The following is a 54997-nucleotide window of genomic DNA, read 5'->3' as shown; positions in this document are numbered from 1 at the left end:
GTGAGGTCCTTGAAGGCGCTGTTCTCGGATCGCTCCTGTTCGGCGCGCTGGGTGCGCCAGCTGTCGATGCCCTGCCAGGCGGCGACGCCGAAGGTCGCGGCGGTGCCGATGCCGATCGACGCCGTCACCGCGCCGGCCTTCAGCACCCGGGCCTGCAAGCGGCTCATCGATCCCACCGCGGCGGCCGCGGCGCTGTCCTTGTCGGTCGGCTTGGCGCCGCGGGCGCTCGAATCCGGCTGGCCATCATCGAGCACGAACAGGCCCGGCGCGCCCTGCGCCACGTGGGCCAGCAGCTCCCCGTCCAGCCTGTAGCCGATCTCCGAGCCGAGCCGGAAGTAGCTCTCCCACTGCGCCTCGTCGAAGAACTGGTCGGTGGTCGGTTGCTGCGGGAACAGCGGGTTGGCGGCCTTGAAGTTCACCAGGTCGACCGGCAGCGAGGCCGAGACGTTGGGCTTCACGAGCACGATCTGGCCGGTGGCACCGCTCGCGTAGCGCACCTGGGCCAGCGCCAGGCAGGCCTGGCTGCTCGGCGAGGCCAGGTCGTTGAGCGAGCCGAAGGCACCGAGATGGGTCCATTCGGCATCGGGCCGCGGTTTCATGAAGGTGATCTCGGCATTGAGATCGATGCGGGCCCTGCGGATCAGGATCTCGAGGTCGCAGAAGCGGTAGTCCGGATCGGCGCCGCAGTCCGCGATCACGATCAGCGCCGCCTCCTGCCGCAGCAGCGCGTAGGCGCCGGTGTTCTCGAAGTGGCCGCCGTCGCTCAGGTACCAGTTGGCCGAACTGCTGCCAGGAAAGGCCCCGAAGCACTCGAGCAGCAGGAAGCGGCTCTTCATCAGCAGCGGGCTCGCATGCACCACCGCGCCGTGCTGGCTGATGCCCGCGCCCGCGCTGTTCCACCAGTAGCCCAGCCGGAGGCCCGCGAACACCGACAGCGCCGAGATGCCGCGCTTGGTGAGCCGCCCCAGCCCCGGTGCGAAGGCGGCGCCGGAGATCGCCATCCAGGCGCCCAAGGTGAGCGCGCCATCGCCGCGGGCCTGCGCCCAGGGCGCGCCTCCGGCCTGCATCCAGCCCAGCGGGCCGATGGTCAGCGGCTGGCTCTTGCGGTCGCGGTTGAACAGCCGCTCCTTGGTGTCGTGCGTCTGGTTGACGCAGACGTTGGCCAGGTGGACCGGGCCGCCATGGGCGTGCGGTGCGTAGTGCAGCTGCGAGATGTCGTCGTGCGCATCGACCTCGCCCACCGGCACCTCCGGCGGCTCCAGCCCGGAGACGTTGTCGGTCGGCCGGGCCCCCAGCCGCCGCGCATTGGCGGCGCCGAGGTAGCCGCGCACGATGCGCGCCTTGTAGAACATGTGCAGCGAGGACGCGTTCAGGAAGGCGAAGTTGCGGCCGGTCGCGAAGGCATAGACGCCGATGATCACGGCGATGGTGCCGAGCCAGGCCCAGCCGCGCATGAAGTCCAGCCCGGCCGGCGTGAAGATCGGCAGCAGCACGGCCGCATACACCACGCCGACCCACCAGGCGGCGAGGCAGAAGGCCAGCACCAGCCCGAGCAGGCTGACCAGCGTCATCATCAGCGTCTTGCCGATGCCGGGCAGTTCCTGCCGATGCGACAGCAGCATCGGCAGCACGCCGCGCAGCACCGCCGCGGCCACCAGCAGCACCGCCCCATACGAAACCCGCTGCTCCTGGCTCTCCGCCGCCAGCCACCAGGCGCTGCGATCGAGCAGGCCCAGCATGACGATCAGCAAGGCCGAATTGAGGACGGAGGCCAGCCGATCGGTCAGTTCGTTGCGCAACTCGCCGGCCGACTGCTTGCGGCTGCGATGCAGCACCCACAGCAGCGCCACCACCCAGCAGGCCGCGAAAGCCTCGAAGGCCGGCGCCAGCCACGGCGGGCCGCTGTAGCGCTGCATCAGCCTCGGGGCGACGAAGGCGGCGCCCAGGCCCAGCGCCAGCCACATCGCGACCTGCAGCAGCATCGACGACCTGGACGGCTTGTCGTGCACCGACCAGTAGGCGCAGGCGAGCACCACCGAGGCGAGAAAGGGCCCGACCAGCGTGAACCACAGCGTCGGCCACTGGGTCGCCCACTCGACCACCAGCCGCATGTACTGCGCCGCATACATCTCGGGCGTTCGCACCACCGCATCGGGCGGCACGCTGTTGAGGTCGACGGCGCGGAAGACGGCGTCCCACAACAGCAGATTGGTGGCCGCCAGCACCATGCCTATCAGGCTGGCGGCGATCGCCAGTTCGATGTGGGTGGCCAGAAGATTGCGCAGGTACAGCGCGGTGGCGAACAGCGTGTCGCGCAGCCCGCCCGGGATCAGGTAGCGGCCGTTGGCGCGCAGCCACCAGCCGAAGCGTGCGCGATCCACGTCGCCCAGCGCGCTTTCGATGTCGCGCACCTCCTGGGCCGAGCGGGCGTTGGTGCACAGCCGCCCGAGCGCCGCGCCGATGTAGCCACCGCCCGAGACGGTCGACACCAGGTCGAACTCGAGCAATTGCCGCCGCGCCGCCAGCGCCTTCAGCAGGCCCAGGCAGAACGTGGCGCTGCGGATGCCGCCACCCGACAACGCCAGGCCCCAGGGCCGTCGGCCATCGTCGGCGCCATGCAGGGCGCAGCGACGTTCGGCGACCAGCTTCTGGATGGTCTCGTCCATTCGGCTCCTCGTCGTTCGATGCAATATTTCATGCGCGAGGAGATCGATCAATGGCTCGAACGGCCTATGCCGGAGCGCAGGTGCGGCGCGGACGCGCCGCATTGGTTAAGCTCGCAGCCGCCCGGCGCCCGATGCCGCGACCTCAGGAAAGCCTGCCCATGATCGCCGCCCGCCTCCGCTCCACCTCCCGGCCGCACGCCCCATCTCGCCTGCGCGCGGTGCTGGCCTTCGCGGCCTGCGCACTGCTGGGCGCCTGCTCCCCCAGCAGCGCCTGCGAGAGCCCCTATGCGGCCTCCCCCCAGTTCAAGGACTGCAGCTTCCAGAACCCGCCCAATCCGGAGGCGCTGCCCTCGGCCGGCAGCTGGAAGATCTGGTCGCGCTTCCTCGTCGGCACCAAGACCGACACGGTGCCGACCGACCCGATCCCGGTGCAGCCGCTGACCCCCGCGCAGCTCGAGGCGCTGGACCCGCAGGCCAACCACATGGTGCGGCTGGGGCATTCGTCGCACCTGCTCAAGCTGCGCGGCAAGTACTGGCTGATCGATCCGGTGTTCAGCGAACGCGCCTCGCCTTTCCAGTGGCTCGGCCCGCGGCGCTTCCACCAGCCGCCGATCACGCTCGAGCAGCTGCCGCCGATCGAGGGCTTGATCCTGTCGCACGACCACTACGACCACCTCGATGTCGCCACCATCGAATACCTGTCGCAGCGGGTCCAGCGCTACTTCGTGCCACTGGGCGTGAAGGCGCGGCTGGTCGAGTTCGGCGTGCCGGCCGAACGCGTCGCGGAGCTCGACTGGTGGGACAAGGCGCAGCACGACGGCATCCAGCTCGTGGCCACGCCCGCACAGCATTTCTCGGGGCGCACGCTGAACGATCGCAACCGCACGCTCTGGGCCTCCTGGGTGATCCAGAGCGGCGAGCAGCGCATCTTCTACAGCGGCGACTCCGGCTACTTCAAGGGCTTTCGCGACATCGGCGAACGCTTCGGCGGCTTCGACCTCGCCATGATCGAGAACGGCGCCTACGACGCCTACTGGCCTTCGGTCCACATGACGCCCGAGCAGAGCGTGCAGGCCTTCGAGGAGCTGCGCGGCAAGGTGCTGTACTCGGTGCACAACAGCACCTTCGATCTGGCCTTCCACACCTGGCACGACCCGCTGGACCGCATCGCCGACCTGTCGGAGGGCAAGAAGATCGCGCTCGCGACGCCGGTGATCGGCGAGGTCCTGACCATCGGCCAGCCGCGCACCAACTTGCGCTGGTGGGCCGGGCTCAAGTAGCCCGGCCGCGAACGGCCCGGCGGCTCAGCCCTTGCGCTGACGTTCCCGCTCGCGCGCGCGCCGCACCTGCCGGCTCTGCCCGGCCTCCGCCACCGCCCGCGCCTGCGCGGCCTTCTTCTGCCGCCGGCGGGTCGACAGCCAGCGGCCCAGCACGAAGCTGCCGAGGCCGCTCACGACCGCGATCACGATCCCGATGATTCCGATTTCCATGCGCGACTCCTACAGCACCCGCAAGACGCCGGTCGGCTTGAAGCCGAGATCGGCCGCCTTGCCCTTGCGGGCCCGGCTGCCGCGGGCGTTGTTGAGCGTGCGGATCTCGAGCGTCTCCTCGCGTTCCTTGCCTCCGCGGCCGATGCCTTCGATCTTCACGCTGCGCGTGTAGGCCGCCGCGCCGGCCAGCGTGTCCTTGGCCTCGAGGTCGATCAGGGTCAGGCCGCGGCCTCCCTTGGGCAAGGCCTTGAGCTCGCCGATCTCGAAGGTCAGGATGCGGCCGCCGGTCGAGGCGCAGGCCACGTGCGTGGCCGCCGGCAGCGGCTCGGCACCGCCGGCGCCGCCCACCAGCGAAGGCCGGCACAGCTGCTCGCCCTCGCCCACATCGATGAAGGCCTTGCCGCCGCGCTGGCGCGAGATCATGTTCTCGACCGCCGCGATGAAGCCGTAGCCGCCGGTGTTGGCGAGCAGCAGGCTGGCGCCCGCCGGGCCCGCGAAGTAGTGCGCCACGTGCGTGCCGCTGTCGAGGTCGATCAGCGTGGTCACCGGCTGGCCATCGCCGCGCCCACCCGGCAGCGAGGCCACCGGCACGCTGTAGACGCGCACGCCCTTGTCCTTGGCGGTGCCGAAGACCAGCAGCGTGTCGACCGAGCGGCATTCGAAGGCGCCGTACAGCGCATCGCCCGACTTGAAGCTGTACTCGGGCGCCGCGGCGCCGGCGGCGCGTTCGCTGGCCCAGCCCTTCTGCGTGCGCACCCAGCCCTTCTGCGAGACGATCACCGTCACGGGTTCGTCGACCACGCGCACTTCGGCCACCGCGCGCTTCTCGGCCTGGATCAGCGTGCGGCGCGGGTCTTCGAAGCTCTTGGCGTCGGCCTCGATCTCCTTCACCAGCAGGCGGCGCAGCGCGGCCGGGCTCGAGAGGATGTCCTCGAGCTTCTTCTGTTCCTCGCGCAGGCCCTTGAGCTCCTGCTCGATCTTGATCGCCTCCAGCCGCGCCAGCTGGCGCAGGCGGATTTCAAGGATGTCCTCGGCCTGCCGATCGCTGAGGTTGAAGCGCGCGATCAGTGCCGCCTTCGGGTCCTCGGCGGCACGGATGATCGCGATCACCTCGTCGATGTTGAGCAGCACCAGCTGCCGGCCTTCGAGGATGTGAATGCGGTCCTGCACCTTGCCGAGGCGGTGCCGCGAGCGCTTCTCGACCGTGATCTCGCGGAACGCGATCCACTCGTTGAGCATCTGGCGCAGCGACTTCTGGGTCGGCTTGCCGTCGATGCCGACCATCGTCAGGTTGATCGACGACGAGCTCTCCAGCGAGGTCTGCGCGAGCAGCATCGTGGTGAACTCGTCCTGGCTGATGCGCGAGGTCTTGGGCTCGAACACCAGCCGCACCGGCGCGTCCTTGCTCGACTCGTCGCGCACCACGTCGAGCAGCGACAGCACCGCGGCCTTCAACTGCGTCTGCTCGGCCGAGAGCGCCTTCTTGCCGGCGCGGATCTTCGGGTTGGTGAGCTCCTCGATCTCTTCGAGCACCTTCTGCGAACTCACTCCCGGCGGCAGCTCGTTGACCACCAGCTGCCATTGCCCGCGCGCCAGCTCCTCGATCTTCCAGCGCGCGCGCACCTTGAGCGAGCCGCGGCCGCTGCGGTAGGCGTCGGCGATGTCGGCCGCACTGCTGATGATCTGGGCGCCGCCCGGATAGTCCGGACCCGGCACGATCGTGAACAGCTCCTCGTCTGTCAGCTTGCCGTTGGCCTTGATCAGCGCCACGCAGGCATCGGCGACCTCGCGCAGGTTGTGGCTCGGGATCTCGGTCGCCAGGCCGACCGCGATGCCGCTGGCGCCGTTGAGCAGCGCGAAGGGCAGCCGCGCCGGCAGCAGCCGCGGCTCCTCGGTCGAGCCGTCGTAGTTCGGGATGAAGTCGACCGTGCCCTCGTCGATCTCGTCGAGCAGCAGGCTGGTGATGCGGGCCAGGCGCGCCTCGGTGTAGCGCATGGCCGCGGCGCCATCGCCGTCGCGGCTGCCGAAGTTGCCCTGGCCATCGACCAGCGGATAGCGCTGCGAGAAATCCTGCGCCATGCGCACCAGCGCGTCGTAGGCGGCCTGGTCGCTGTGCGGGTGGAAGCGGCCGAGCACGTCGCCGACCACGCGCGCGCTCTTCACGGGCTTGGCGCCGACGGTGCCGTTGGCACCGCCGAAGCCGAGCCCCATGCGCGACATCGAATAGAGGATGCGCCGCTGCACCGGTTTCTGCCCATCGCTGACATCGGGCAGCGCGCGGCCCTTGACCACGCTCAGCGCGTATTCGAGGTAGGCGGTCTGCGCGTAGTCGGCCAGCGTCAGCGCGCCATCGTCTTCGGGGCTCTGCAGATCGAGCGTCGGTTGGGAATCCATGGAAAGAGAAGAAAGAGAAAAAGGTTGGCGGGTCTACGGCGTCGCCGGCACGGCGAAATCGGTGGCTTCCGGGGACGGCGGATCGGCGGCTTCGGGCAACTGCGGCATGCGGCGCGCGCCGGACGGCATGTTGCCACGACCGAAGGCACCGCCCGCCGGCACCATCTCCATGCGGATGCGGCCGCCCGGCTTGCCGTGGCCAAGGGCCGCGGTGGGTTTCAGGTAGGCATACAGCTGCAGCACGGTCGTGACGTAGTTCTGCGTCTCGCGGTAGTTCGGAATGCGGTTGCCGGCGCGCTGCACCGCACCCTCGCCGGCGTTGTAGGCTGCCAGCGCGAGCTCGATGCGGCCCGGGAACATCGCGATCAGGTCGCGCAGGTAGCGCGAACCGGTGGCGATGTTGATGCGCGGGTCGAAGAGCTTGGCCTCGATCGAGGCCCGCTTGTCCGCCGCCACGCCGTAGCGCTGCGCCGTCGCCGGCATCACCTGCATCAGGCCGAGCGCTCCCTTGGGCGACACCGCCTGCGCATCGAAGCCCGACTCGGTCGCGATCAGCGCCTGCAGCAGCTCGTAGTCGATGCCGTGCTTGCGCGACGCATCGCGCAGCGCCGATTTGGCGACCTTGTGGCCCGGCGAGGCCTCGACCAGCGCCAGCAGGGTCTGCGAGGCGCGCGACACCTTGCCGTCGCCCGCGCCCTTGCGTCCGCGCAGCAGCGGCGCGATGCCGTCGGCCGTGTCGAAGCTCTGGCCGCCCCTGAAGAACAGCTGGTAGCGCTCGTCGATCTTCTCGGAGGCGAAGTGCGCGCCGCCCTTCTCGTCGATGTAGCCGTAGATGTCGGCGGCCCCGGCCAGCGGCGCAAGCACCGCCAGCAGCATCGTCAGAAGCCAGGCTTTCATCGGATTGACCATCCGGCACTATGCAGGCGCGCAGCCCGACCCCGCCATGCACAACGTCACGAAATGTTTGCCCCCTCCCCATCCAGGCCGGCGCAGCCCGGCCCGTTGGTGAAACACCGCGGAACTGGCTTTGCCAGGCCGCTGGTGTTGCCCCCGGCAGGGGGTGGGCGCCCGGACACGAAGTGCCGGGCAACCTGGGGGCGAGCAACACTCACACATCGATTTCCACATCGTCGGCGCGCAGTTCCATCAGTTCGCGCCGCGCCGCCGCTTCGCCCTTGCCCATGAGCTTGGTGATCTCGCCCTCGGTGCCGCGGGTGTCGAAGCGTCCCAGCCGCACCTGCAGCAGGCGGCGCGTGTCGGGGTTGAGCGTGGTTTCCCAGAGCTGCTCAGCGTTCATCTCGCCCAGCCCCTTGAATCGGCTGATGCTCCAGGCGCCTTCGCGCACGCCGTCCTTGCGCAGCTTGTCGAGCGTCGCCGTGAGCTCGCCCTCGTCGAGCGCATAGAACTTGGCGGCCGGCTTCTTGCCGCGCGCCGGCGCATCGACCCGGAACAGGGGCGGCTTGGCCACGTACACATGGCCGGCCTCGATCAGCTTCGGGAAATGGCGGAAGAACAAGGTCAGCAGCAGCACCTGGATGTGCGAGCCGTCGACGTCGGCATCGCTCAGGATGCAGACCTTGCCGTAGCGCAGGCCGGTCATGTCGGGCGTGTCATCGGGCCCGTGCGGATCGACGCCGACGGCCACCGAGATGTCATGGATCTCGGTGTTGGCGAAGAGACGGTCGCGCTCCACTTCCCAGGTGTTGAGCACCTTGCCGCGCAGCGGCAGGATGGCCTGGCTTTCCTTGTCGCGGCCCATCTTGGCGCTGCCGCCGGCCGAATCGCCCTCGACCAGGAAGACCTCGTTGTGCGCCGTGTCCTTGCTCTCGCAATCGGTCAGCTTGCCGGGCAGCACGGCGACGCCGGAACCCTTGCGCTTCTCGACCTTCTGGCCGGCCCTCTGGCGCGTCTGCGCGGCCTTGATCGCCAGTTCAGCGAGCTTGCGGCCGTAGTCCACATGCTGGTTGAGCCACAGCTCGAGCGCCGGCCGCACGAAGCTCGACACCAGCCGAACCGCATCGCGCGAGTTGAGGCGCTCCTTGATCTGGCCCTGGAACTGCGGGTCGAGCACCTTGGCCGACAGCACGTACGAGGCCCGCGCGAACACGTCCTCGGGCAGCAGCTTCACGCCCTTGGGCAGCAGCGAATGCAGCTCGATGAAACTCTTGACCGCGTTGAACAGGCCGTCGCGCAGCCCGCTTTCATGCGTGCCGCCGGCGCTGGTCGGAATCAGGTTGACATAGCTCTCGCGCACCGGCTGGCCGTCCTCGGTGAAGGCCACGCACCATTCGGCGCCCTCGCCTTCGGCGAAGTTGTCGGCGTTCTTGTCGGCATGGCCCGAGCCTTCGAACAACGGGATCACCGGATCGCCGTTGAGGGTCTGCATCAGGTAGTCGCGCAGGCCGCCCTTGTAGAGCCAGGTCTGGGTTTCCTTGGTCTTCTCGACCACCAGCGTGACCGTGACGCCCGGCATCAGCACCGCCTTGCTGCGCAGCAGGTGGGTGAGCTCGTGGATCGGCAGCACGGCCGACTCGAAATACTTGGGGTCGGGCCAGGCGCGCACCGTGGTGCCCTGCCTGCGGTCGCGCGGGCCCTCGCCGTTGGCCGAGGCCGCAGCGCTTTCCTGCGGCCGGACCTTCAGCTTCTCGACCACGTCGCCGGCCGAGAACGCGAGCTGCGCCACCGAGCCTTCGCGGTACGAAGTCACCTCGAGCCGGGTCGACAGCGCGTTGGTCACCGACACGCCGACGCCGTGCAGGCCACCCGAGAAGCTGTAGGCGCCGCCCGAGCCCTTGTCGAACTTGCCGCCCGCGTGCAGCCGCGTGAACACCAGCTCGACCACCGGCGCTTTTTCTTCCGGATGCAGCCCGAAGGGAATGCCGCGGCCGTCGTCCTCGACGCTGACCGACGCATCGGCGTGGAGAATGACCTTGATCTTCTTGCCATAGCCCGCGAGCGCCTCGTCGGCCGCGTTGTCGAGCACTTCCTGAATGATGTGCAGCGGGTTGTCGGTGCGGGTGTACATCCCCGGCCGCTGCTTGACGGGCTCGAGGCCCTTGAGGACGCGAATCGAGGATTCGCCGTAACTGCCTGGTTCCTTGCTTGCCATGGCGCCGGATTCTAGGCTCCCCGCTCCCTCCACTTCGTGTGGGTCGCTGCCCCCCGAGGGGGTGCGGTTCCGGCACCGCCACCGGGCACGGGCGCGCTGCATGCATCAAAGACCGGCAAAAATATCAAGAATCGCCGCCAACCGGCCGCCGACGCGTTCGCCGGCTTTTGGGTACATTTTCCGGAATGACTTCTTCCCACCAGCCGCTCAGCATCCAGCGGGTGCTCATCTGCGGCGCCCTGATCGTCACCCTGTCGATGGGCATCCGCCACGGCTTCGGACTCTGGCTGCAGCCGATCACCCAGGAGCAGGGCTGGTCACGGCAGACCTTCTCGTTCGCGCTGGCGATCCAGAACCTCTCGTGGGGCGTGTTCGGCGTCTTCGCCGGCATGCTGGCCGACAAGCTCGGCGCCCTCCGCGTGCTGGTGGCCGGCGCCATCTTCTATGCGCTGGGGCTGGCCGGCATGGCGCTGTCGCCCACGCCGCTGATGTTCACGCTGACCGCCGGCGTGCTGATCGGCGCCGCCCAGGCAGGCACCACCTACGCGGTGATCTACGGCGTGATCGGGCGCCAGATCCCGGCCGAACGCCGCTCCTGGGCCATGGGCGTGGCGGCCGCGGCCGGCTCCTTCGGACAGTTCCTCATGGTGCCGGTCGAGGGCCAGCTGATCGCCCGCTTCGGCTGGCACACCGCGCTGCTGGCCCTGGCGGCGCTGGTGCTGCTGATCATCCCGATGGCCGCGGCGCTGCGCGAACCGCGCATGGCCGCCGTCGCCGGCAGACGCGAGCAGACCATCCTGCAGGCAGTCCAGGAGGCCTTCAAGTACCCGAGCTTCGTGCTGCTGATGGCGGGCTACTTCGTCTGCGGCTTCCAGCTCGCGTTCATCGGCATCCACATGCCCAGCTATCTGCGCGACAAGGGCCTCTCGCCCGAGGTCGCCAGCTACGCGCTGGCGCTGATCGGCCTGTTCAACATCTTCGGCACCTACACCGCCGGCGCGCTCGGCGCCCGGATGGCCAAGCGCAAGCTGCTGGCAGCGATCTACCTGAGCCGCGCGGGCGCGATCGCGCTGTTCCTGCTGCTGCCGCTGTCGCCGCTCTCGGTCTATGTGTTCGCCGCGGCGATGGGCTTCCTGTGGCTGTCCACCGTGCCGCTGACCAGCGGCATCGTGGCCCAGATCTTCGGCGTCGCCCACCTCTCGATGCTCGGCGGCTTCGTCTTCCTGAGCCACCAGGTCGGTTCCTTCCTCGGCGTCTGGCTCGGCGGCTTCCTGTACGACCGGCTGGGCAGCTACAACCTGGTCTGGTACATCGCGATCGCGCTCGGGGTGATGGCCGCGCTGGTCAACCTGCCGGTCAAGGAAAGCGCGATCCTGCGGCCCAAGCTGCAACCGGCCTGAGCCATGTCCGCCAGCACCCGCCATCGCCTCGTCCGTGCCGGCTGGCTGGCCGCGGCGGCGCTCGCGCTGGCGGGCGTGTTCGCCCTCTACACCCGGCCTGGCTTCCTCGTCACGCTGGTCGACCAGATCTGGGCCTGCTTTTGAACCACGCGACGCTCGCGCCCTCGCCCTGGATCGTGCGCTGGTCCCACCTGCCCGCGTGCGGCGCCCCGGTGCTGGACGTCGCCTGCGGCAGCGGCCGCCACATGCGCTGGTTCGCCGGGCGCGGCCATCCCGCCACCGGCGTCGATCGCTCGCAGGAGGCGGTCGATGCCGCGGCGTCCTGGGGCCAGGCCGTCCTGGCCGACATCGAGAGCGGCCCGTGGCCCTTCGAAGGCCGGCAATTCGGCCTGGTGGTCGTCACCAACTACCTCTGGCGGCCGCGCCTGCCCGACATCGTCCAGGCGGTGGCTCCCGGTGGCGTTTTGCTTTATGAAACCTTCGCGGCCGGCAACGAGAGCGTGGGCAAGCCTTCCAGGCCCGATTTCCTGCTCCAGCCCGGCGAACTGCTGGCCGCCTGCGCCGGCCTGCGGGTGGTGGCCTACGAGGACGGCTTCCTGGCGGAACCCGAGCGTTTCGTCCAGCGAATCGCCGCCGTGCGCCCGCAAGACGCGGCCGCTTCGCCGCCCCGCCATCCCCTGCAGGCGCCCTGACAGGGCCGGTCCGGTGCCGGGGGGCGGGCCCAATCAGTAGAATGGCTGCTTTTCGGGCAAACCACAAAGAGATTCCCTTGGAGCAACTGACAGGTAGCATCGTTGCGCTCGTCACGCCGATGCACGACGACGGCAGTGTCGACTATCCCGCCCTGCGCCGGCTGATCGACTGGCACATCGACGAAGGCACCGATTGCCTCGGCGTCGTCGGCACCACCGGCGAGTCGCCGACGGTCGACGTCGAAGAGCACTGCGAGATCATCCGCGTCTCGGTCGAGCAGGCGCGCGGCCGCGTGCCCGTAATGGCCGGTTGCGGCGCCAATTCCACCAAGGAAGCGATCGAGCTCGCCAAATACGCCCGCGGCGTGGGCGCCGATTGCCAGCTCCAGGTGGTGCCCTACTACAACAAGCCGACCCAGGAAGGCCAGTACCAGCACTTCAAGGCCATCGCCGAAGCGGTGGGCGACCTGCCGACGGTGCTCTACAACGTGCCCGGCCGCACGGTGGCGGACATGGCGCACGACACCGTGCTGCGCCTGGCCCAGGTGCCCGGCATCATCGGCATCAAGGAAGCCACCGGCAACATCGAGCGCGCCCAGTGGCTGATCCGCGACCTGCCCAAGAGCTTCGCAGTCTATTCCGGCGATGACCCGACCGCGGTCGCGCTCATGCTGTGCGGCGGCCAGGGCAACATCAGCGTCACGGCCAACATCGCGCCGCGAAAGATGCACGAGCTGTGCGTCGCCGCGATCGCCGGCGACGTCAAGCGCGCCATGCAGATCCAGTTCGAACTGATGCCGCTGCACCGCCACCTGTTCGTCGAACCGAATCCGATTCCGCTCAAATGGGCGATGGCACGGCTCGGGCTGTGCGGCGGCGCGCTGCGCCTGCCTCTCACCGAACTCGCCGAAAGCGGCCGGCCGGTGGTCGAATCCGCATTGCGCGCCAGCGGCCTCCTCAAGGACTGACCCCATCTTTACAGCGGGCGTTTGCGAACGCCGGCAACCTTTTGCCCGGGCCGCGCTCTGAAGGAGCGGGCACCGCGCCCACCGATTGAGCTCAACATTCCAAAAGGAAGTAGACGTTGAAAACCATTTCGCGATTCGCATTGCTGGCCCTGGTCGCCAGTCTCGCCGCCTGTTCGGCCCTCGAGAGCGACAAGATCGACTACAAGAGCGCCGGCAAGGCCCCGACCCTCGAAGTGCCGCCCGACCTGACCCAGCTCACGCGCGAGAACCGCTATGCGGTGCCGGGCGGCGCGGTCACGGCCAACGCCTACCAGGCCGGCCTCGCGAACGCGCCGGGCCTGCCGACGGCGGTCAGCTCGGTCGGCGACGTGAAGATGGAGCGCGCGGGCACGCAGCGCTGGCTGATCGTCAACCGCTCGCCCGACCAGCTCTGGGAGCCGGTGCGCGATTTCTGGCAAGAGAGCGGCTTCCTGCTGACCACCGACCAGCGCAATCTCGGCATCATGGAAACCGACTGGGCCGAGAACCGCGCCAAGCTGCCGCAGGACATCATCCGCGGCACGCTCGGCAAGTTCATGGACTCGGTCTATTCGACCGGTGAACTCGACCGCTTCCGCACCCGTCTGGAGCGCACGCCCAACGGCACCGAGATCTTCATCAGCCACCGCGGCATGGAAGAGGTCTACAGCAGCTCCCGCAAGGACCAGACCGCCTGGCAGCCTCGCGCCAGCGATCCCGAGCTCGAGGCCGAATTCCTGCGCCGCCTGATGGTCAAGCTCGGCGTTTCGCAAGAGCAATCGAAGGTCATCGCCGCGGCCGGCGCCGCGCCGCAGACGGCCAAGGTCGCCAACGTCGGCGGCCAGCCGGTGGTGCAGATCAACGAGAACTTCGAGCGCGCATGGCGCCGCGTCGGCCTGGCGCTCGACCGCACCGGCTTCACGGTCGAAGACCGCGACCGCGCCGCCGGCACCTACTTCGTGCGCTACGTGCCGCCGAACCCGAACAAGTCGGAACCCGGCGTCTTCGCCAAGCTGTTCAGCTTCGGTTCGAGCAAGACCGAGGCACCGCTCAAGTTCCGCATTCTGGTCAAGGGCCAGGGCGAGACCAGCACGGTGTCGGTCCTGAACGAGAGCGGCGCGGCCGACAGCACGGCCAATGCGCAGCGCATCGTGCAGGTCATCGCCGACGACCTGAAGTAAGGCGCCCGCCCCGATGCTGCGCTTCCGCAGTCTGGGCAGCGGCAGCACCGGCAACGCCACGCTGGTCGAGGCAACCAGCGCAGGACGCAGCTCGCGGCTGCTGATCGACTGCGGCTTCGGGCTCAAGCAGCTCGACAGCCGGCTGGCGCGCGTCGGACTCGCGGCCGGCGACATCGACGCCATCTTCATCACCCACGAGCACGGCGATCACATCGGCTGCGCGCGTTCGCTGTCGCGGCGCGAACGGATCCCCGTGTGGATGAGCGAAGGCACCTGGCTGGCGACCGGCGGGCACGATTTCGAAGGCCGGCTCACGCTGGCGCGCGACGGCGTCGACATCGAGGTCGGCGAGCTCTGCGTCCAGCCCTTCACCGTGCCGCACGACGCGCGCGAGCCGCTGCAGCTGCGCTGCACCGACGGCGCGCGCCACCTCGGCGTGCTGACCGACCTGGGCCACGCGACGCCGCACGTGCTGGCGCGCCTCATGGGCCTCGACGCCCTGCTGCTGGAGTTCAACCACGACAGCGAGTTGCTGGCCGGATCCTCCTACCCGCCCTTTCTCAAGCAGCGGGTCGGCGGCAACTACGGCCATCTGTCGAACGAGGCTGCCGCGGCGATCGCGCGCGCGGTGCTGCATGACGGCCTGCGCCACGTCGTGGCGGCCCACCTGAGCGAGCAGAACAACCGGCCCGAGATCGTCCGGCGCATGATGGCCGACGCCCTCGGCGGCGCCGCCGACGAGATGCTCACGGCGACGGCCGCCGACGGCTCGCCCTGGCTCGATCTCTGATGCCATGAAAAAGGCCGCCCGCAGGCGGCCTTCGGTGACGCAACGCGCCTCAGGGCTTGGCCGGAGGCGTCTCGGCGTTCTTCTTCGCAGCCTCGGTGGCCGCATTGGCGGCATCGAGCGCCGAAGATGCGCTTGGTGAAGGCGCCGGTGTGGCCGCTGGCGCGGCGGGCGGCGCGACCTGCGCCGGTGGCGGCGTGACGACGGCCGGTGGTGCCTCCTCCTTCTTTCCGCAGGCCGACAGGGCGGCGACTGCGATCAGCGAAGCGAGCAATACGGACTTCTTCATTGGGAAACTCCTTTGGATGAAGATGGCAGGCAAAAAATTCTAGGCCCGCATTTCCATCTCGCGCACTGTCGCGGTGCGATTCGCGGCATTGGCTTACAAGCCCAGCGTGCTGGCCGGAAATGCAGGCCGCGCATGGCGCAGGCATTCGTCGATGCGCTCGCGCAACGCACGCCGTCCTTCCGGGGCGCGGCCGCAAACGCCTCGCCCATGCTCGACGTCGATGCGATGCAGGAACCAGCCCGGCGTCCAGATCGCGCTCGGCACCTGCGGCAGGCCGGGTCCGTGGCAGGCACGGGCATCGACGATGTGGCTCCACATGCGGCGCCAGTGCACGAAGCGCGCGTGTTCACGCGCGAAGACATCGAAACGCTGCGCCAGCAGCACGAGGCTGCGTCCGGCCGCTGACCAGGCCTGCAGGGCCTCGACGGTCGCACGCTCGCCCAGGGGCCAGTCGAGGAAGTCCGGATCCGACAGCACGATCTCGCGCCAGTTCTGAGCCGCCGCGGCGTCGAGCGCCGCACGCAGGTGCGCATGGAAGGCCTGGCGGCCCTCGAAAGCGCCCTCGGGCAGGCCGACGGCTGCAGCGTCATCCGGCATGCAGCCACCCCGCTTCGCACCAGTCGGCCAGCAGCGCGAGCGCGTCTTCGCTGGCGCCGGCGAGTTCGCGTGCGCCGAGCATGCGCTGGTCCGCCAGCCGCCGCATCAAGGTGGCGTCGCGGCCGCCGGCGCGGAAACTCTCGCCGTTGATGTAGACGTGGCGGGCGTCGTAGAGCATGCGCGTGCGGCGATCCAGCGCCACCTCGTTCCAGCGCTCGGGCATTTCGCCGGCATCGAACCAGACCGTCGGCTTGGGCTCGGTCATCGACTCGCCGAGCGCGCGGTCGATCACCTCGCCGTCGCGCACGGCGGCTAGCACCGCTTCGCGCGCGAAGGCCTGCAGCGCCGGCGGCATCGCGGCCGGCGTCGCGAGCGCCGCCTGGGCCGGGTCGCGATAGTGCACCGCGGCGCGCACCGGTTCGTCCTGGAGCGCATCGGCATGCGCCTCGGCGATGCGCGCCAGCAGGTCGGCGCCGAGCGGCGCGGCCGCTGGAGAGCGCAGGCCGATCGAGCAGGTCATGCAATCCCCGCCGACCGCCACGCCGTCGTGCGCATAGCGCGGCGGCAGATAGAGCATGTCGCCAGGTTCGAGCACGAAGCTCTGCTCGGCCTCGAAGTTCGCGAGGATCTTGAGCGGAACGCCGGGCTGCAGGCTGAGGTCGCGCTGCTTGCCGATCGACCAGCGCCGCCGCCCCTGCGCCTGCAGCAGGAAGACGTCGTAGCTGTCGAAATGCGGGCCGACACCGCCGCTGTCGCTGGCATAGCTGATCATGAGATCGTCGAGCCGTGCATCGGGCACGAAACGGAACTGTTGCAACAGTTCGTGAACGCCCTGATCATGCAGGTCGACGCCCTGCACCAGCAGGGTCCAGCCGGGCTGGTGCAGGCCCGGCAGCGCGCGGCGCGCGAAGGGACCGTGCTTCAGGGTCCAGCCGGACTTGCGATGGCGGATCAGCCGCGACTCGACGTCCTCGCGCGCAGCGAGGTCGAACAGCGCCGGCCGCGCGATCGGTGGCACCATGCCGGGCACGGCCTGGCGAACGAGAAGCGGTTTCTTCTGCCAGTGGCGGCGCATGAACTGGCGGGCGCTGAGGCCGCCGAGCAGCGGCAAGGGTCGATCAATCTCCATGGGAGAATTGTGCGATGGAAATCACTGAACAATGCGTGGTCGGCCTGACCTGGACAATCAAAGACACGTTGGGCGAGGTCCTTGACGTACTCGACGACCCGGTGGAGTTCCTGGTCGGCGGCGAAGACCTCTTCGATGCCATCGAGGCCGTCCTGCTCGGCCACGAGCCCGGCGCCCGCGTGCAACTGCAACTCGAGCCCGAACAGGCCTTCGGCGACTTCAACGACCAGCTGCTCTTCCTCGAGCCGCGCTCGCTGTTCCCGGCCGAGACCGAGGAAGGCATGACCTTCGACGGCTCCGCACTGCCCAATGGCGTGAACCCCGACATGCCCAAGGATGTGCTCTACACCGTCAGCGAGATCTATCCCGAGCACCTGGTGCTGGACGGCAACCATCCGCTGGCGGGCATCGCGATCCGGCTCGACATGACGGTGAAATCGGTGCGCGAGGCGACCGAGGAAGAGGTCGGCCGCGGTTCCGCGGGGACGGGTTTCTTCAAGGTGCCGGCCACCGCGCCGGGCAACGACCTGCTGCACTGACCCTGCGCTTCGCGCAGGCCAAAAAAAGCCGGGCCCCGCCCGGCTTTTTCACGGGTCGCGCAAGGATCAGAAGCGCGAGATCTGGCCGTTGTCGATGCGCACGCGATCGCCGATGCGCAGGTCGCCCGGGCTCGGCACGTCGAAGGCGCGGTAGCCGCCGTTGTCGGTCTGAACCGACACCCGGTAGCTCTCATAGACGCGCGGCGCGTTGTTGCGGCCTTCGATGGCGTTGCCCAGCAGCGCACCGCCCACCACGCCGGCCACGGTGGCCGCCGTGCGGCCGCTGCCGCCGCCGATCTGGTTGCCCAGCAGGCCACCCACCACGCCGCCGGCCACGGCACCGCCGCCGCTGGTGCCGGTGCCCGCGCTTTCGCTGCGCAGAACCTCGATGTTCGCCACCCGGCCGTATTCGACATAGGCGCCCTGCTGCGGCATCGGCTGTACCGGCTGGTAGGGATAGCGGCTGGTCTGGTAGACCGGCGCGGGCGCGACGCAGGCGGTCAGCGCGGCAAGTGCCAGCACGCAGGCGCTGACGGAAACGAAACGAGTCGGGATCTTCATGGTGTTCTGCTCCTCAATGACGGCGCGCCCTTTGGCCGCCGAACAGGTGTTCAACGCGGCACACGCGCGCTGGATGACCTGGAAACGATGGTGGTCGATTCGACAGCAAAGACCATCGCCGGTTCCGGTCTTTACGTGTGAGCAACATATTCACATCGCTGAAGGCGCCGGCCTACAGGCCGGTCGGCCAGTCCGGCAGGCGAATCAATGCTTGCCGGTGGAGCCGTAGCCGCCCTCGCCGCGTTCGCTGGGCGGAAACTCGGCCACCACGTTGAAGCGCGCCTGCACCACCGGCACGATCACGAGCTGGGCCAGCCGCTCCATCGGCTGCAGCACGAAGGGCGTGTCGCTGCGGTTCCAGGCGCTGATCTTGAGCTCGCCCTGGTAGTCCGAATCGATCAGGCCGACCAGGTTGCCGAGCACGATGCCGTGCTTGTGGCCCAGCCCCGAGCGCGGCAGGATCATCGCCGCGAAGCCCGGGTCGGCCAGGTGGATGGCGATGCCGGTGCCCACCAGCTGCCAGCCGTTGGGCTCCAGCGTGATGGGTGCGTCGAGGCAGGCCCGGAGGTCCAGTCCGGCGCTGCCGGGCGTGGCATAGGCAGGCAGTTGGTCCTGCATGCGGGGATCGAGGATGCGAACGTCTACTTTCAATTCGTGTGACCTGTTGCGTGGGATGGAAACGAGCCGGCTCAGCGCGAGCCGGCGGAAGGAATGCGGGCCGCGATCTCGGCCACCAGGTCGCGCGCCAGGCTGAGCTTGGGCGCGCGCGGCAGCTCGCGCACGCCGTGGGCATCGACCAGCAGCAGGCTGTTGTCGTCCTGGCCGAAGGTCAGCGGGCCGATGTTGCCGACCAGGAGCGGAATGCCCTTGCGCTCGCGCTTGGCCTTGGCATGGGCTTCGAGATTCTCGCTCTCGGCCGCGAAGCCGACGCAGAACAGCTGGCCGGCCTTGGCGCGGGCGCCCTGGGCGACGGTCAGCAGGATGTCGTCGTTCTCGACGAACTCCAGCACCGGCGGCTTGCCGCTGCCGTCCTTCTTGATCTTCTGCTCGCTGTGCGAAGCCGGGCGCCAGTCGGCGACCGCCGCCGTGGCGATGAAGATGGAAGCCGATCGGGTGGCTTGCAGGGTGGCTTCGAGCATGTCCCGGGCCGACAGCACGTCGACCCGCCGGACGCCGCGCGGCGTCGGCAGGTGCACAGGCCCGGCCACCAGCGTGACTTCGGCGCCGGCATCCCGCGCGGCGCGGGCGATCGAGAAGCCCATTTTGCCGGACGAATGGTTGGTGATGCCGCGGATCGGATCGAGTGCCTCGAAGGTCGGCCCGGCCGTCACGACCACATGCCGGCCGGCCAGCACCTTGGGCTGGAACTGGGCGATCACCTCCTCGAGCAGCTGCTGCGCCTCGAGCATGCGGCCGTCGCCGGTCTCGCCGCAGGCCTGCCAGCCGTTGCCGACGCCCAGCACGCGGGCGCCGTCGGCATCGACCTGGCGCAGGTTGCGCTGGGTCGCCGGGTGGATCCACATCTCGCGGTTCATGGCGGGCGCGATCAGGAGCGGCACCCGCTCGGCCGGCCGCGCCAGGCACAGCAGGCTCAGCAGTTCGTCGGAGCGGCCCTGCACCAGCCGGGCGATGAAATCGGCACTGGCCGGCGCCAGCAGGATCGCATCGGCCTCGCGGCTCAGGTTGATGTGCGGCATGTTGTTGGGCTCGCGCGCATCCCACTGCGAGCCGTACACCGGGCGGCCCGAGAGCGCCTGCATCGTCACCGGGGTGATGAACTGCTCGGCCGCCTCGGTCATGACCACCTGCACCGTGGCGCCGGCCTTGACCAGCAGCCGGCACAACTCGGCCGACTTGTAGCAGGCGATGCCCCCCGTGAGGCCCAGGACGATGTGTTTGCCGCCAAGTTCTTGTTGCATCGGCAGAGTTTAAGGCGCCAAGGCTCAAGGCCAGAGGGCCGCCGCGCCGGGCCGCCCCAAGCGGCCGGCCCGCCCCCCGGTCGGGGGGAGGGCTTGCCGACACGAAGTGCGGCAAGCCTTCGGGGGGCGAGCAGTGCCGCGCCTATAATCGACATTTCCCACTTCCCGGATCTGCGTCCGGAACTGGCATGACCAAATTCGTCTTCGTCACCGGCGGTGTGGTGTCTTCCCTGGGCAAGGGAATCGCCTCCGCCTCGCTCGCCGCCATCCTTGAATCCCGCGGCCTCAAAGTCACCCTCATCAAGCTCGATCCGTACATCAATGTCGACCCCGGCACGATGTCGCCGTTCCAGCATGGCGAGGTGTTCGTCACCGACGACGGTGCCGAGACCGACCTCGACCTCGGCCACTACGAGCGCTTCATCACGACGCGCATGCGCCGTGCCAACAATTTCACCACCGGCCAGATCTACAAGTCCGTGCTCGAGAAAGAGCGCCGCGGCGACTACCTCGGCAAGACGGTGCAGGTGATCCCGCACATCACCAACGAGATCCAGGAATACGTCAAGCGCGGCGCCGGCATCGGCACCGCCCACGAGGTCGATGTCGCGATCGTCGAGATCGGCGGCACGGTCGGCGACATCGAGTCGCTGCCCTTCCTCGAGGCGGTGCGCCAGATGAGCCTGCGCATGGGCCCGAACAACTCGGCCTTCGTGCACCTGAGCTACGTGCCGTGGATCGCCGCGGCCGGCGAGCTCAAGACCAAGCCGACCCAGCACACGGCCAAGGAACTGCGCGCCATCGGCATCCAGGCCGACGCCCTGCTGTGCCGCGCCGACCGGCCGATCCCCGACGACGAGCGGGCCAAGATCTCGCTGTTCTCGAACGTGCCCGAATGGGGCGTGATCTCGATGTGGGACGTCGACACCATCTACAAGGTGCCGCGCATGCTGCACGAGCAGGGCCTCGACGGGCTGATCTGCGACAAGCTGCGCATCAACACGCCGCCGGCCAAGCTCACCCGCTGGGACGACCTGGTGTACGAGGTCGAGCATCCCCAGAAGGAAGTCACGATCGCCATGGTCGGCAAGTACGTCGACCTGTCCGACAGCTACAAGTCGCTCAACGAGGCGCTGCGTCACGCCGGCATGAAGAACCATGCGCGCGTGAAGATCGACTACATCGACTCCGAAACCATCACGCGCGAGGACGTGGCCCGGCTCGGCAAGTACGACGCCGTGCTGGTTCCCGGCGGCTTCGGCCAGCGCGGCGTCGAGGGCAAGATCGCGGCGGCGCGCTTCGCCCGCGAGACCAAGGTGCCCTACCTCGGCATCTGCCTGGGCATGCAGGTCGCGACCATCGAGTACGCCCGCAACGTGGCCGGCCTCAAGAATGCCAACAGCACCGAGTTCGATCCCGAGACGCCGACCCCCGTGATCGCGCTGATCACCGAGTGGAAAGACGCCGACGGCACGGTCAAGACCCGCGACGAGAAGTCCGACCTCGGCGGCACCATGCGCCTGGGCGCGCAGAGCTCCGATGTCTCGCCCGGCACGCTGGCTCACAGCATCTACGGCGACGTCGTGACCGAGCGGCACCGCCATCGCTACGAAGCCAACGTCAACTACCTGGACGAACTGCGCCGTGCCGGCCTGGTGATCTCGGCCCTGACGCAGCGCGAGCACCTGACCGAGATCGTCGAACTGCCGCAGAGCGTGCATCCGTGGTTCATGGGCGTGCAGTTCCACCCCGAATTCAAGTCCACGCCTTGGAGTGGTCATCCGTTGTTCAACGCATTCATCAAGGCGGCGCTCGAGCATCAGGGCGCGGACAAGAAGGCATTGAAGGTGGTTGCATGAAACTCTGCGGATTCGACATCGGGCTGAAGCAACCGTTTTTCCTGATCGCGGGACCCTGCGTCGTCGAGTCCGAGCAGCTTCAGATGGACACCGCCGGCGCGCTGAAGGAGATCACCTCCTCGCTCGGCATCCCCTTCATCTTCAAGAGCAGCTTCGACAAGGCCAACCGCTCGTCGGGCACCAGCTTCCGCGGCCCGGGCCGCGACAAGGGCCTCGAGATTCTGGCCAAGGTCAAGCGCGAGCTCGGCCTGCCGGTGCTGACCGACGTCCACAACGAAGAAGACATCACGGCGGCGGCGAAGGTGGTCGATGTTCTTCAGACGCCGGCCTTCCTGTGCCGCCAGACCGACTTCATCCGCGCCGTGGCGCAGTCGGGCAAGCCGGTCAACATCAAGAAGGGCCAGTTCCTCGCGCCGCACGACATGAAGAACGTGATCGACAAGGCGCGCGCGGCGGCGAAGGAAAAGGGCCTGCCCGAAGACAGCTTCATGGCCTGCGAACGCGGCGCCAGCTTCGGCTACAACAACCTGGTCTCCGACATGCGCTCGCTGGCGATCATGCGCGAGACCGGCGCCCCCGTGGTGTTCGACGCCACGCACTCGGTGCAGCTGCCGGGCGGCCAGGGCACCAGCTCGGGCGGCCAGCGCGAGATGGTGCCGGTGCTGTCGCGCGCCGCGGTCGCGGTCGGCGTGGCGGGACTCTTCATGGAAACCCATCCGGATCCCGCCAAGGCCTTGAGCGACGGCCCCAACGCCGTGCCGCTCAAGCACATGAAGGCGCTGCTCGAGACGCTGGTGGCGCTCGACACGGTCGCCAAGAAGAACGCTTTCCTGGAAGACGTATTCAACCAATGACCAGTGCCTACATCATCGCCAACGTCGAGGTCACCAACCCGGCGCAGTACGAGGACTACAAGAAGTGGTCCTCCGAAGCCATGAAGGTCCATGGCGCCGAAGTCTGCGTGCGCGGCGGCCAGGTCGAGGTGCTCGAGGGCGACTGGCACCCCCAGCGCATCGTGATCCTCAAGTTCCCGAGCGTGGAACAAGCGAAGAAATTCAACGACTCGCCCGAGTACGGCAAGGCGCGCGCGGCGCGCCAGGGCGCGGCGGTCATGCGAATGATCGTCGTCGAAGGTATTTGATCCTGAAGAAAGAGCAAAGATGAGTGCAATCGTAGACATCGTCGGCCGCGAAATCCTCGACAGCCGCGGCAATCCCACCGTCGAATGCGACGTGCTGCTCGAATCGGGCACCATGGGCCGCGCCGCCGTGCCCTCGGGCGCCTCGACCGGTTCGCGCGAAGCCATCGAGCTGCGCGACGGCGACAAGGGCCGCTACCTGGGCAAGGGAGTGCTCAAGGCGGTCGAGAACATCAACACCGAGATCTCCGAGTCGGTGCTCGGCCTCGACGCCAGCGAGCAGGCCTTCCTGGACCGCACGCTGCTCGACCTCGACGGCACCGAGAACAAGGCCCGCCTGGGCGCCAACGCCACCCTCGCGGTGTCGATGGCCGTGGCCCGCGCCGCGGCCGAAGAGTCGGGCCTGCCGCTGTACCGCTACTTCGGAGGCATGGGCGGCATGCAGCTGCCGGTGCCGATGATGAACGTCATCAACGGCGGCGCCCACGCCAACAACAGCCTCGACCTGCAGGAGTTCATGATCATCCCCGTGGGCGCCAAGAGCTTCCGCGAATCGGTGCGCTACGGCGCCGAGGTGTTCCATGCGCTCAAGAAGATCCTCGGCGACCGCGGCATCAGCACGGCCGTGGGCGACGAAGGCGGCTTCGCGCCCAGCGTCGAGAGCCATGAGGCGGCCATCCAGCTGATCCTCGAGGCCATCGACAAGGCCGGGTACGTGGCCGGCGAGCAGATCGCCCTGGGCCTGGACTGCGCCGCCAGCGAGTTCTACAAGGACGGCAAGTACGTGCTGTCCGGCGAGAACCTCAGCCTCACGGCCGAGAGCTGGACCGACATGCTGGCGAGCTGGGTCGACAAGTACCCGATCATCAGCATCGAGGACGGCATGCACGAAGGCGACTGGGACGGCTGGAAGCACCTGACCGAGCGCCTCGGCAAGCGCGTGCAGCTGGTCGGCGACGACCTGTTCGTCACCAACACCAAGATCCTGCAAGAGGGCATCGACAAGGGCATCGCCAACTCGATCCTGATCAAGATCAACCAGATCGGCACCCTGACCGAGACCTTCGCGGCGATCGAGATGGCCAAGCGCGCCGGCTACACCGCCGTGATCAGCCACCGCTCGGGCGAGACCGAAGACAGCACCATCGCCGACATCGCGGTCGGCACCAATGCCGGCCAGATCAAGACCGGCTCGCTGTCGCGCTCGGACCGCATCGCCAAGTACAACCAGCTGCTGCGCATCGAGGAAGACCTCGGCGACGTCGCTTTCTACCCGGGCCGCGGCGCCTTCTACAACCTGCGCTAGTCCTCGCGCGGATCCGGCGCCATGCGCTCACGCATCGTCCCGATCATCCTGGTCCTGTTGCTGCTGATTCTCCAGTGGCAGCTCTGGACCGGGCGCGGCAGCGTGCGCGACGTCGCGCAGCTCCAGGAGAAGCTGGCCGACCAGAAGGAGGCCAACGCCAAGGCGGCGATCGGCAACGAGCGCCTGTCCTCCGAGGTCAACGACCTCAAGGAAGGACTCGAGATGGTCGAGGAACGGGCCCGCCAGGAGCTCGGGATGGTCAAGCCCAACGAAGTGTTCGTGCAGATCACGCGCTGAGGGCGGCCATGAGGCAAGCCCTTCCCGCTGGCAGCACGGTCTCGGTGCTCGGCGCCGACGGCAGCGGCGCATCGACACTGGCCCGCGCGCTGGCGATCCGGCTGCAGGCCCGGCATGTGACCGTGCTGGACGACACCCCGCTGCGGCACGCGATCGATCGCGAGCTGAGGCAGGGCGATCGCTCCCTGCACGACGACGCACTGAATGCGCACCGACGCCACGCCTGCACGCTGCTCGTCGGGCTCGATGCGCGTGCCGACGCGCAGTGCGAACGCACCGACGCGCTGCTGCGCGCCGCGCTCGCAGGCGCCGGCCTTCCCTTCGCAGTGATCCATGGCCAGGGCGACGAGCGCCTGGCCAACGCACTGCGGGCGCTGGGCCTGGAAGCGCCCGAGGCTCCTCGCCGCATCGCGCCCTTCGACTGCGACAAGTGCTCCGACCCGGTTTGCGAGCACCGGCTCTTCACCGATCTGCTGCGCCGGCGCGTCGACGCCGGCAGCGCTTCATGATGGTCCGCCCCGCCTTCGTGCGCCGGGCCTGCTGCGCCGCCGCGGCCTGCTGGTTCGGCATCGCTGCCACCGCGGGGCCGGCCACCGTCAGCGTCGAGAACCAGACCCGGCCGACCGCCTGCGCCGAGGAGGACAACGTGTCGATGGTGCTGCGCGGCCGGGGCATCGCGCGCTTCCGCGTCGAGGCGCTGCAGCCGACCTACCTCGGCCGCATAGAGGTCGACCACACCGCACCCGATTTCTCGGGCTGCAATTTCGACGGCGCCAGCCACCCCACCGATCCGAGCCACGCCTTCGAGCCGCGCCGGGTGGTGCTGCACGAGGGCAAGGACTGGCTGATCGTCGGCATCACGCTGCCTACCTTCTGGCGTCCGCACCGGGTGCCGGTCAAGGTCGGCGCGCGCACCGAGGACGACATCCACCTGCTGCAGGTCTTCGCCAGGAAGCCCGGCGCCAAGCCGCGCGAAGCGCTGGTGCTGTATCCGGCCGACGGCTACTGGCGGCTCAAGCCCTTGCCGCCGGCGCGCTTCGGCGACGGCGTGTACGGCTCTTCGGTCCTCATGGGGCCGGTGGAGACGGACGGCCGGCCGGTGGTGAACATCGCCTCGATCGAGGTCCGGACGAATCCGCTCGCCTTGGTCCTGCGCTTCGCAGCCGGCGGCCGTGCCGACGTGAAAGTCGCCGAGATCAGCGAGGCCCGCACCGCGCTCGATGTGTGGCTGCGCCCTCCGACGCGCGGCGAGCGGCCCTTCGCGGTGCTGCGCTCGATGTATGTAGCCGCCGACAATGCCGACGTCGCCGAAGTGAGCTGGCGGGCCACGCCCTCCTCGCCCCCGCAGCGCAGGGACCTGCCTTCGGTGGCCCGGCTCGAGGCGGCGCAGCTGCGCTTCGGGCGCAGCGTGCCGTCGCGGCACAACACGAGCGCGCCGGACATCCGGTTCAGCGGGTTCGAGACGGACTCGGGGCCACGGCCCAAGGAGACTCTTCGATGAGCGACAGGATTCTGGTGTTCTACGGCTCGTACCGGTCGGACCGGATGGGCATCCGCCTCGCCGACTACCTGGTCGCCGGCCTCCGGGCGCGCGGCGCCGACGCCGAACTGATCGACGCCAAGGCGATCGGCCTGCCGATGCTCGACCGCATGTACAAGGAGTACCCCAAGGGCGGCGCGCCGGCCGGGCTGGAAGCCCTGGCGGAGAAAATCCGCGGCGCCGACGCCTTCGTCTTCGTGACCGGCGAATACAACTGGGGACCGCAACCCGGCCTGAAGAACCTGACCGACCATTTCCTGGAGGAATGGTTCTGGCGTCCCGCCGCCATCGCCAGCTATTCGGCCGGCCGTTTCTCCGGCGTGCGCGCGGGCACGGTGTGGCATTCCATCCTGTCGGAGATGGGCATGGTGGTGGTGTCCAGCACGCTGGCGGTCGGCCCGATCTCGCAGACGCTCGACGCCGGCGCCAGGCCGACCGGCGCCGCCGGCGAGGCGCTCGACCGTGCCTTCGGCCGCTTCGCCGACGACCTGGCCTGGTGGACCGAGGCGGCGCGAGCCCAGCGGGCGCGCAAGTCGCCGCCCTACTAACCGCGGCGACGCGCCTGCGGGCAGGTCACAAAACGTCACCAGGGTCCACCGGGCCGGTGCATGAAACGTTGAGAATGTCTCAGGCGCTTTCGCCCATCTTCCGGAGACATCCTTGAGCTTTCATCGCGCTGCGTTCGTCCAACGGTCCGGCTTGGCCGCCATCGCCGCAGCAGCCCTCTTGCTGGGCGCTGCCGCCCATGCCGAGGTGAACTTTTCGATCGGCGTCGGCGGCCCCGTCTACGAAGAGCCGCAACCGGTCTACGTGAACCCGCCGCCGGTGTATTACCAGCCGGCACCGCCCGTGTATTACCAGCCGGCGCCACCCGTCTACTACGCGCCGCCACCGCCGCCGGTCTATTACCGTCCGGCGCCGGGCTACTATCCGCCGCCGCCGCCGGTCAGCTACGGCCCGAACTACTACCAGGGCCAGCCCCAGGGACGTCCGCGGCTGAGCGACATGCAGCAGCGCGCCCTCGACAACTGCAGCCTGCTCGCGCCGCGCGAGCAAGGCCGCTGCCGCGCGACGGTGATGTCGACGACGCGCTGAGCGCGCGCTACTGGACCACCGCGCTGCCCGGCATCTGGTCGCCCGGCGCGGTGAAGATCTGCGCCGCATCGACGGCATCGAAGCGGTACTGCTTGCCGCAGAAATCGCAGCCGACCTCGATGTCGCCGCGCTCGGCGAGGATGCCCTCGGCCTCCTCCTGGCCAAGGCCTCGAATCATGTTCGCAACGCGGTTCCGGCCACAGGTGCAGGCGAACTGCGGGCCCAGCAGGCCGGCCTGCGGCTCGAAGCGCAGCAGCTTCTCTTCCCAGAACAGGCGCCTGAGGATGGTGTCGACATCGAGCGTCAGCAACTCGTCCCGGGTGAGGCTCGAAGCCAGGATCGAGATCCGGTTGTAGTCCTCGTTGCGGCCGATCTGGTCCTCGTTGGCCTGGTCGCGGTCGCTGGCCGAGCTGCCCTCGAGATTGCCCTCGCCCTTCACCGGCAGGCGCTGGATCAACAGGCCCGCCGCCACCTTGTCGTCGGCCGCCAGCACCAGGGTGGTGTCGAGCTGCTCGCTCTGCAGCATGTAGTGCTGCAGCACCTCGTTGAGGCGCTCGAGCTTCTCGCCGCGGTCACCGAACAGCGGAACCACGCCCTGGTAGGGCTGCTGGCCCGGCAGCTTGTCCTTGGGATCGAGCGTGATCGCGCAGCGGCCCTTGTTGCCGACATTGACCATCTCCGGCAGCCGGGCATCGGCCGGCAGCTCGCCCGCCACCTTGGCGGTGGCGCGCAGGCTCAGGTCGGGCCGGGCCTCGGCGACCGCGATCTTGACCGGCCCGTCGCCGAAGATCTGCAGGATCAGCGCGCCATTGAACTTGATGTTGGCCTGCATCAGCGTGGCCGCGGCCGTCATCTCGCCCAGCAGTTCGGCCACTGGTTGCGGATAGGCACCGGTGGCGGTGTTGGACGCGCGCCGCGCGAGGATCTCCTGCCAGGCGTCGGTCAGGCGAACGATCATGCCGCGCACCGGCATGCCGTCGAACAGGAACTTGTGCAACTCGGACATTCAAGCGATCTTTTTCAGGCCCTTCGCAAAGCGACGGGCGTTTCCAACATAGTGATCGGCGTTCAGCCGCAGCTTGGCGACGGCCGCCTCGTCGAGCGTGCGCACCACCTTGGCCGGCGAGCCGAAGATCAGCGAGTTGTCGGGGAATTCCTTTCCCTCGGTCACGACGCTGCCGGCGCCAACGATCGAATTGCGGCCGATCCTGGCGTTATTCAAGACCACCGCCTGGATTCCGATCAGCGTGTTGTCGCCGATCGTGCAGCCGTGCAGCATGACCTGGTGGCCGATGGTGACGTTGTCGCCGATCGTCAGCGGAACGCCGGCATCGGCATGCAGCATCGAGAGATCCTGGATGTTGGTGTTGCGGCCGATGCTGAGCTTGTCGGTGTCACCGCGCAGCACGACCCCGAACCAGACGCTGGCGTTCTCGCCCAGCACCACGTTGCCGATGACCTGTGCGCTGTCGGCGACCCAGGCGCCATCGCCGAGTTGCGGCGCCACGCCGTCGAGTTCATAGAGGGCCATCGCAGTGTCTCCAAAGGAACGAAAACTAGAATTGTAGGGATGCATCCCCGTCTTCGCGCCCTGGCCGCGCTGCGCCTCGCCGATCCCGAACTCAAGGTGGCCGCCACCCGGACGCTGGTCGCGGAACTCGGCCCGGACGCGATCGCCGGCCCCACGCTGCGCGTGGCCGGCGACGACGACGGCGTGCCGGGCCGGCCCGAGCGACCGCTGCGGGTGTCGGCGACCGCGGTCGAGAAGCGATCGCCCTTCACGCCCGAAGGCCGGGCGGCGCTGATCCATTCGATCTGCCACATCGAATTCAACGCCATCAACCTGGCGCTCGATGCCGCCTGGCGCTTCGACGGCATGCCCGAGGCCTACTACCGCGACTGGCTGCGCGTGGCCGACGAGGAAGCCCTGCACTTCACGCTGCTCCACGCCCACCTGCGCAGCATGGGCCACGCCTACGGCGACTTCAGCGGCCACGACGGCCTGTGGGCCATGTGCGAGAAGACCGGCGACGACATCGTGGCCCGGATGGCGCTGGTGCCGCGCACGCTGGAGGCGCGCGGGCTCGACGCGACGCCGCTGATCCAGGCCAAGCTGCGCCGCGTCGGCTCGCCCGATGCGCTGGCGGCCTGCGACATCCTCGACATCATCCTGCGCGACGAGGTCGGCCACGTGGCGATCGGCAACCGCTGGTACCGCTGGCTCTGCGAGCGCGACGGGCTCGATCCGATCGCCCACTACCGCGTGCTCTACCGCCGGCACGAGGCGCCACGCCTGCGGGCGCCCTTCAACCTCGAGGCCCGCGCCCTGGCCGGCTTCACCGCCGAGGAGCTGCTGAACCTGCAGCAGGGCTGAAGCGCCCGCTACGCAGGCCGCTTCGACACCACCAGCTTCGGCGAGAAGCGCTGCAGCACCTCGCCGCGCTGGTTGAGGGTCTCGCAGCGCATCAGCACCATGCCGCGCTCCGGACGCGAGCGCGAGGGAACGACTTCCACCACCTCGCTCTCCACATGCAGCACATCGCCCGGCCGGGTCGGCTTCGGCCAGCTGAGTTCCCCGCCCGAGCCGATCACGCCGTCGGCCAGCGGCATGCCGCTCTCGACCAGCAGCTTCATGGTGATCGCCGCCGTGTGCCAGCCGCTGGCCGCGAGGCCCTGGAAGAAGGTGCGCTGCGCCGCCTCCGGGTCCAGGTGGAAGGGCTGGGGGTCGAAGCGGGTCGCGAAATCGATGATCTGCGCCGCGTCCAGCGCATGCTCGCCGCTCGTGAAGCGATCGCCGGGCGCGAGGTCTTCGAGGTACAGCTTCGGCGTCGAGGGGCTGGATTCGGGCATGGCGATTTCCGCGGTGGTTGAATGCGCCATTGTCAGACGCGCTCGAGGATCGTCGCAATCCCCTGTCCGCCGCCGATGCACTGCGTGGCAAGCGCATAACGTCCGTTCTCGCGCACCAGCAGGGAAGCCGCCTTGCCCGTGATGCGCGCGCCGGTGGCGCCCAGAGGATGGCCGATCGCCAGGCCGCCGCCATCGAGATTGACCTTCGCCGGATCGAGCCCCAGCTCGCGGATGCAGGCCAGCGCCTGCGACGAGAAGGCCTCGTTGATCTCGATCACGTCGAGGTCGGCCACCGTGAGGCTGGCGCGCGCCAGCGCCTTGCGCGTGGCCGGGATCGGCCCGATGCCCATCACGGCGGGATCGACACCCACCGAGGCGAAAGACTTGATGCGGGCCAGGGCCTGCAGGCCGTGGCGGGCGGCAAACGCATCGCTGGTGACCAGCAGCGCCGCGGCGCCGTCCGTCAGCGGCGAGGAGGTGCCGGCAGTCACCACACCATCCGGCCGGAACGCGGGCCGCAGCGCCGCCAGGGCGTCGGCCGACGTGGCGGGGCGGATGCAGCCGTCGGCGCTCACGCGCCCGCCGTCGGGCAAGGCGACCGGGATGATCTCGTCGGCCAGCCGGCCCTGTTCGCGCGCCTCGGCCGCCTTGCGATGCGACTGCACCGCCAAGGCCTCCTGGTCGGCGCGGCTCACGTTCCAGCGCGCGGCGACGTTCTCCGCGGTCTCGCCCATCGAGATGTAGGCGTCAGTGCCGGCCAGCAGTTCGGGGTTGGGCGAGAAGTTGAAGCCGCCCTGCGGCACCATGGTCATCGATTCCACGCCGACGCACAGGAAGGCCTCGCCCATGCCGGCCTCGATCTGCGCCGCCGCGATGTGCACCGCCTGCATCGAAGAGCCGCAGAAGCGGTTCACCGTCATGCCGCCAACCTCGTGCGGCAGCCCCGCCAGCAGGCCCACGATGCGCGCCAGGTTGTTGCCTTGCGCCGCCTCGGGGTAGGCGCAGCCGAGGATCAGGTCCTCGATCAGGGCCGGGTCGAGGTCGCTGCGCTTCAGCAGGCCGCCGACCACCTGCGCGGCCAGCGTGTCGGGGCGCAGCTCGGCCAAGGCGCCCTTCTTCGCGAAGTGGAACGGGGAACGTGCATATCCGGTGATGACGGCCTTCATGGGTCTTGCTCCAATTGACTACCAACCAATAGGTAGTTTTAGTTTGCCAAAAAATGGCACGCCAGGCGTGCCGCGGAAAGCTGCGCGACTCAGCGCGCGAGCGAAAGATTCAGTTGCTCGATGGCCTCGTCGAAATCCTCGACCTGCCCGGTCATGCGCGCCGACAGCAGCGCGCCCTGGCAGGCGGCGAAGACATAGGCGGCGCTCGCACCGACCTCGCCAGCGGGCATCAGGGCGCCGAGCACGCCGCCCAGCCACAGGATCTGCGTGTTTCGCAGGTCGCGCACGGCGCGCCGCAGGTCCTCGTCGATGCAATCCCAGCCTGGCGCCAGTGCGCCCGCGGGGCAGACGCCGGCACCCGCATGCAAGCCGTTGCGGTACATCCGGAAGTAGGACTCGAGCGCGGCCCCGGGCGCCCGCGGCTTGGCAGCGGTCCAGTCCTTGAAGGCCTGGGTCGCCTCGCGCAGCACTTCGATGCCGAGCGCTTCCTTGGTCGGGAAGTGGTGATAGAGGCTGGCCTTGCGGATGCCGACCTGGTCGGCCACGTCCTGGAAGCTGAAGCCCAGATAGGAACGGGTCTGGATCAGTTCGCGCGCCACCCGCAGGATCTGCTCGCGGGTGGTGGCGCCGGCCAGGGTGTTGGCTGCAATCATCTACCTACTATAAGGTAGGGTGATCCGGAAATCAAGCCGACATCAATCGGCCTTGATGCCGGCCGCCTTCACGATCCGCCCATTGTTCTCATACTCGCTCGCGATCTCGGCGGCGAAGGCATCGGCCTTGCCTCCGGTCGGCACGTTGTCGGTGGCCAGCAGCTTGGCGCGCAGGTCGGGACTGGCCAGCGCCTTGTTGATCTCGACGTTGTACTTCTCGATCAGGATCGCCGGCGTGCCGGCCGGCGCGAAGACGCCGAACTGCGACGACAGGTTGGCCGCCGGGAAACCGAGTTCGGCCAGCGTGGCGACCTTGGGCAGGCTCTCGAGGCGCGCCGGCGCCCCGACCGCCAGCGGCCGCAGCTTGCCGGCCTGGATCTGGGCCGAGACGGTCGGCCCCGCGTTGGTGGACAGCACCTCGAACTGGCCGCCGAGCGCGTCGTTGAGCTGCTGGCCGCCGCCCTTGTACGGGATGTGCGTGATGTCGACCTTGGCGGCGGAACGCAGCTCCTCGAGCACGATGTGGCCGAGCGAGGCCTGGCCCGAGGTGGCCCAGCGCACCGCGCCGGGGCGGGCGCGGGCATCGTCGAGCAGGCTGCGCAGGTCGCGCGTGCCGGTCGCCGGCGTTGCCATCAGCAGCACCGGCGAATACATCACGCTGGCGACCGGCGCGATGTCCTTCAAGGGATCGAAGGGCGAACGCCCCAGATGCGGATTCAGCACCAGCGGGCTGGCCGAGAAGCCCAGCGTGGCGCCGTCGGGCGCCGCCTTGGCCACCGCGTCCATGCCGATGGTGCCGCTCGCGCCGGCCTTGTTCTCGACCACCAGCGTGCTGCCCAGCTGCGCGGCCAGCTTGTCGGCCAGCGCCCGCGCCACCACGTCGCTGACACCGCCGGACGGATAGGCCACCACGAGGCGGATGGTCTTGGGCACCACCTGCGCCGACGCGGTGGCGCTCAGCAGGACGAGGCCGAGCGCGGCGGCAAGGGAACGGGGGCGGACGGTCAAGGGCATCGATGCGGCTCCTGCTTTGTGCTTTGAAATGTCGATGCGGGCATTCTGCCGCCGCCGGCGCCTCGCGGGGAGTTCAGCCCCTGGGATGATGCTTGGCGTGCATCTGCTTGAGCCGCTCGCGGGCCACATGGGTGTAGATCGTGGTGGTCGAGATGTCGGCATGGCCCAGCAGCAACTGCACCGCGCGCAGGTCGGCGCCATGGTTCAGCAGATGGGTCGCGAAGGCGTGGCGCAGCGTGTGCGGCGACAGCGGCACGTGGATGCCCGCCGCCAGCGCGTTCTTCTTGACGATGATCCAGAACATCACGCGGGTCATGCCGGCGCCGCGCGCGGTCACGAACAGGTCGGGCGTCTGCTGGCCATCGAGGATCAGCGGGCGGGCCTCCTCGAGGTAGCGCTCGATCCAGCGCCGCGCCTCGCCGCCGAAAGGGACCAGCCGCTCCTTGCTGCCCTTGCCGAGCACCCGCAGCACGCCGTCGTTGAGGCTCATGTCGAAGACCTTGAGCGCGACCAGTTCGCTGACCCGCAGGCCGCTCGCATACATCAGCTCGAGCATCGCGCGGTCGCGCAGGCCCAGCGGCGTCTCGACCTCGGGCGCACCCAGCAGGTCGTCGACCTGCTTCTCCGACAGGGTCTTGATCGCGCGCGGCATCTGCCGCGCCGGCGCCAGGCGCAGGCTCGGGTCGGCGGCGATGCGGTGCTCGCGCAGGGCCCAGCGGTAGTAGCGCTTGAACACCGTGAGCCGGCGGTTGGCCGAGGTCGCCTTGCCCTTGTCCGACAGGCGCGCGCCCATGTAGGCCTGCAGGTCGCTCTCGAGCGCGGCGTTCAGCGGCTTGCTGCGCTTGGCGTGCAGCCACTGGGCGAACAGCGCGAGATCGCGGCGGTAGGCCGCCAGCGTGTTCTTCGACAGGCCGTCCTCGAGCCACAGCGCGTCGACGAAATCGTCGATCTCGGGAGTCTCGGGTGGAGCGTCGGTGGCCTCTGTCATGCCTTGCAAGATAGCAAAAAGAAAAGCCGCCCCGAACCGGGGCGGCTGCTCGCTCGCTTGAACGTGTTCAGTCCAGCTTCAGCTTCTGCTTCGCCACGACCTGCTTGTAGACCTCGTACTCGGCCTTGATCTGGGCCGCGAACTGCTCGGGCGTGTTGGCCACGACCAGCGAACCGGTGTCCTCGATGCGCTTGCGCACCGCCGGGTCCTCGACCGACTTCTTGACGCCGGCGTTGACCTTGTCGACCACTTCCTTCGGCAGGCCCTTGGGGCCCAGGATGCCGTAGTAGGCCATGCGGTTGACCGGTTCCAGGCCGACCTCCTTGAAGGTCGGCACGTTCGGCAGCGCGGCCAGGCGCTGCGGCGCCGACACCACGATCGGCACCAGCTTGCCGGTCTGGATGAAGGGCAGCGCCGACGGGATGTTGTCGAACATGATCGCCACCTGTCCGGCCACCACGTCGTTGAGCGCCGGTCCGGCGCCGCGGTACGGGATGTGGGTCACGAAGGTGTTGGTCAGGCTCTTGTACAGCTCCATCAGCAGGTGGCCGATGCCGCCGGTGCCCGAAGAGGCGTACGAGTACTTGCCCGGGTTCTTCTTGAGTTCGGCGACGAACTCGGCGTAGTTCTTGGCCGGGAAGCTCGGGTGCACCGCGATGATGTTCGGCGTCGCCGCGATGTTCACGATCGGCGTGAAGTCGTTGATCGGATCGTAGGGCACCTTGGGGTTGATGGCCGGGTTGGCGGCGGTGCTCGACACCGTGGCGACGCCGAGCTTGTAGCCGTCGGGTGCGGCCCGCGCGGTCTCGGCGGCGCCGACGATGCCGCCGCCGCCGGCCTTGTTGATCACGACCACGCTCTGCCCCAGCGCCTTGCCGAGCGGCTCGGAAATGACGCGCGCGACGATGTCCGTGGTACCGCCGGGTGCGAACGGCACCTGCAGTTCCACCGGCCTGTTGGGGTAAGCCTGCGCCCAGCTGGAACCTGCGACCGCACACAGCGCGGCAGCGCCTGCGAGCGCACTCCATTGACGACGATGCATTGATAGCCTCCTTGGGCCGATTGTCAAAAGTGCGGATGCTAACGGCTGGCGCCGGTCGCGACCACGTGGATAACCCATGTCGGGGACGGATATCCTCGACGCGTGAACTATGCCCAGCTCCTCTTCCCCGACTTCTCCCTCATCGCCTGCGGCTGGCTGCTATGCCGCTACACCCCACTGGACCGCCGGGTCTGGGACCAGGTCGAGAGCCTGGTGTACTACTTCCTTTTTCCGGTGCTGCTGTTCCACTCGATCGTGCGCAGCCCGCTCGACTTCGGCGCGACCTCGAACCTGCTGACCGCGGGTGTCGGCGTCGGGCTGTGCGGCATCGCGCTGGCCTACGCCCTGCCCTTCCTGCCGCTCGTCGGGCCGCACATCGATCGCCGGGACCACGCGGCCAGCGCGCAGATCGCGTTCCGCTTCAACTCCTTCATCTGCCTGGCGCTGGCCGACCGGGTCGCCGGGCCCGAGGGCCTGCTGATGATCGCGGTGCTGATCGGCGTCTGCGTGCCGATGTTCAACATCGCCGCGGTCTGGCCCATGACGCGCCACGCGCAGACCGGCCTGGCGCGCCAGCTGCTGCGCAATCCGCTGATCATCGCCACCGTGTCCGGCCTCGTCGCCAACCTGCTCGGCCTCCGCGTGCCGGGCTGGCTCGAGCCGACGCTGATCCGCATCGGCGCCGCATCGCTGGCGCTCGGCCTGATGGCTGCAGGTGCCGGCATGCAGTTCGCGACCATCGCACGCGGCAAGGTGCTGGCGGTGTCGGTGCTGACGATCAGGCACCTGCTGCTGCCGCTGATCGGATGGGGCCTCGCGGTGGTGCTGCAGCTGCACCCGGCCCAGGCCGCGGTGCTGCTGACCTTCGCGGCGGTCCCGACCGCGTCCAGCGCCTACGTGCTGGCGGCCCGCATGGGCTACAACGGACCCTATGTCGCGGGACTTGTGACGCTGTCGACGCTGCTGGGCGTCGCCAGCCTGCCCTTCGCGCTGGCCTTGATTCGCTAGGACCCGCTAGGATCCACCGATGCGCTTTTCCCTGCTGGTCGCTGCCGCCGTATCGTCATCGACGATGGTCGCGCAGTCGCAGGCACAGGAGTACTTGCACTACCAGGGCGCCTGGAGCGGCTCGTTCCTGTTCTTCGTCACCCAGCAGGACACCGGCGCCCAGGGCCCCCCCGAGGTGTTCGCCGGCACCTTGCAGATCGAATTCGATGGCGCCGTCCGAGGCGCGGTGCCCGAGGCGGCCTGCACGCTGACCGGTTCGAGCATGGACTACATCACGCCGGCCAACGCCTCGATCGACCTGGTGGCGCGGGGCTGCCGGGACGCCCGCTTCAACGGCCACTTCGTCGGCAAGCTGATCAACAACCCGGTCTTGAAGTACGCATCGATCCGGCTCAGCTCGATGCGCTCACTGGACACCGGCACGGCCCAGATCTCGGCCATCATCCGGCGCTGACGGCCAGCGCCCATTCGACATGCTCGCGCACCAGCGCACTGGCGTCGGCCCGGCGCGTGGCCAGCGCCGCGCGAGCACCCGGATCGCCCGCGCGCAGCGCATTGCCCAGCGCCACCGCCACGTTGCGCAGCCAGCGCTCGTGGCCGATGCGGCGGATCGGGCTGCCCTCGGTGAAGCGCAGGAAGTCGGCTTCGGTCCAGGCGAACAGCTCGCCCAGCTGGCGGCCCGTGAGCCCGTCGCGGGCATCGAAGTCGGGCAGCGCGCTCTTCTTGGCGAACTTGTTCCAGGGGCACGCGAGCTGGCAGTCGTCGCAGCCATAGATGCGGTTGCCGATCAGCGGGCGCAGGTCCAGCGGGATCGCGCCGGCATGCTCGATCGTCAGGTAGGAGATGCAGCGCCGCGCATCGAGCCGATGCGGGGCGATGATCGCGCGCGTCGGGCAGATGTCGATGCAGGCGCTGCAGCTGCCGCAGTGCGGCGTCACCGGCTCGCTGGGCGGCAGCGCCATGTCGACATAAATCTCGCCGAGGAAGAACATCGAGCCGGCCTCGCGATCGAGCACCAGCGTGTGCTTGCCGCGCCAGCCCTGGCCGCTGCGCGAAGCCAGCTCGGCCTCGAGCACCGGCGCCGAATCGGTGAAGGCGCGATGGCCGAAGGGCCCGACCTCGGCGGCGATGCGTTCGGCCAGCTTCGCCAGCCGCGAGCGCAGCACCTTGTGATAGTCCCTGCCGCGGGCATAGAGCGAGACGATGCCCTCGCCGGGCCGCTCGAGCCGCGCGAACTCGACCGCCTGCCAGTCGTCCGGCGTGGCGCGGGGCAGGTAGTCCATGCGCGCCGTGATCACCGAGACCGTGCCCGGCACCAGCTCGGCCGGCCGCGCGCGGCGCGTGCCATGCGCGGCCATGTAGTGCATCTCGCCATGGAAGCCTTCGGCCAGCCATTGCATCAATCCGGCCTCTGCGCTGGACAGGTCGACACCGGCGATGCCGATTTGGGAGAATCCGAGCTCCCGGGCCAAGGCCTGAATCCTGTTGACGATTTGATGGCTGCCGATCACCTGCCGATTGTAGAAACGCACAGTGCGACCCAAGTCTGGCGCGACGAGGCCGATTGCGAGGCCCTGGCGCAGGCGCTGGCGCGCTCGCCGGCGCTGCGCGATGCCTTCATCGCGCTGCAGGGCGACCTCGGCGCCGGCAAGACCACCTTCGTTCGCCACCTGCTGCGCGCGCTCGGCATCGCAGGGCGCATCAAGAGCCCGACCTACGCGGTCGTCGAGCCGCACGAGGCGCCCGACGGACTGGCGATCTTCCACTTCGACTTCTATCGCTTCAGCGATCCGCGCGAATGGGAGGATGCCGGATTTCGTGACATCTTCGCGGGTCCGGGCCTCAAGTTGGCCGAGTGGCCCGAAAACGCCGCAGGGCGCATTCCGCTTGCCGACCTCGCTATTAAAATCGAAGCAATGACCGACGACACCCGCACCGTGACGCTGCGTGCCCCTACCGAGCGAGGCGCGCGCCTGCTCGCCGCCGCAGGATGAAGGCGACCGGACTGAAGCGCCGCGTGCTGCTGCAGGGCGGCAGCGTCGCGTTGCTGCTGGGCCTGCACGAGATCGCCCGTGGCGCCACCATCATGGCGGTGCGCGTGTGGCCGGCGGCCGACTACACCCGCGTCACGATCGAGTCCGACGGCCGGCTCGCCTCGCAGCAGCTGGTGGTCGGCAGCCCGCCGCGGCTGGCGGTGGACATCACCGGCATCGACCTCAACCCGGCGCTGCGCGAGCTGGTCGGCAAGATCAAGCCCGACGACCCTTTCATCAACGGGCTGCGCGTGGGCCAGTTCGCGCCCGGCGTGGTGCGCATCGTGTTCGACCTCAAGCAGGCGGTGGCGCCGCAGGTGTTCTCGCTGGCGCCGGTGGCGGCCTACCGCGACCGGCTGGTGCTCGACCTGTATCCGCAGCAGGCCATCGACCCGCTCGAGGCCCTGATCTCCGAACGCATGCGCGAGGCGCCCAGGGCGCCGGCCGCTTCGGCAGCCGCGCCGGCCGCAGGGGCGACCGATCCGCTCGGCGACCTGATGGCGCAGCAGGCCGCGCGGCCACCGGCCGGAGGCACGCCGCCGGTCTCGGTCAGCCAGGCCAACCGGCCATCGGCCCCGGTGGGGCCGCTGCCGATGCCGGCACCGCCGCCGGCCGGCCCGCCGCCGACTGCGCCCGCCGTGGCCAGCCGCGGCGCGACGCCGAGCCAGACCGACCGCATCATCATCGTCGCCCTCGATCCGGGCCACGGCGGCGAGGACCCCGGCGCGATCGGCTCGAACGGCACGCGCGAGAAAGACATCGTGCTTCAGATCGCGCACCGCCTGCGCACCCGCATCAACGCCAGCAGCGTCAACGGCAACCCGATGCGCGCCTACCTCACGCGCGACGCCGACTTCTTCGTGCCGCTGGGCGTGCGCGTGCAGAAGGCGCGCCGCGTGCAGGCCGACCTGTTCATCAGCATCCACGCCGATGCCTTCACCACGCCCGCCGCCCGCGGTGCGAGCGTCTTCGCGCTGAGCCAGGGCGGCGCCTCGAGCAGCGCCGCGAGATGGCTCGCCAACAAGGAGAACCAGGCCGACAAGGTCGGCGGCGTGAATGTCGGCAACCACGAGGTGCAGGTGCAGCGCGCGCTGCTCGACATGAGCACGACCGCGCAGATCAACGACAGCATGAAGCTCGGCGGCGCGATGCTCGGCGAGATCCGCGGCATCGGCGCGCGCCTGCACAAGCCGAACGTCGAACAGGCCGGCTTCGCGGTGCTGAAGGCACCGGACATCCCGAGCGTGCTGGTCGAGACCGCTTTCATCAGCAATCCCGAAGAAGAAGCCAAGCTGCGCAGCGTCGCCTACCAGGAAGACCTGGCAGACGCGCTGATGCGCGGCATCGAGCGCTACTTCGCGCAGAACCCGCCGCTGGCGCGCAGCCGGCAGCTGTAGGCTACTCGGCCTCGATCCCGGCCGCCTTCACGATGCGGCCCCATTTCTGCGATTCGCCGGCCTGGAACTTCGCCAGCTCCTCGGGCGAGCTGGTGAAGACCTCGGTGCCGGTGGGCTCGTAGAACGCGGCCTTCGCGGCATCGCTCCTGGCGGCCTTCACGAGCAGTTCGTTGAGCCGCTTGACCACGGCGGGCGAGGTCTTCGCCGGTGCATAGGCGGCGAACCAATAGCCCATCTCGTAGCCCTTGACGCCGGCCTCCGCGATGGTCGGCACATCGGGCGCCAGCGGCGAGCGCTTGGCGCTCGAGACCCCGAGCGCACGCAGCTTGCCGGCCTTGACCTGCGGCAGGCCGGTGGCGGTGTCGGTGATCATCATGTGGATCTGGCCGCCCAGCAGGTCGGTCACGGCCAGCGTGTTGCTCTTGTAGGGCACGTGCAGCAGCTGGATGCCGGCCATCTGCTGCAGCAGTTCGCCGGCCATGCGGCTCGACGAACTGCCGCTGCCGAAGCTGTACTTGCCCGGCTCCTTCTTGGCCAGCGCGACGAACTCGGCCACGGTCTTGGCCGGGAAGGCCGGGTTCACCACCATGATCTGCCCCCCCTTGCCCAGCGCGGCGACCGGCGCGTAGTCATTCACCGGGTCGTAGGGCAGCTTCTTGAAAAGATGTTCGTTGGCCGCGTGCGTGGTGTTGGTGGTGATCAGCACGGTGTAGCCGTCGGCGGCGGCCTTGGCGACCTGCTGCGAGGCGATGAAGCCGCTGGCGCCGGCCTTGTTGTCGATCACCACCGGCTGCTTCGTTTCGGCCGTGATGGCGTTGCCCAGCGCCCGTGCGATCTGGTCGGTCGCGGTGCCGGCCGCGAACGGAACGACGAAGGTGATCGGCTTTTCGGGAAAGGACTGGGCCAGGCCCGACAGCGGTGCAACAGCCAGAACGGCGGCGGCGATCAGGCCGAGGTGGAAGCTTTTCATTGTTGTCTCCGGGAAGTTGGAAGGTTTCAAAGCAAAGGACGGGAACTCAGGGCGAATCGCTGCCCGCAAGATGCCGCAGCAGCGCCTGCGGCACCTCGATCGGCATCTCCATCAGCAGGAAGGAAAGCGCCTTGCCGTGCGTGTCGAGGTTCAGTGCATCGTTGACGCCGCCGTCGAGCACGCCGTCGAGCACGAAGTTCATCGCCTGCAGCTTCGGCAGCAGGAAGCGCTGGACCCGGTTCGGCGAGCGATGGCGGAACTGGTCGGCCACGCGCTCGGGCGTGAGCTGCGCCACCAGCAGCGGATAGAGCGCCGGATGCCATGCGATCACGCTGATGTTGGATCGGTCGCCCTTGTCGCCGGTGCGGCCGTGCGCCGCGCGATAGAGCGCGACCGTGGTGTCGGTGGTCATGCGGCAGCCTCCTCGATCATCTCGAAACCCACCGGCACCGCAGCACGCGGCAGCAGGCACGACAAGGTATTGAGCCGCGGCGTCAACGCGGTGCGCACGCCACCGCCGCCGGCCGGACCGCAGGTGTAGAGCGCCATCACCTCGCGCGCCAGCCGTTCGGCCTGGGCGCGCTCGGCATGGGTCGCGGCCACGCGCAGGCGGACATCGCGCAAGCCGGTGTCGGGCGTGGCGGCCAGTGCGCGGCCGGCATCGTCGCCGAGGATGCTGAGCGCGCCGATCAGGTCGACGCGCAGCTTCAGGCCGTCCAGACGCGCGCTCAGCACCTCTGCCGCCAGCCGGGCGCGCGCTTCGGCGCGCGGGCCGGCATAGGAGATCTCGCCCTCGGCCAGCCAGCCGCCTTCATGGCACACGTTGACCTTGTAGTGCGACGGCCGCGCATGGCCGCGCACGCCGCGCAGCGCGACCCGGTCGGCGCCCAGCCCTTCGACCTCGGCCTGCGAGATGTCGGCGACGACGTCCGGCGTGAGATAGGCGGCGGGGTCGTGCACTTCGTAGATCAGCTGCTCCTTCACGGTCGCCTCGGTCACGAGGCCGCCCGTGCCGTCGGCCTTGCCGATGGTGCAGCTGCCGTCGGCCGCGATCTCGGCGATCGGAAAGCCGACCCGCGCCAGGCCGGGAACTTCCTTGAAGCCCGGATCGGCGAAGTAGCCGCCGCAGACCTGGGCGCCGCATTCGAGCAGGTGCCCCGCCATCGTGGCCCGGCCCAGCTTCTCCCAGTCGTCGGCGCGCCAGCCGAAATGCGAGAGCGCCGGGCCGACCGCGAGGGAAGGATCGGCGACGCGGCCGCAGACCACGATCTGCGCGCCCGCATCGAGCGCCGCGGCGATCGGCTCGGCACCGATGTAGGCGTTGGCGCTGACCAGCCGGATGCCGTCCATCTGCGCGCCGAGTTCGCGCCGCAGCAGCGCCAGCTGGGCGGGCGCCGAGAGGTCGTCGCCCTGCACCACCGCGACGCCGGGCGGCTCGGCGCCCAGTTCGCGCGCCATGCGAGCGATGTGCCTGGCTGCGGCGCGCGGATTCGCGGCGCCGAAATTGCTCACGATGCGGATGCCGTGCGCCAGGCAGCGCGCCAGCACCGGGCGCAGCATCGCGTCCAGCAGCGGTTCGTAGCCGGCCTCGGGATCGGCACGGCGGCGCAGCTGCGCCAGCGCCAGCGTGCGCTCGGCGAGCGTTTCGAAGATCAGGAAGGCGCGCTGGCCGGCGGGCCCCCGGGCCAGCCGCTCGATCAGCGTGTCGACCACCGGACCGGCCGCATCGGTGCGGTCGCCCGAGAAGCCGGCAGCGCAGCCGATGAGAAGCGCAGGACGTTCGGTGGAGCTCATATGCGCTGCACTGTAGGTCCCGCCATATCATCCGTGAAATCGAAAGTTCGGATCGATTGATCCGCAATTCAAATAAGACATGAATCACCCGGATCTCTCCAGCCGGCAGCTGCGCGCCTTCCTCGCGCTTGCCGAGCAGCGCAACTTCACGCGCGCGGCGCAGACCTGCCATCTGTCGCAGCCCGCGTTCAGCGCCTTGATCCGCGCGCTGGAGGAAACGCTGGGCGCGCGGCTCTTCGACCGCGACACCCGCAGCGTGCAACTGACGCCCGAGGGCCGCCTGTTCGAGGGTCCGGCGCGGCGCCTGCTGGACGACATGGGCAGCGCGCTGGCCGACCTGGCCGACCACGTGGAGCGGCGCACCGGCCGGGTGCGCGTGGCGGCCCTGCCCTCGCTGGCGGCGGGCTGGCTGCCGGCGATCTTCAAGGAGTTCCAGCAGCAGTGGCCAGGGATCACGCTCGAACTCGACGATGCACTGTCGGACGCCTGCATCGCGCTGCTGCGCGGCGGCCGGGTCGACTTCGCGCTCGCCGCGTCGGATGCGGGAACGGCCTCGGCCAGCGATCTGGTCGCCCGCCGGCTCTGCAGCGATCGCTTCCACCTGGTCTGCCGCGCCGACCATCCGCTGGCCACGGAGCCGCGGCTGACGCTGAAGAAACTCGCGCCCTGGCCCTTCATCCAGATGACGCGCAACAGCAGCGTGCGGCAATCGATCGACGCCGTGCTGCACCCGCTGCGGCTGCAGACCACCTTCGAGGTCGAGCATCTCGCGACCGTGATGGGGCTGGTCGAGGCCGGTCTCGGCATCAGCGCGGTCCCGGCGCTGACGCTGTTTCATTTCAAGCGCGAGTCGCTGGTGACGCGGCCGCTGGTGCATGCGGCACTCCAGCGCACGGTCTACGTCGTGCAGCGGCGCGAAGGCAGCCTGTCGGTGGCGGCGCAGGCGCTGCACACGCTGGTGGTCGCGCGGCTGGGCAGCCTGAAGCTGACGTGAGCGGCGGGATTGCCGCTCACGCAACGATCCTGCATTCGCTCAGGATGCCGGGGCGCGCTCCTACATGCACGGCGAGGGGTTTCCGAACAATGGGTTCATCCAATCACTGAAAGGTGGACACCATGAAGACGAGACTCTGGATCGTGGCCGCGGCGGCCACGGGCATCATGACCCTGGCCGGCTGTGCCAGCGGCCCGAATCAAAACCTCGGCACCGCGGGCGGCGCGGTCGGCGGCGCGCTGATCGGCAACGCCATCGGCGGCAACACCGCGGCGACGGTGGGCGGCGCAGCGGTCGGCGGCCTGATCGGCAACCAGGTCGGCAAGAGCGTCGACGAGCGCAACCAGCGCCGCTACTACCCGTCGAACAGCTACTACCCGAACAACGGCCCAAGCTACTGAGCAACATGGAACGAGTGAAAAGCGCGCCCGCGGGCGCGCTTTTTCGTGGGCAGGCGAGCGCCACGTATAAATGCGGCATGAGACACATCACAAGCCTCCTGGCCCTCGCCTCGGCCCTCCTGCTGGGCGCATGCGCATCGACGCATCGCAGCCCGCCCCAAGCGGCCGCGGACGGGCCTGCGAGCAGCGCCTGCCCCAGGGGCATTCCGGCAGGCACCCGTTGCTACAGCGGCCAGGACAGCGCCGGTGCCTTCTTCTGGGTCGCGATCCCGGCCGACTGGAACCGCGTGCTCGTGATGCATGCGCACGGCGGCCCCGAGCTCGGCGCGCCGACCCTGGCGCGCACCACCGAGGACCTGCAGCGCTGGGCGGTGACGGTGAAGGCCGGCTACGCCTGGGCCGGGTCGAGCTACCGGCGCGGCGGCTATGGCGTCACGATGGCCGCCGAGGACACCGAGCGCCTGCGGGCCTGGTTCGTGCAGAACTTCGGAGCGCCGCGGCGCACGGTGCTGCACGGCCAGAGCTATGGCGCCGGCGTGGCCGCCAAGACCGCCGAGATGTACGCACGGGTCGACGGCCGCAAGGGCCCCTACGACGGCCTGCTGCTGACCAGCGGCGTGCTCGGCGGCGGCACCCGGTCCTACGACTACCGGCTCGACCTGCGCGTGGTCTACCAGTCCATCTGCAAGAACCACCCGCTGCCTTCCGAGCCTGCCTACCCGCTGTGGCAGGGCTTGCCGCGCGATTCCAAGCTCAGCACCGCGGAACTGGCGCGGCGCATCGACGACTGCACCGGTGTGCGCAAGCCGGCGGCCGAACGCAGCGCCCAGCAGCGCGAGAACCTGGATGCCATCCTCGAGACGATCAGGATCCCGGAGCGCTCGCTGGTCGGCAACATGAACTGGTCGACCTTCCTGTTCCGCGACCTGGTGCTCGAGCGGCTCGACGGCGGCAATCCTTTCGGCAACATCGGCGTGCGCTACAGCGGCTCGCGCGACGACGCCGTGCTCAACGCGCAAGTGCTGCGCTACCGCGCCGACCCCGCCGCGGTGGCCAGGCTGGCGGCCGACAGCGACCCCACCGGCGACGTCGACCTGCCGACGCTGAGCCTGCATGCGATCGACGACCCGACAGCCTTCGTCGAACTCGAGACGGTCTATCGCGGCGCGCGCGAACGCGCCGGCACGGCCGGCCTGCTGGTCCAGACCTTCAGCCGCGAATCGGAGCACAGCTACCTGAGCGATGCCGAATACCCGGCCCTCTTCGCCGCGCTGCTCGACTGGATCGACCATGGCAGGAAGCCGACGCCGATCGAGGTCATGGCCCGCTGCAAGGCCTTCGAGCCGGACTTCGGCAAGGGCTGTCACATCGACCCGGATTACCAGCCGCGGCCGCTGTCGGCTCGCGTGCCGGTGCGGCAGCGGCCCTGAACGCCGACCGGCTAGCGAAGCTTGGCGGTCGAGGTACGGCGCGCGCGCCAGGCGCCGAACATGGCGATCAGGCCCGGCACCAGGATCAGGGCCCAGATCACCTTCTCGAGGTTTTCCTTGACGATCGGCAGGTTGCCGAAGAAATAGCCGATGGTGCACAGGCCGACCACCCACAGCAGCGCGCCGACGACGTTGAACAGCGTGAACTTGGTCCGGGTCATGTCGGCCACGCCCGCCACGAAGGGCGCGAAGGTGCGGATGAAGGGCAGGAAGCGCGCCGCGATGATCGTGGCGCCGCCGTAGCGCTCGTAGAAGGCGTGCGCCTGGTCGAAGGCGTTGCGGTTGAAGAAGCGCGAGTTCTCCCACTGGAACACCTTGGGCCCGAAGTAGCGCCCGATGGTGAAGTTGCACTGGTCGCCCAGGATCGCCGCGACCAGCAGGATCGGCACGGCCAGCCCGAAGCTCATGAGGCCCGCGCCGCAGAGCGCCCCGACGATGAACAGCAGCGAGTCGCCCGGCAGGAAGGGCATCACGACCAGCCCGGTCTCGACGAAAACGATCAGGAACAGCAACGCGTACACCCAGGGTCCGTAGGCGATGACGAAGGCTTCGAGGTGCTTGTCGACATGCAGGATGAAGTCGATCAGAAAGGCGATGATTTCCATGGCGCGCATTATCCCGGTCGGCGCCAGACGCCCTTCTAGAATGTCCCCGTGAGCGCCCTTTCCTCCTCCATCGCCGCCGCGGCGCGGCGTCCGATCCGCGAGCTTCCCGACGAACTGATCAGCCAGATCGCGGCCGGCGAGGTGGTCGAGCGGCCGGCCTCGGTGGTGCGGGAGCTGCTCGACAACGCCCTCGACGCCGGCGCCCGGCAGATCACCGTGCGGCTCTCGGCCGGCGGGGTGCGGCTGATCTCGGTCGAGGACGACGGCCTGGGCCTGCCGCGCGAGGAACTGCCGCTGGCCCTGCGCCGCCATGCCACCAGCAAGATCGCCAGCCTGCTCGAACTCGAGACCGTCGGCACGATGGGCTTCCGCGGCGAGGCGCTGGCCGCCATCAACGCCATCGCAGAACTCAGCGTGCAGTCGCGCTTCGAGGGGGCCGACAGCGCCTTCGCGCTCGACGGCCGCACCGGCGAGTTGCGGCCGGTGGCGCGCGCCACCGGCACCACGGTCGAGGTGCGCGAGCTGTTCTTCGCCACGCCGGCGCGGCGCAAGTTCCTGAAGACCGACGCCACCGAACTCGCGCATTGCATCGAGGCGGTGCGGCGCCACGCGCTGGCGCGCCCCGAGGTCGGCTTCTCGGTCTGGCACGACGGCCGGCTGGTCGAGCAGTGGCGCGCCGCCGCCGAGCGCGACCAGCGGCTGGCCGATGCGCTGGGGGAAGACTTCGTGAAGCACAGCGTGGCGGTCGACCGGCAGGCCGGCCCGGTGCGAGTGACCGGCCGCGCGGGCATCCCCGACGCGGCCCGTTCGCGCGCCGACCAGCAGTTCTTCTATGTCAACGGCCGCTTCGTGCGCGACAAGGTGCTGGCCCACGCGGTTCGCAGCGCCTACGAGGACGTGCTGCATGGCCAGCGCCAGCCCGTCTACGCGCTCTACCTCGAGATCGATCCGGCGCGGGTGGATGTCAACGTGCATCCGACCAAGATCGAGGTCCGCTTCCGCGATGGCCGCGAGGTGCACCAGGCGGTGCGCCACGCGATCGAGGACGCGTTGGCCGCGCCCCGGGCCGGCGAGGCGGCCGCGGCGGCGGCAGAGCCCTTCTTCAAGCCCAGGCTGGCGCCGGCCTCGGCTTCCTGGACCCAGCCGGCGATGCACTTCGGCGCCGAGCGCGGACTCGGCGATGCGGCGGCCATGTGGCCCACCGCAGCCCGTGCGGCGCCGGCCCGGGATGCGGCGCCGGCCTTCGCCGCCGAACCCGGACCTTCCTCCTTCTCGATCCCGGCCGCCGGCATCGCTGCCGGCGCCGCGGCCGAGCCGGTCGCCCCTGGCAATGCCGAAGCCTGGCCGCTGGGCCGCGCGCTCGCCCAGTTGCAGGGCATCTACATCCTGGCCGAGAACAGCCAGGGCCTGGTGATCGTCGACATGCATGCCGCGCACGAGCGGATCGTCTACGAACGCCTGAAGACCCAGCTCGATGGTGCCGCCATCAGCAGCCAGCCGCTGCTGATTCCGGCGACCTTTGCCGCCACCCCCCAGGAGGTCGCTACCGCCGAGGCCTGCGCCGCCGTGCTGCCCGCGCTCGGCCTCGAGATCACGCCGTTCTCGCCGCGCACCTTGGCGGTGCGCGCCGTGCCCGGAACCCTGGCCGACGGGGACCCGGTGGAGCTGGCGCGCAGCGTGCTGGCCGAACTGGCCCTGCACGACGCCAGCACCGTGGTGCAGCGGGCCCAGAACGAGCTCCTGTCGACCATGGCCTGCCACGGCGCGGTGCGGGCCAACCGCAAGCTGACCCTCGACGAGATGAACGCCCTGCTGCGCCAGATGGAGGCCACGGAGCGCTCCGACCAGTGCAACCACGGGCGGCCGACCTGGCGCCAGCTGTCGGTCCGGGAACTCGACGCGCTGTTCATGCGCGGGCGCTGACCGGCTTTTTCCTTCGCTTACAAAACGCGAAAATCGGCCGAAACGCAGCCAAAAGCGTTACAAATCTAAGGGTTTACCGGGTCATCGGGCGGGTCGGCACGCCCGTTGCATGGGGTCTGTCGTTGAACTTTCCGGCCCTCCGGCCTGTCCTTCAGCCTTCCATGAAATCCTGGTCACTGTTCGCATCCGCCACTGCCCTGGTCGCCCTGATGGCCGGAGGCTGCTCCACGCTCGACGAACGCCAGCGCGAGTGGATCTTCCAGCCCAGCGACCGCAGCTGGGGCAATTCGGAAGCCATGAGCCAGGGCATGGACGACGTCTGGATCGATTTCAAGTCATCGCTCACCGGCGAGCCGGCGCGGCTGCACGGCCTCTGGCTCGGCGGAGCGCCGGAATCGGCCGACACCCCGGTGCTGCTGTACCTGCACGGCGCCCGCTACAACGTCGCCGGCTCGGCACCGCGCATGCGCCGCATGCACGAGCTGGGCTTCTCGGTGCTGGCCATCGACTACCGCGGCTTCGGAAAGAGCTCGAAGGGTCTGCCTTCCGAGGACTCGGCGCGCGAAGATGCCCGCGCCGCCTGGACCTGGCTGGCCGCCCGTCATCCCAAGCAGCCGCGCTACATCTTCGGCCACTCGCTCGGCGGCGCCATCGGCATCGACCTGGCCTCGCGCGTGAACGACGAGAGCGGCACCATCGTCGAGAGCACCTTCACCTCGATCGCCGACGTGGCGAGCAGCTTCAAGTGGGGCTGGCTGCCCTTCGGCCCCTTCATCACCCAGCGCTTCGAGGCCATCAGCAAGGTCAAGGATATCGGCGCCCCGCTGCTGGTGGTGCACGGCGCGGCCGACAGCCTGATCAACCCGACCCTGGGGCGCAAGCTCTACGACGCCGCGACCGTGCCGAAGATGTTCGTGCTGGTCGAGGGCGGCTCGCACCACAACGCCAATTCGATCGGCCAGGCGCAATACCGCGCCGCGCTGTCGCAGCTGTTCCGCATGAAGGAGCCGACGACCGAGACCGCGACCGGCGCCGACCTGCAACCGGCGCAGCCGGCCTCCCCGGCGGCACCGTCCACGCCCTCCGAAACCACCGCCCTGCGCCCGATCCGCCTGTCCAGCCCGGCGATCTGAGCGCCCGCGGCGCCTCGCCGCGCCGCCTTTGTTAACCTCGGGTGCATGCCGCCTCCCGTCGCACCGGCCCTTTCTCGCACCGCGCCGCCTGCTTCGGGCATGTCGCCGGCGCTGGTCGTCCTCACACTGGCCCTGCTGCTGGGCATCCAGCCGGTCACGACCGATCTCTACCTGCCCGCCCTGCCGGCGCTGACCGCCGGCTTCGGCGCCCGCATGGCGCATGCGCAGCTGACGCTGAGCGCGCTGCTGCTGGCCTTCGGCTGCTCGCAGCTCGTGTTCGGCCCCTTGTCCGACCGCTTCGGGCGCCGGCCGGTGCTGCTGTGGGGCCTGGGCGCCTACGTGCTCGCCAGCATCGGCGGGGCGGTGGCGCCGACCATCGAGATCCTGATCGTCTGGCGCACGCTGCAGGGCGCCGCGATGGGCGCGGCCGTGATGGCGGCCCGGGCGATCGTGCGCGACCTCTACCAGCCGGCCGACGGTGCCCGCGTGATGTCGCGCGCCCTCACCGGCCTGGGTGTCATCGCCTGCCTCTGCGCGCCGCTCGGCGGCCTGGTGTCCGACTTGTTCAATTGGCGCCTGGCCTTGCTCGTGCCCGCGCTGTTCGGCGCCTTCACGCTGGCGCTGATCGCTCTGCGCTTCGACGAGACGCTGCCGCGCCGGAACCCCGACGCACTGCGTGCCGGCACGCTGATCGCCACCTGGGCGATGGTGCTGCGCAACCCGGTCTTCCTGTCCTTCAGTGCGCTGACCACGGCGTCGTACGGGATGCTGTTCACCTTCCTGGCCTCGTCGTCCTTCGTCTTCATCCAGGTGCTCGGCCTCGGCAAGACGCAGTACGGTCTGGTGATGCTCTGGAGCTCGCTGGCCTACATCGCAGGCACCTTCGTCTGCCGGCGATGGCTGCCGCGCCATGGCGTGCGCGGCAGCGTGGCGCGGGCCGCGGGGCTGACGCTGGCCGGCGGCAGCGCGATGGGGCTGCTGGCGCTGGCCGGGGTGGTGTCGGTCGCCGCCATCGTCGGTCCGCTGACGCTCGTGATGCTGGCGCACGGCGTGCACCAGCCCTGCGGCCAGAGCGGCGCGGTCGGGCCGTTCCCGCAGGCCGCAGGCGCCGCATCGGCACTCAATGGCTTCATCATGATGCTGGCCGCCTTCGGCATCGGCGGCTGGCTGGGCGCGCGCATGGACGGCACCGTGATGCCGCTGGCGCTCGGCATGTGGTTCTGGAGCGTCTGCATCGCGCTGATCGCCTGGACCCTGGTGCGCAGGCATGGGGAACCGCGTGCCGGAGCCGCACTGAAATGACAGCGGGACCCTTGCGCTACGTCGCGCTCGCCGGCCCGACCGCCTCGGGCAAGACCGCGGCGGCACTGGCCATCGCGCGCGAGCGCCCGGTCGAGATCGTCAGCGTCGATTCGGCCCTGGTCTACCGCGGCATGGACATCGGCACCGCCAAGCCCAGCGCCGCCGAGCAGGCCGAAGTGCCGCACCACCTGATCGACATCCGGGACCCGCTCGAAGCCTACAGCGCGGCCGCCTTCGTCGAAGACGCCCGGCGCCTGATCGGCGACATCACGGCGCGCGGCAAGCTGGCACTGCTGGTCGGCGGCACGATGCTCTACTTCAAGGCGCTGGCCGAAGGCATCGATGCCATGCCCGCGGCCGACCCGGCGCTGCGCCGACAGCTCGAAGCCGATGCGGCCGCGCTCGGCTGGCCGGCGATGCACGCCCGGCTGGCCGCGGTCGATCCCGCCACCGCCGCGCGGCTGGCGCCGAACGACAGCCAGCGCGTTCAGCGCGCGCTCGAGGTCTGGCATGCGAGCGGGCGGCCGCTGTCCAGCTTCCACGCGGCCGCGCAATCCGGCAACGGCGCGCCTGCCGCGGCCTTGCTGTCGCTCGAGCCCACCGAGCGCAGCTGGCTGCACGCGCGCATCGAGCAGCGCTTCGACACCATGCTCTCGGCCGGCCTGATCGCCGAAGTGCAGGCGCTGCGCGCGCGCGGCGACCTGGTGGCCGACCTGCCCTCGATGCGCTGCGTCGGCTACCGGCAGACCTGGGAGGCGCTCGACGGCGCCTGGCCGATCACCGAACTGCGCGAACGCGGCATCGCCGCCACCCGCCAGCTCGCCAAGCGCCAGATGACCTGGCTGCGCAGCATGCCCGGGCGCCGCGTGATCCCGGCCGAAGCCGCCGATGCGACCGCGCAGGTGCTGCGCCAGGTGGCAACGCTGGCATGACGCTGCGCATCAGCGACCTCGGCAAGCACTACGGCGATGTGCCGGTGTTCGAGCACGTCACGCTCGAGGTCGCGGACGGCGAGTTCGTCGCGATCGTGGGCGAATCGGGCGTCGGCAAGTCGACGCTGCTGAACTGCATGGCCGTCCTCGACAGCTGGGATGCCGGCACGGTGCTGCACGACGGCACCGACATCGGCAGGCTCGACGCCGAGGCCCGCGCGCTGTGGCGCCGCAAGAATGTCGGCTTCGTGTTCCAGGCCTTCCATGTGCTGCCGCACCTGGACGTGGCGCAGAACGTCGCGCTGCCGCTGATGCTGCTGGGGCAGCGCGACGACGGGCGCGTGGCGCGGATGCTCGACGCCGTCGGCCTCGGGGGCCTCGGGCCGCGCCTGCCGCAGCAGCTCAGCGGCGGCCAGCTGCAGCGGGTCGCGATCGCCCGCGCCCTGGTCCATGCGCCTGCGCTGCTGCTGGCCGACGAGCCGACCGGCAATCTCGACCCGGCCACCGCCGCGCGCGTGATGGACGTGCTGCTGGCGCAGACCCGCGCGCACGGCGCCTCGCTGGTGCTGGTCACGCATTCGGAAGCCGCGGCGGCACGCGCCGACCGCGTGCTGCACCTGAGCGCCGAAGGGATCCGGGTCTAGGGCGTGTTCAGCCCTGGGCGCCCGACAGCAGCGCGGCATAGCGCGCCAGGTCGACATTGCCGCCGCTGACGATCACGCCGACCCGCTGGCCGCGGATCGCGGCGCCCGCCTCGCAGGCGGCGGCGAAAGCCAGGCAGCCGGTCGGCTCGACCACAATCTTCATGCGCTCGGCGAAGAAGCGCATGCCCGCCACCAGTTGCGCATCGCTGACCGTGAGGATGTCGGCGACGTCGCGGCGGATGATGCCGAAGGTGTATTCGCCCAGGTGCTGCGTCTGGGCGCCGTCGGCGATGGTCTTCGGCGTCTCGATGGTGACGATGCGGCCGGCCCGCAGCGACTGCTGGCCGTCGTTGCCGGCCTCGGGCTCGACCCCGAAGACCTTGCAGCCGGGCGACAGCGCGCGTGCCGACAGGGCCGAGCCGCTGGTCAGGCCACCGCCGCCGAGGCAGACGTAGAGCGCATCGAGCGCGCCGACCTCCTCGATCAGTTCCTTGGCCGCCGTGCCCTGGCCGGCGATCACGTCCGGATGGTCGTAGGGCGGGATCAACGTCATGCCGCGCTCCGCCGCCAGCCGCCGCGTCAGCGCCTCGCGGTCCTCGGTGAAGCGGTCGTACTGGACGACCTCGGCGCCGTACTCGCGGGTGGCCGCGAGCTTGGCGACCGGCGCGTCGTTCGGCATCACGATCACGGCCGGCATGCCGAGCAGGCGCGCCGACAGCGCCACCGCCTGCGCATGGTTGCCCGATGAAAACGCGATGGCGCCGGCGCGGCGCTGCGCGGCATCGAACTTCGACAGCGCATTGAATGCGCCGCGGAACTTGAAGGCGCCCATGCGCTGGAAGTTCTCGCACTTGAAGAAGAACTGCGCGCCCCAGCGCGCATCGGCGGTGCGGGAGCGCAGCACCGGCGTGCGATGGGCCTGTCCTTCGAGCCGCGCGGCGGCGGCGATGACGTCGTCGTAGGTCGGGAGTGTGTTCATCGCGACGAGCTTACCGCGAGAGCGACACGAACAAAAATCCCGCCGCATTGACGCACACTGTCGAAACGCGCCCGGCCGGGCCGTCATTGCAGCGAGCGATCCTGCTCGTGAGCTTCTATCCCGGAGGTCCCATGCAATACATGCTGATGTTCTACCAACCCCAGTCCGAATTCGACCAGCGCGACGAGGCCGCGGCCCAGGCATACCGCGCCGGCTGGATGGACTATGTGGGCGCGATCCGCCAGTCGGGCGTGGTTCAGAACGGCCACGGCCTGCAGCCGCCGCTGACCGGCACCACGCTGCGCGTGCGCGGCGACAAGCGCCAGGTGCAGGACGGGCCCTTCGCCGACAGCAAGGAGCAGCTCGGGGGCTACTTCGTGATCGAGGTCGCGGACCTCGACGCGGCGCTCGAATGGGCGGCGCGCGCGCCTTGCGCCAGCACCGGCGGCGTCGAGGTCCGGCCGGTGTTCACGGCCCCGACGATGTGACGCAAGACCCCGCGCAGTGCGCGCACGCGGCCGCCGAGCGCGCGGCGCGCCGGTCCTACGGCCGGCTGGTCGCGATCCTGTCGGCGCGCACGCGCGACATCGCGGCCTCCGAAGACGCGCTGGCCGACGCCTTCGCGCGGGCGCTCGAGCGCTGGCCCGTGGACGGCGTGCCGATGCAGCCGGAAGCCTGGCTGCTGCAGGTGGCGCGGCGCCGCACGCTCGATGCCTGGCGGCACGAGCGCGTGCGGGACGAAGCGGCGCAGACGCTGCTGCTGCTGGCCGACGAGATCGGCGACGCCGGGAACGAATCCGCCGAAGCGGTGCCCGACGAACGGCTGCGCCTGCTCTTCGTGTGCGCCCATCCGGCCATCGATGCCGCCGCGCGCGCGCCGCTGATGCTGCAGACCGTCCTGGGACTCGATGCCGTCCGCATGGCCGGCGCCTTTCTCAGTGCACCGGCCACGCTGGGCCAGCGCCTGGTGCGGGCCAAGGCGCGCATCCGGGCCGCCGGCATTCCCTTCGAGTTCCCGCGCGCCGTCGACCTTGCCGGGCGGCTGCAGGATGTGCTCGACGGCATCTACGCCGCCTACGGCACCGGCTGGGACGATGTCGACGGCGCCGACGCGGCCCAGCGAGGCCTCACGGCCGAGGCGATCGAGCTGTGCCGCATCCTCTGCGGACTGATGCCCGCGCAAGCCGAGCCGCTGGGCCTGCTGGCGCTGATGCTGTTCTGCGAAAGCCGCGCCCTGGCCCGGCGCAGCAGCGAAGGCGGCTACGTGCCGCTCGACGAACAGGAGGTCGCCCGCTGGGACCCGTCCCTTCGCGAGCAGGCCGAACAGGCCTTGCAGCACGCCGCCAGCCTGGATGCGCTCGGCCCCTTCCAGATCGAGGCCGCGATCCAGTCGGCGCACTGCGCACGCCGGCTCGGCGCGCAGGTGCCCGCCGGCGCGCTGGTGGCGCTCTATGACGGCCTGGTGGCGCTTCGCCCCAGCATCGGCGCGCGGGTGAGCCGGGCCTGCGCGGTGGCCGAGGCCGACGGGCCGGCCGCGGGCCTGCGCGCGCTCGACGCGATCCCGGGCGGCGAGGTCGCCAGCTACCAGGCCTTCTGGGCCGCCCGCGCCCATCTCCTGGGCCGCGACGGCCAGGCCTGCGCCGCGCGCCAGGCCTATGCCCGCGCGGCCGGCCTGAGCACCAGCCCGGCGGTGCGCGCATGGCTGGCCGCCGCGTCGGACAGGCTCTGAGCGCGCCGCTGCCGCAGCGGCGCTTCGCGCAGAATGGGATGCGATGAAGGCCCTGTTGTTCAGCTTCTCCTGGCAGGAACTGCGCCACCACCCGTGGCGCAGCGCGGCCGCGGTCGTGGCCGTGATGCTGGGTGTCGCGCTGGCCTTTTCGGTGCAGCTCATCAATGCGTCCGCGCTCGACGAGTTCTCGAGCGCCGTGCGCTCGGTCAACGGCCAGCCCGACCTCGAACTGCGGGCCGCGCAGGGCAGCTTCGACGAGGCGGTGTTCGCCCAGGTGGCGCGGCATCCGCAGGTCGCGCTCGCGAGCCCGGTGCTCGAACTGCCGAGCGTCGTGCAGGTCGGCGAGCGCCGACTGCCCCTGCGCGTGGTCGGCGTCGACGCCCTCGCGCTGCCGACCATCGCACCGGCCCTGATGCCGCGGCCGGCCGATGGCGCCGACCGCTACGCGCTGTTCGCGCCGGGCCAGGTGTTCCTGAACGCCGCCGCACGCAAGGCGCTCGGCGACGAGGCCACCCGGCTGCAGCTGCGCGTCGGCGCGCAATGGCGGTCGCTGCAGATCGCCGGCCAGGTCGCGGCCGGCGGGGCGGCGCTGGCGGTGATGGACATCGGTGCGGCGCAAGACCTGTTCGGCCGTGGCGGCCAGCTCACGCGCATCGACCTGCGGCTGGCGCCGGGCACCGGGCACACGGACTTCATTCGCGCGCTGCAGCAGTCGCCCGGCTGGCCGACGGGCATCCAGATCGCCGAACCGGGCGACGCCGCCGAACGGGTCAGCAACCTGTCGCGCGCCTACCGCGTGAACCTCACGGTTCTGGCCCTGGTGGCCCTCTTCACCGGCGCCTTCCTGGTGTTCTCGGTGCTGGCGCTGAGCGTCGCCAAGCGGGCGCAGCAGTTCGCCCTGCTCGGCGTGCTGGGGCTGACGCCGCGCGAGCGGCTGCGGCTGGTGCTGGCCGAGTCGCTGCTGCTCGGGCTGGTC

At 69.6% G+C, this 54997-nt stretch carries 58 protein-coding genes (2 of these 58 running past the window's edge); 33 read left to right on the top strand and 25 right to left on the bottom strand.

The features are described from left to right. On the bottom strand, positions 1–2666 hold the 5' portion of the coding sequence (locus QTI45_RS02230) for a patatin-like phospholipase family protein (protein ID WP_286653360.1). It extends 850 nt beyond the left edge of the window; only the first 2666 of its 3516 coding nucleotides appear in the window; it begins with the start codon at positions 2664–2666; the stop codon falls past the left edge of the window. Positions 2667–2824: 158 nt separating this feature from the next. On the opposite strand from QTI45_RS02230, the gene QTI45_RS02225 reads away from it, so the two are divergent. Next, entirely contained in the window at positions 2825–3946 is a 1122-nt protein-coding gene (locus QTI45_RS02225) for an MBL fold metallo-hydrolase (protein ID WP_286653359.1), read from the top strand. A 24-nt stretch (positions 3947–3970) separates the two neighbouring features. On the opposite strand, the gene QTI45_RS02220 is transcribed toward QTI45_RS02225, so the two are convergent. The 4 genes from QTI45_RS02220 to QTI45_RS02205 all read right to left on the bottom strand — a co-directional run bounded on the left by QTI45_RS02220 (position 3971) and on the right by QTI45_RS02205 (position 9659). After that, positions 3971–4156, bottom strand: a complete 186-nt coding sequence (locus tag QTI45_RS02220; protein ID WP_286653358.1) for a hypothetical protein — start codon at positions 4154–4156, stop codon at positions 3971–3973. Between the two features lie 9 nt (positions 4157–4165). Further along, positions 4166–6550, bottom strand: a complete 2385-nt coding sequence (gene parC / locus QTI45_RS02215) for a DNA topoisomerase IV subunit A (RefSeq protein WP_286653357.1) — start codon at positions 6548–6550, stop codon at positions 4166–4168. A 33-nt stretch (positions 6551–6583) separates the two neighbouring features. Next, a complete protein-coding gene (locus QTI45_RS02210; RefSeq protein ID WP_286653356.1) occupies positions 6584–7447 on the bottom strand; it encodes a lytic transglycosylase domain-containing protein in 864 nt (287 codons plus the stop codon). 211 nt (positions 7448–7658) lie between these two features. After that, positions 7659–9659: a DNA topoisomerase IV subunit B gene (locus tag QTI45_RS02205; protein ID WP_286653355.1), complete on the bottom strand. Its 2001-nt coding sequence runs from the start codon at positions 9657–9659 to the stop codon at positions 7659–7661. Between the two features lie 185 nt (positions 9660–9844). Between QTI45_RS02205 and QTI45_RS02200 the strand changes: the two genes are divergently transcribed. The 6 genes from QTI45_RS02200 (at position 9845) to QTI45_RS02175 (ending at position 14708) form a co-directional block, all read left to right on the top strand. Further along, on the top strand, positions 9845–11059 hold the full coding sequence (locus QTI45_RS02200) for an MFS transporter (protein WP_286367125.1): 1215 nt from the start codon (positions 9845–9847) through the stop codon (positions 11057–11059). A 3-nt stretch (positions 11060–11062) separates the two neighbouring features. Beyond that, a complete protein-coding gene (locus tag QTI45_RS02195) occupies positions 11063–11203 on the top strand; it encodes a hypothetical protein (RefSeq protein ID WP_286367124.1) in 141 nt (46 codons plus the stop codon). Beyond that, a complete protein-coding gene (locus tag QTI45_RS02190) occupies positions 11200–11751 on the top strand; it encodes a class I SAM-dependent methyltransferase (RefSeq protein WP_286367123.1) in 552 nt (183 codons plus the stop codon). Before QTI45_RS02195 ends, QTI45_RS02190 begins: the two co-directional genes overlap by 4 nt. Positions 11752–11792: 41 nt before the next feature. Then, on the top strand, positions 11793–12719 hold the full coding sequence (dapA, locus tag QTI45_RS02185) for a 4-hydroxy-tetrahydrodipicolinate synthase (protein WP_444813082.1): 927 nt from the start codon (positions 11793–11795) through the stop codon (positions 12717–12719). A 116-nt stretch (positions 12720–12835) separates the two neighbouring features. Then, positions 12836–13918 (top strand): NlpB/DapX family lipoprotein, encoded by a 1083-nt coding sequence (gene bamC / locus QTI45_RS02180; RefSeq protein WP_286367121.1) that lies wholly within the window; start codon positions 12836–12838, stop codon positions 13916–13918. Between the two features lie 13 nt (positions 13919–13931). Further along, positions 13932–14708, top strand: a complete 777-nt coding sequence (locus QTI45_RS02175) for an MBL fold metallo-hydrolase (protein ID WP_286653354.1) — start codon at positions 13932–13934, stop codon at positions 14706–14708. A gap of 49 nt (positions 14709–14757) precedes the next feature. On the opposite strand, the gene QTI45_RS02170 is transcribed toward QTI45_RS02175, so the two are convergent. From QTI45_RS02170 to QTI45_RS02160, 3 genes are all read right to left on the bottom strand, one after another. Beyond that, complete coding sequence (locus QTI45_RS02170) at positions 14758–14994, bottom strand: hypothetical protein (protein WP_286653353.1); 237 nt, start codon at positions 14992–14994, stop codon at positions 14758–14760. A gap of 93 nt (positions 14995–15087) precedes the next feature. After that, positions 15088–15591 carry a hypothetical protein gene (locus tag QTI45_RS02165; protein WP_286653352.1) on the bottom strand — a complete coding sequence of 168 codons (504 nt, stop codon included), beginning with the start codon at positions 15589–15591 and terminating at the stop codon, positions 15088–15090. Next, a complete protein-coding gene (locus QTI45_RS02160) occupies positions 15581–16720 on the bottom strand; it encodes a JmjC domain-containing protein (RefSeq protein ID WP_286653351.1) in 1140 nt (379 codons plus the stop codon). The genes QTI45_RS02165 and QTI45_RS02160 overlap by 11 nt, the downstream gene beginning before the upstream one ends. A 14-nt stretch (positions 16721–16734) precedes the next feature. On the opposite strand from QTI45_RS02160, the gene QTI45_RS02155 reads away from it, so the two are divergent. Further along, entirely contained in the window at positions 16735–17259 is a 525-nt protein-coding gene (locus QTI45_RS02155; protein ID WP_286653350.1) for an FKBP-type peptidyl-prolyl cis-trans isomerase, read from the top strand. 66 nt (positions 17260–17325) lie between these two features. Here the strand turns inward: QTI45_RS02155 and QTI45_RS02150 are convergent, their stop codons facing one another. The 3 genes from QTI45_RS02150 to coaBC form a co-directional block, all read right to left on the bottom strand. Continuing rightward, a complete protein-coding gene (locus tag QTI45_RS02150; protein WP_286653349.1) occupies positions 17326–17820 on the bottom strand; it encodes an outer membrane lipoprotein in 495 nt (164 codons plus the stop codon). Positions 17821–18024: 204 nt separating this feature from the next. Next, entirely contained in the window at positions 18025–18471 is a 447-nt protein-coding gene (gene dut / locus QTI45_RS02145; RefSeq protein ID WP_286367114.1) for a dUTP diphosphatase, read from the bottom strand. Positions 18472–18509: 38 nt separating this feature from the next. Next, positions 18510–19739, bottom strand: coding sequence for a bifunctional phosphopantothenoylcysteine decarboxylase/phosphopantothenate--cysteine ligase CoaBC (coaBC, locus tag QTI45_RS02140; RefSeq protein ID WP_286367113.1), 1230 nt, complete (start codon positions 19737–19739; stop codon positions 18510–18512). A 188-nt stretch (positions 19740–19927) separates the two neighbouring features. Between coaBC and pyrG the strand changes: the two genes are divergently transcribed. The 9 genes from pyrG to QTI45_RS02095 all read left to right on the top strand — a co-directional run bounded on the left by pyrG (position 19928) and on the right by QTI45_RS02095 (position 26974). Further along, positions 19928–21598, top strand: coding sequence for a CTP synthase (gene pyrG, locus QTI45_RS02135; RefSeq protein WP_286367112.1), 1671 nt, complete (start codon positions 19928–19930; stop codon positions 21596–21598). Further along, the gene (kdsA, locus tag QTI45_RS02130) at positions 21595–22452 is read left to right on the top strand and encodes a 3-deoxy-8-phosphooctulonate synthase (RefSeq protein WP_286653348.1); all 858 of its coding nucleotides are present in this window, start codon (positions 21595–21597) and stop codon (positions 22450–22452) included. Before pyrG ends, kdsA begins: the two co-directional genes overlap by 4 nt. After that, complete coding sequence (locus tag QTI45_RS02125) at positions 22449–22739, top strand: DUF1330 domain-containing protein (protein ID WP_286367110.1); 291 nt, start codon at positions 22449–22451, stop codon at positions 22737–22739. The genes kdsA and QTI45_RS02125 overlap by 4 nt, the downstream gene beginning before the upstream one ends. Positions 22740–22758: 19 nt before the next feature. Further along, positions 22759–24042 carry a phosphopyruvate hydratase gene (gene eno / locus QTI45_RS02120; RefSeq protein WP_286653347.1) on the top strand — a complete coding sequence of 428 codons (1284 nt, stop codon included), beginning with the start codon at positions 22759–22761 and terminating at the stop codon, positions 24040–24042. Between the two features lie 21 nt (positions 24043–24063). Next, complete coding sequence (gene ftsB, locus QTI45_RS02115; RefSeq protein WP_286367108.1) at positions 24064–24339, top strand: cell division protein FtsB; 276 nt, start codon at positions 24064–24066, stop codon at positions 24337–24339. 8 nt (positions 24340–24347) lie between these two features. Beyond that, positions 24348–24848 (top strand): hypothetical protein, encoded by a 501-nt coding sequence (locus tag QTI45_RS02110; RefSeq protein ID WP_286653346.1) that lies wholly within the window; start codon positions 24348–24350, stop codon positions 24846–24848. Beyond that, positions 24845–25840 (top strand): hypothetical protein, encoded by a 996-nt coding sequence (locus tag QTI45_RS02105; RefSeq protein ID WP_286653345.1) that lies wholly within the window; start codon positions 24845–24847, stop codon positions 25838–25840. Before QTI45_RS02110 ends, QTI45_RS02105 begins: the two co-directional genes overlap by 4 nt. After that, positions 25837–26427 carry an NADPH-dependent FMN reductase gene (locus QTI45_RS02100; RefSeq protein ID WP_286653344.1) on the top strand — a complete coding sequence of 197 codons (591 nt, stop codon included), beginning with the start codon at positions 25837–25839 and terminating at the stop codon, positions 26425–26427. The genes QTI45_RS02105 and QTI45_RS02100 overlap by 4 nt, the downstream gene beginning before the upstream one ends. Positions 26428–26539: 112 nt before the next feature. After that, the gene (locus QTI45_RS02095; RefSeq protein WP_286653343.1) at positions 26540–26974 is read left to right on the top strand and encodes a hypothetical protein; all 435 of its coding nucleotides are present in this window, start codon (positions 26540–26542) and stop codon (positions 26972–26974) included. Positions 26975–26981: 7 nt separating this feature from the next. Here QTI45_RS02095 and hslO read toward each other — a convergent pair whose 3' ends face one another. Both hslO and QTI45_RS02085 read right to left on the bottom strand, forming a co-directional pair. Further along, entirely contained in the window at positions 26982–27980 is a 999-nt protein-coding gene (gene hslO, locus QTI45_RS02090) for an Hsp33 family molecular chaperone HslO (protein WP_286367103.1), read from the bottom strand. Then, entirely contained in the window at positions 27981–28505 is a 525-nt protein-coding gene (locus QTI45_RS02085) for a gamma carbonic anhydrase family protein (RefSeq protein ID WP_286367102.1), read from the bottom strand. It lies immediately after the preceding gene. 39 nt (positions 28506–28544) lie between these two features. Here QTI45_RS02085 and QTI45_RS02080 point away from each other — a divergent pair, with 39 nt between their 5' ends. After that, the gene (locus tag QTI45_RS02080; RefSeq protein ID WP_286653342.1) at positions 28545–29348 is read left to right on the top strand and encodes a ferritin-like domain-containing protein; all 804 of its coding nucleotides are present in this window, start codon (positions 28545–28547) and stop codon (positions 29346–29348) included. 8 nt (positions 29349–29356) lie between these two features. On the opposite strand, the gene QTI45_RS02075 is transcribed toward QTI45_RS02080, so the two are convergent. The 6 genes from QTI45_RS02075 to QTI45_RS02050 form a co-directional block, all read right to left on the bottom strand. Next, positions 29357–29824, bottom strand: coding sequence for a MaoC family dehydratase (locus QTI45_RS02075; protein WP_286367100.1), 468 nt, complete (start codon positions 29822–29824; stop codon positions 29357–29359). A 32-nt stretch (positions 29825–29856) separates the two neighbouring features. Beyond that, positions 29857–30990, bottom strand: a complete 1134-nt coding sequence (locus QTI45_RS02070; protein WP_286653341.1) for a thiolase family protein — start codon at positions 30988–30990, stop codon at positions 29857–29859. 89 nt (positions 30991–31079) lie between these two features. Then, positions 31080–31643, bottom strand: coding sequence for a TetR/AcrR family transcriptional regulator (locus QTI45_RS02065; protein ID WP_286653340.1), 564 nt, complete (start codon positions 31641–31643; stop codon positions 31080–31082). A 42-nt stretch (positions 31644–31685) separates the two neighbouring features. Continuing rightward, a complete protein-coding gene (locus tag QTI45_RS02060; RefSeq protein WP_286653339.1) occupies positions 31686–32657 on the bottom strand; it encodes a Bug family tripartite tricarboxylate transporter substrate binding protein in 972 nt (323 codons plus the stop codon). Between the two features lie 73 nt (positions 32658–32730). After that, positions 32731–33645 carry a site-specific tyrosine recombinase XerD gene (xerD, locus tag QTI45_RS02055; protein ID WP_286367096.1) on the bottom strand — a complete coding sequence of 305 codons (915 nt, stop codon included), beginning with the start codon at positions 33643–33645 and terminating at the stop codon, positions 32731–32733. A 67-nt stretch (positions 33646–33712) separates the two neighbouring features. Next, positions 33713–34687, bottom strand: coding sequence for a tripartite tricarboxylate transporter substrate binding protein BugE (locus QTI45_RS02050; RefSeq protein WP_286367095.1), 975 nt, complete (start codon positions 34685–34687; stop codon positions 33713–33715). Positions 34688–34789: 102 nt separating this feature from the next. Here QTI45_RS02050 and QTI45_RS02045 point away from each other — a divergent pair, with 102 nt between their 5' ends. Next, on the top strand, positions 34790–35695 hold the full coding sequence (locus QTI45_RS02045; protein ID WP_286653338.1) for an AEC family transporter: 906 nt from the start codon (positions 34790–34792) through the stop codon (positions 35693–35695). A 19-nt stretch (positions 35696–35714) separates the two neighbouring features. Then, on the top strand, positions 35715–36149 hold the full coding sequence (locus tag QTI45_RS02040) for a hypothetical protein (RefSeq protein ID WP_286653337.1): 435 nt from the start codon (positions 35715–35717) through the stop codon (positions 36147–36149). On the opposite strand, the gene queG is transcribed toward QTI45_RS02040, so the two are convergent. Next, positions 36136–37206 carry a tRNA epoxyqueuosine(34) reductase QueG gene (queG, locus tag QTI45_RS02035; protein WP_286653336.1) on the bottom strand — a complete coding sequence of 357 codons (1071 nt, stop codon included), beginning with the start codon at positions 37204–37206 and terminating at the stop codon, positions 36136–36138. The two genes, QTI45_RS02040 and queG, sit on opposite strands and share 14 nt — an antisense overlap. Between queG and tsaE the strand changes: the two genes are divergently transcribed. Then, positions 37192–37689 (top strand): tRNA (adenosine(37)-N6)-threonylcarbamoyltransferase complex ATPase subunit type 1 TsaE, encoded by a 498-nt coding sequence (tsaE, locus tag QTI45_RS02030; RefSeq protein ID WP_286367091.1) that lies wholly within the window; start codon positions 37192–37194, stop codon positions 37687–37689. The two genes, queG and tsaE, sit on opposite strands and share 15 nt — an antisense overlap. Beyond that, positions 37686–39125 carry an N-acetylmuramoyl-L-alanine amidase gene (locus tag QTI45_RS02025; RefSeq protein ID WP_286367090.1) on the top strand — a complete coding sequence of 480 codons (1440 nt, stop codon included), beginning with the start codon at positions 37686–37688 and terminating at the stop codon, positions 39123–39125. Before tsaE ends, QTI45_RS02025 begins: the two co-directional genes overlap by 4 nt. Before the next feature lies 1 nt (position 39126). On the opposite strand, the gene QTI45_RS02020 is transcribed toward QTI45_RS02025, so the two are convergent. From QTI45_RS02020 to QTI45_RS02010, 3 genes are read right to left on the bottom strand one after another with little or no spacing between them, the layout of a single operon-like run. Then, on the bottom strand, positions 39127–40095 hold the full coding sequence (locus QTI45_RS02020; RefSeq protein WP_286653335.1) for a Bug family tripartite tricarboxylate transporter substrate binding protein: 969 nt from the start codon (positions 40093–40095) through the stop codon (positions 39127–39129). 46 nt (positions 40096–40141) lie between these two features. Next, positions 40142–40507 (bottom strand): AtuA-related protein, encoded by a 366-nt coding sequence (locus QTI45_RS02015; RefSeq protein ID WP_286653334.1) that lies wholly within the window; start codon positions 40505–40507, stop codon positions 40142–40144. Next, a complete protein-coding gene (locus QTI45_RS02010) occupies positions 40504–41889 on the bottom strand; it encodes an acyclic terpene utilization AtuA family protein (RefSeq protein WP_286653333.1) in 1386 nt (461 codons plus the stop codon). Before QTI45_RS02010 ends, QTI45_RS02015 begins: the two co-directional genes overlap by 4 nt. 79 nt (positions 41890–41968) lie before the next feature. Here QTI45_RS02010 and QTI45_RS02005 point away from each other — a divergent pair, with 79 nt between their 5' ends. The 3 genes from QTI45_RS02005 to QTI45_RS01995 all read left to right on the top strand — a co-directional run bounded on the left by QTI45_RS02005 (position 41969) and on the right by QTI45_RS01995 (position 44714). Next, positions 41969–42883 carry a LysR family transcriptional regulator gene (locus tag QTI45_RS02005; protein ID WP_286653332.1) on the top strand — a complete coding sequence of 305 codons (915 nt, stop codon included), beginning with the start codon at positions 41969–41971 and terminating at the stop codon, positions 42881–42883. A 122-nt stretch (positions 42884–43005) separates the two neighbouring features. Beyond that, entirely contained in the window at positions 43006–43284 is a 279-nt protein-coding gene (locus QTI45_RS02000) for a YMGG-like glycine zipper-containing protein (RefSeq protein WP_286367085.1), read from the top strand. 77 nt (positions 43285–43361) lie between these two features. Next, entirely contained in the window at positions 43362–44714 is a 1353-nt protein-coding gene (locus QTI45_RS01995; RefSeq protein WP_286653331.1) for an alpha/beta hydrolase, read from the top strand. Between the two features lie 11 nt (positions 44715–44725). Here the strand turns inward: QTI45_RS01995 and QTI45_RS01990 are convergent, their stop codons facing one another. Continuing rightward, positions 44726–45379 (bottom strand): DedA family protein, encoded by a 654-nt coding sequence (locus tag QTI45_RS01990; protein WP_286367083.1) that lies wholly within the window; start codon positions 45377–45379, stop codon positions 44726–44728. Positions 45380–45427: 48 nt separating this feature from the next. Here QTI45_RS01990 and mutL point away from each other — a divergent pair, with 48 nt between their 5' ends. From mutL to QTI45_RS01965, 5 genes are all read left to right on the top strand, one after another. Then, entirely contained in the window at positions 45428–47302 is a 1875-nt protein-coding gene (gene mutL, locus QTI45_RS01985; protein WP_286367082.1) for a DNA mismatch repair endonuclease MutL, read from the top strand. Between the two features lie 161 nt (positions 47303–47463). Next, entirely contained in the window at positions 47464–48435 is a 972-nt protein-coding gene (locus tag QTI45_RS01980) for an alpha/beta hydrolase (RefSeq protein ID WP_286367081.1), read from the top strand. A gap of 45 nt (positions 48436–48480) precedes the next feature. After that, a complete protein-coding gene (locus QTI45_RS01975) occupies positions 48481–49737 on the top strand; it encodes a multidrug effflux MFS transporter (protein WP_286653330.1) in 1257 nt (418 codons plus the stop codon). Then, the gene (gene miaA, locus QTI45_RS01970) at positions 49734–50669 is read left to right on the top strand and encodes a tRNA (adenosine(37)-N6)-dimethylallyltransferase MiaA (RefSeq protein ID WP_286371429.1); all 936 of its coding nucleotides are present in this window, start codon (positions 49734–49736) and stop codon (positions 50667–50669) included. Before QTI45_RS01975 ends, miaA begins: the two co-directional genes overlap by 4 nt. Continuing rightward, on the top strand, positions 50666–51313 hold the full coding sequence (locus tag QTI45_RS01965) for an ABC transporter ATP-binding protein (protein ID WP_286371428.1): 648 nt from the start codon (positions 50666–50668) through the stop codon (positions 51311–51313). Before miaA ends, QTI45_RS01965 begins: the two co-directional genes overlap by 4 nt. A gap of 7 nt (positions 51314–51320) precedes the next feature. On the opposite strand, the gene QTI45_RS01960 is transcribed toward QTI45_RS01965, so the two are convergent. After that, a complete protein-coding gene (locus tag QTI45_RS01960; RefSeq protein ID WP_286371427.1) occupies positions 51321–52292 on the bottom strand; it encodes a threo-3-hydroxy-L-aspartate ammonia-lyase in 972 nt (323 codons plus the stop codon). A 131-nt stretch (positions 52293–52423) separates the two neighbouring features. On the opposite strand from QTI45_RS01960, the gene QTI45_RS01955 reads away from it, so the two are divergent. The 3 genes in view from QTI45_RS01955 to QTI45_RS01945 are tightly spaced (at most 43 nt apart) and all read left to right on the top strand, a layout consistent with a single transcriptional unit that may run on beyond the window. After that, complete coding sequence (locus QTI45_RS01955) at positions 52424–52780, top strand: YciI family protein (RefSeq protein ID WP_286371426.1); 357 nt, start codon at positions 52424–52426, stop codon at positions 52778–52780. Further along, positions 52777–54021 (top strand): RNA polymerase sigma factor, encoded by a 1245-nt coding sequence (locus QTI45_RS01950; protein WP_286371425.1) that lies wholly within the window; start codon positions 52777–52779, stop codon positions 54019–54021. Before QTI45_RS01955 ends, QTI45_RS01950 begins: the two co-directional genes overlap by 4 nt. A 43-nt stretch (positions 54022–54064) precedes the next feature. Further along, positions 54065–54997, top strand: partial view of an FtsX-like permease family protein gene (locus tag QTI45_RS01945; RefSeq protein ID WP_286371424.1) — the start only. Its footprint extends 1620 nt past the window's final position; 933 of the gene's 2553 nt are visible here — the first part of the coding sequence; it begins with the start codon at positions 54065–54067; the stop codon falls past the right edge of the window.

This window comes from Variovorax saccharolyticus (assembly GCF_030316765.1).
Classification (GTDB): Bacteria; Pseudomonadota; Gammaproteobacteria; order Burkholderiales; family Burkholderiaceae_C; genus Variovorax; species Variovorax saccharolyticus.
Note: the sequence above shows the minus strand (reverse complement) of the source record. Positions and strands in the feature narration are given on the sequence as shown.

Coding starts and splice junctions, on each gene's coding strand:
- QTI45_RS02225 (WP_286653359.1), top strand. CDS start 2,825: ATGATCGCCGCCCGCCTCCGCTCCACCTCCCGGCCGCACGCCCCATCT.
- QTI45_RS02220 (WP_286653358.1), bottom strand. CDS start 4,156: ATGGAAATCGGAATCATCGGGATCGTGATCGCGGTCGTGAGCGGCCTC.
- parC (WP_286653357.1), bottom strand. CDS start 6,550: ATGGATTCCCAACCGACGCTCGATCTGCAGAGCCCCGAAGACGATGGC.
- QTI45_RS02210 (WP_286653356.1), bottom strand. CDS start 7,447: ATGAAAGCCTGGCTTCTGACGATGCTGCTGGCGGTGCTTGCGCCGCTG.
- QTI45_RS02205 (WP_286653355.1), bottom strand. CDS start 9,659: ATGGCAAGCAAGGAACCAGGCAGTTACGGCGAATCCTCGATTCGCGTC.
- QTI45_RS02200 (WP_286367125.1), top strand. CDS start 9,845: ATGACTTCTTCCCACCAGCCGCTCAGCATCCAGCGGGTGCTCATCTGC.
- QTI45_RS02195 (WP_286367124.1), top strand. CDS start 11,063: ATGTCCGCCAGCACCCGCCATCGCCTCGTCCGTGCCGGCTGGCTGGCC.
- dapA (WP_444813082.1), top strand. CDS start 11,793: ATGGCTGCTTTTCGGGCAAACCACAAAGAGATTCCCTTGGAGCAACTG.
- QTI45_RS02175 (WP_286653354.1), top strand. CDS start 13,932: ATGCTGCGCTTCCGCAGTCTGGGCAGCGGCAGCACCGGCAACGCCACG.
- QTI45_RS02170 (WP_286653353.1), bottom strand. CDS start 14,994: ATGAAGAAGTCCGTATTGCTCGCTTCGCTGATCGCAGTCGCCGCCCTG.
- QTI45_RS02165 (WP_286653352.1), bottom strand. CDS start 15,591: ATGCCGGATGACGCTGCAGCCGTCGGCCTGCCCGAGGGCGCTTTCGAG.
- QTI45_RS02160 (WP_286653351.1), bottom strand. CDS start 16,720: ATGGAGATTGATCGACCCTTGCCGCTGCTCGGCGGCCTCAGCGCCCGC.
- QTI45_RS02155 (WP_286653350.1), top strand. CDS start 16,735: ATGGAAATCACTGAACAATGCGTGGTCGGCCTGACCTGGACAATCAAA.
- QTI45_RS02150 (WP_286653349.1), bottom strand. CDS start 17,820: ATGAAGATCCCGACTCGTTTCGTTTCCGTCAGCGCCTGCGTGCTGGCA.
- coaBC (WP_286367113.1), bottom strand. CDS start 19,739: ATGCAACAAGAACTTGGCGGCAAACACATCGTCCTGGGCCTCACGGGG.
- pyrG (WP_286367112.1), top strand. CDS start 19,928: ATGACCAAATTCGTCTTCGTCACCGGCGGTGTGGTGTCTTCCCTGGGC.
- kdsA (WP_286653348.1), top strand. CDS start 21,595: ATGAAACTCTGCGGATTCGACATCGGGCTGAAGCAACCGTTTTTCCTG.
- QTI45_RS02125 (WP_286367110.1), top strand. CDS start 22,449: ATGACCAGTGCCTACATCATCGCCAACGTCGAGGTCACCAACCCGGCG.
- eno (WP_286653347.1), top strand. CDS start 22,759: ATGAGTGCAATCGTAGACATCGTCGGCCGCGAAATCCTCGACAGCCGC.
- ftsB (WP_286367108.1), top strand. CDS start 24,064: ATGCGCTCACGCATCGTCCCGATCATCCTGGTCCTGTTGCTGCTGATT.
- QTI45_RS02110 (WP_286653346.1), top strand. CDS start 24,348: ATGAGGCAAGCCCTTCCCGCTGGCAGCACGGTCTCGGTGCTCGGCGCC.
- QTI45_RS02105 (WP_286653345.1), top strand. CDS start 24,845: ATGATGGTCCGCCCCGCCTTCGTGCGCCGGGCCTGCTGCGCCGCCGCG.
- QTI45_RS02100 (WP_286653344.1), top strand. CDS start 25,837: ATGAGCGACAGGATTCTGGTGTTCTACGGCTCGTACCGGTCGGACCGG.
- hslO (WP_286367103.1), bottom strand. CDS start 27,980: ATGTCCGAGTTGCACAAGTTCCTGTTCGACGGCATGCCGGTGCGCGGC.
- QTI45_RS02085 (WP_286367102.1), bottom strand. CDS start 28,505: ATGGCCCTCTATGAACTCGACGGCGTGGCGCCGCAACTCGGCGATGGC.
- QTI45_RS02080 (WP_286653342.1), top strand. CDS start 28,545: ATGCATCCCCGTCTTCGCGCCCTGGCCGCGCTGCGCCTCGCCGATCCC.
- QTI45_RS02075 (WP_286367100.1), bottom strand. CDS start 29,824: ATGCCCGAATCCAGCCCCTCGACGCCGAAGCTGTACCTCGAAGACCTC.
- QTI45_RS02070 (WP_286653341.1), bottom strand. CDS start 30,990: ATGAAGGCCGTCATCACCGGATATGCACGTTCCCCGTTCCACTTCGCG.
- QTI45_RS02065 (WP_286653340.1), bottom strand. CDS start 31,643: ATGATTGCAGCCAACACCCTGGCCGGCGCCACCACCCGCGAGCAGATC.
- QTI45_RS02060 (WP_286653339.1), bottom strand. CDS start 32,657: ATGCCCTTGACCGTCCGCCCCCGTTCCCTTGCCGCCGCGCTCGGCCTC.
- xerD (WP_286367096.1), bottom strand. CDS start 33,645: ATGACAGAGGCCACCGACGCTCCACCCGAGACTCCCGAGATCGACGAT.
- QTI45_RS02050 (WP_286367095.1), bottom strand. CDS start 34,687: ATGCATCGTCGTCAATGGAGTGCGCTCGCAGGCGCTGCCGCGCTGTGT.
- QTI45_RS02040 (WP_286653337.1), top strand. CDS start 35,715: ATGCGCTTTTCCCTGCTGGTCGCTGCCGCCGTATCGTCATCGACGATG.
- tsaE (WP_286367091.1), top strand. CDS start 37,192: ATGGCTGCCGATCACCTGCCGATTGTAGAAACGCACAGTGCGACCCAA.
- QTI45_RS02025 (WP_286367090.1), top strand. CDS start 37,686: ATGAAGGCGACCGGACTGAAGCGCCGCGTGCTGCTGCAGGGCGGCAGC.
- QTI45_RS02020 (WP_286653335.1), bottom strand. CDS start 40,095: ATGAAAAGCTTCCACCTCGGCCTGATCGCCGCCGCCGTTCTGGCTGTT.
- QTI45_RS02015 (WP_286653334.1), bottom strand. CDS start 40,507: ATGACCACCGACACCACGGTCGCGCTCTATCGCGCGGCGCACGGCCGC.
- QTI45_RS02010 (WP_286653333.1), bottom strand. CDS start 41,889: ATGAGCTCCACCGAACGTCCTGCGCTTCTCATCGGCTGCGCTGCCGGC.
- QTI45_RS02005 (WP_286653332.1), top strand. CDS start 41,969: ATGAATCACCCGGATCTCTCCAGCCGGCAGCTGCGCGCCTTCCTCGCG.
- QTI45_RS02000 (WP_286367085.1), top strand. CDS start 43,006: ATGAAGACGAGACTCTGGATCGTGGCCGCGGCGGCCACGGGCATCATG.
- QTI45_RS01995 (WP_286653331.1), top strand. CDS start 43,362: ATGAGACACATCACAAGCCTCCTGGCCCTCGCCTCGGCCCTCCTGCTG.
- QTI45_RS01990 (WP_286367083.1), bottom strand. CDS start 45,379: ATGGAAATCATCGCCTTTCTGATCGACTTCATCCTGCATGTCGACAAG.
- QTI45_RS01980 (WP_286367081.1), top strand. CDS start 47,464: ATGAAATCCTGGTCACTGTTCGCATCCGCCACTGCCCTGGTCGCCCTG.
- QTI45_RS01975 (WP_286653330.1), top strand. CDS start 48,481: ATGCCGCCTCCCGTCGCACCGGCCCTTTCTCGCACCGCGCCGCCTGCT.
- miaA (WP_286371429.1), top strand. CDS start 49,734: ATGACAGCGGGACCCTTGCGCTACGTCGCGCTCGCCGGCCCGACCGCC.
- QTI45_RS01965 (WP_286371428.1), top strand. CDS start 50,666: ATGACGCTGCGCATCAGCGACCTCGGCAAGCACTACGGCGATGTGCCG.
- QTI45_RS01960 (WP_286371427.1), bottom strand. CDS start 52,292: ATGAACACACTCCCGACCTACGACGACGTCATCGCCGCCGCCGCGCGG.
- QTI45_RS01955 (WP_286371426.1), top strand. CDS start 52,424: ATGCAATACATGCTGATGTTCTACCAACCCCAGTCCGAATTCGACCAG.